Origin of the sequence: Undibacterium sp. Dicai25W, assembly GCF_049340505.1 — a bacterium.
Lineage (GTDB): Bacteria > Pseudomonadota > Gammaproteobacteria > Burkholderiales > Burkholderiaceae_D > Undibacterium > Undibacterium jejuense.
In genome coordinates, this window is record NZ_JBMPOQ010000009.1 from 57,672 (window position 1) to 114,911 (window position 57,240).

The window sequence follows — 57,240 nt, forward strand, 5'->3', positions numbered from 1 at the left end:
GTTACGCAAGAAGATGGTGTCACCACCTTGCGCGGCAATGCGATTGATAAACTCGAAGCGCCGTACGATATGGTGAAAACCATGCGTGCATCTATCCTCGTATTGGGGCCATTGGTGGCACGTTTTGGCGAAGCCAGAGTGTCTTTGCCAGGTGGTTGCGGTATTGGTTCGCGTCCGGTTGATCAGCACATCAAAGGCTTACAAGCCATGGGTGCTGAAATCACGATCGAAGCTGGTTATATCCACGCCAAAGCATCTCGTCTCAAGGGTACGCGAGTCGTTACCGATATGATTACTGTAACTGGTACTGAAAACTTGCTGATGGCAGCGACGCTAGCGGACGGTGAGACCATTCTGGAAAACGCGGCACGCGAACCAGAAGTGACTGATCTTGCTAATTTGCTGGTTGCCATGGGTGCCAAGATTGAAGGCATAGGTACTGACCGTTTGGTGATTCAAGGTGTTGAACGTCTCCATGGCGCTACTCACACCGTGATCTCTGACCGGATTGAAACCGCCACCTTTTTGTGTGCCGTTGCGGCGACGGGCGGTGACGTTCGCGTTACCCACACACGTACCGATATTTTGGATGTCGCTTTGGACAAGCTGCGCGAAGCCGGCGTGGTGCTGACTACTGGGCCAGACTGGATCCGCGCGCAAATGAGTGCCCGTCCAAAAGCAGTGGGTTTCCGCACCACCGAATACCCAGGCTTCCCAACCGATATGCAAGCGCAATTCATGGCGATGAACTGTATTGCCCAAGGCAATAGCCGCGTTACCGAAACGATCTTTGAAAATCGGTTCATGCATGTCCAGGAAATGAATCGCCTCGGTGCCAATATTGAGATTGACGGTCATACCGCGATTGTCAATGGCGTGGAAAAATTGGTCGGTGCACCAGTAATGGCGACAGATTTGCGCGCGTCAGCATCCTTGGTGATTGCAGGCATGGTGGCTGAGGGTGAAACACTGATTGATCGTATCTATCATTTAGATCGCGGATACGATCGTATCGAACTCAAGTTGTCGGCAGTGGGTGCCAATATTCAACGAGTAAAATAATGACGACACAACTGACATTGGCATTATCCAAAGGCCGTATTTTTGAAGAAACCTTGCCATTGCTGGAAGCTGCTGGCATACGCGTGACGGAAGATCCGGAAAAATCGCGCAAGCTGATTCTGGCAACCAATGATCCGGCAGTACGTGTGATCATCGTGCGTGCTTCTGATGTGCCGACTTACGTGCAATACGGAGCCGCCGATTTTGGCGTGGCGGGTAAAGACGTATTGCATGAACATGGTGGCGAAGGTTTGTATCAGCCTATCGATTTGAATATCGCCCGATGCCGTATGTCAGTGGCTGTCTCCGCTGGCTTTGATTATGCCAAAGCCGTGCGTCAAGGCGCGCGCTTGCGCGTCGCAACCAAGTACACCGAAACTGCACGTCAGCATTTCGCCAGCAAAGGTGTACACGTTGACTTGATCAAATTGTATGGTTCAATGGAATTGGCTCCGCTGGTCGGTTTGTCGGATGCCATCGTCGATCTGGTTAGTACAGGCAACACGCTCAAGGCGAATAATCTGGTCGAAGTCGAACACATCATGGATATTTCTTCGCGTCTGGTCGTGAATCAGGCAGCATTGAAATTAAAGCGTGAGCGTCTGCAACCGATTCTGGAAGCATTTGATCGCGCCTCCAAACTGAATACCTAATTTCTAGAGATAAGCATGGCTTCACTGATTACCCGCCTCGATTCTGCAGATGCAGATTTTTCTACCAGATTGTCGTCATTGCTGGCATTTGAAGCGAGCGAAGACGAAGCCATCGATCGCGCTGCCGCACAGATATTGGCCAGCGTCAAAGCCAACGGCGATACCGCCGTACTGGAAGCGACTAACCGTTTTGATCGTCTGCAAGCGGCCAGTATCGCTGAGCTCGAATTGTCGCAATCTGAAATGCAGGCAGCGTTGCAATCCTTAAGTCCTGCACGTCGTGCTGCATTAGAAACCGCGGCGCAGCGTGTGCGTGCTTATCACGAAGTGCAAAAACGAGAATGCGGTTCCGGTGGTTTTAGTTATACCGAAGCCGATGGCACGGTCTTGGGACAAAAAGTCACACCTTTAGATCGTGTTGGTATCTATGTACCTGGTGGTAAGGCGGCTTATCCTTCATCGGTATTGATGAACGCTATTCCTGCGAAAGTCGCTGGTGTACAAGAAATTATCATGGTGGTGCCGACACCGGATGGTGTTAAAAATCCATTGGTATTGGCTGCCGCCGCAATTGCTGGCGTTGATCGTGTATTTACCATCGGTGGTGCGCAAGCAGTGGGTGCTTTGGCCTACGGCACAGCAACGATCCCGCAAGTCGATAAAATTGTTGGCCCTGGCAATGCTTATGTGGCTGCCGCAAAACGCCGCGTGTTTGGTACGGTCGGTATCGATATGATTGCCGGACCTTCAGAGATTCTGGTGTTATGCGATGGCACCACGGATCCAGATTGGGTAGCGATGGATTTGTTCTCACAAGCTGAGCACGATGAATTGGCGCAATCCATTTTATTGTGCCCTGATGACGCTTATCTGGAAGCGGTTCGGGCGAGCATCGTCAAATTATTACCAACCATGCCACGTCATGAGGTAATACGTACCTCGCTGGCTAATCGTGGTGCCCTGATCAAGGTGCTCGATATGGATGAAGCCTGCGAAATCGCCAATAGTATCGCGGCTGAACATTTAGAAATCTCTGCTGAAAATCCGCAGCAATGGGCAGATAAAATTCGCCATGCAGGTGCGATGTTTTTAGGCCGCTATTCATCCGAAGCGCTGGGTGACTACTGCGCCGGACCTAATCATGTTCTGCCAACCTCACGTACTGCAAGATTTTCTTCACCGCTTGGTGTGTATGATTTCCAAAAGCGTTCATCGATGATTTTTGTCAGTGAACAAGGTGCGCAAACTTTAGGTAAAGTCGCTGCCGAGCTGGCGTATGGCGAAGGTTTGCAAGCCCATGCACGTAGTGCTGAACTGCGCCTGAAATGAATACGCTGAAATGAAAACTTCCATGAGTCCATGCGCATGAACGCAGATTGGCGCAATCAGATTTTTTGCGAAGATGCGCTAAATGGCTTAGCGCGGTTGCCTGATGCCAGCATTGATTTATTGCTGGCCGATCCACCGTATGGACTGGGCAAAGATTATGGTAATGATTCCGACAAAATGGAGTCAGCAGCCTATTTGGAATGGATGGCGCAATGGATAGATGCCGCTCTGCCTAAGCTCAAAGCGAACGGTAGTCTGTATATTTTTTTGACCTGGCGCTATTCGCCAGAAGTATTCGTTTTGCTCAAACAGCGCATGACGATGATGAATGAAATCATTTGGGATAGGCGCGTACCGTCGATGGGTGGCAGCGTGCGTAAGTATTCTTCGGTGCATGACACGATAGGTTTTTTTGTCAAAGCCAAAGATTATTATTTTGATCTGGATGCGATACGGATTCCGTATGATGCCGCCACCAAAAAAGCGCGCAGCCGGAAGATTTTTGAAGGCGCAAAATGGTTGGAGCTAGGCTTCAATCCAAAGGACGTATGGAGTGTTTCACGCTTGCATCGAGAGCATGCCGAACGTGAAGAACACCCAACCCAAAAACCGCTCGAAATTATCGAACGTATGATCAAGGCCTCTTGCCCACCAGGCGGCGTGGTACTTGATCCCTTTATGGGCAGCGGAACCACCGCCGTCGCAGCAAAACGTTGTGGGCGTGATTTTGTCGGTTTTGAGTTAAATCCCGATTATTGCGCGATGATAGAGAAACGCCTGAGTTTGCACCCAAGTATTGCGCCAGCAGTGGCGCTTGCATAAAACAATGCAGGGGGAGTATGCAGTGTTGACTGCATATCGCCAGCTAAATTTATAGGCTTTCCGTTTTTGATATGCCGTACTGCCTGGAGTATATGGAATGAGTAGCAGCAACGTAACGAATTTAACGACGCTAACGAACATTATTCGCCCTGAAATCGCCAGTCTGTCGGCGTATCACGTGCCGGATTCAGCCGGTTTTGTGAAACTCGACGCGATGGAAAACCCTTTTGTGTTGCCATCAGAATTGCAGCAAGACTTAGCGCATCATTTGGCGCAGGTTGCGATGAATCGCTATCCGGTTCCTTCTTACACGAATCTCAAAAACATCATTGCTGAAAAGTTAGGCGTACCAGCCGGACATGAAATTATTGTCGGTAATGGTTCCGATGAATTGATCGCCATGATCTCGGTCGCTTGCGCAAAGCCAGGTGCCAAAGTACTCGCGCCTGTGCCTGGTTTTGTGATGTATGCGATGTCCGCCAAATTTGCCGGGCTGGAGTTTGTCGGCGTTCCTTTGAATGCGGATTTCACGCTCAATAAAAGCGCTATGCTGGCAGCGATTACCGAACATCAACCAGTAATCACCTATCTAGCCTATCCTAACAATCCGACCGGCACCTTGTATGATGCGGATGACATGGTTGAGATTTTGCACGCGGTAGGCAATACCGGCGTTGTGGTCGTTGATGAAGCTTACCAACCGTTTGCGCAAACGAGTTTTATGTCACGACTGGCAGAGTTTGATAATCTTGTCGTGATGCGCACCGTGTCCAAGCTTGGGCTGGCAGGAATACGTTTGGGTTATATGGCGGGCAACAATGCATTAATGAATGAATTTGAAAAAGTGCGCCCACCCTACAATATCAATGTCTTAACACAAGCAGCGGCAGAATTTGTTTTACAAAGAGTTGAGGTGCTGGATGCGCAGGCAGCCGCATTACGCGCGCAACGTAGTCAGTTAGCAGCAGCCCTGAGCGCGATGTCGGGCGTGCAAGTATTTCCATCAGCAGCAAATTTTTTGCTGATACGTGTTGCAAACGCTGAACAAGTCTTTGTCAAATTGTTGAATCACAAAATTTTAGTTAAAAATGTGGGTAAAATGCATACTCTGCTAGAGAACTGTCTCCGTATCACCGTCAGTACTCAGGAAGAGAATGATTTATTTCTTGCTGCGTTTGCAGCTTCTATGTCATCAAAATGAATAACTCAACTCAACGCATTGCGGCGGTTACCCGCAATACCAACGAAACACAAATTCGTGTTGCCATCAATCTGGATGGCACCGGTCAGCAAAAGCTCAATACTGGCGTGCCATTTCTGGATCACATGCTGGATCAGATTGCTCGTCATGGTCTGATTGATCTTGATATCGAAGCCGTCGGTGATTTGCATATTGATGCGCATCATACGGTAGAGGACGTTGGTATTACCTTGGGACAAGCGTTTGCCAAAGCCATGGGCGATAAAAAAGGCATACGTCGCTATGGTCATGCGTATGTTCCTTTGGATGAAGCGCTGTCGCGCGTCGTTGTCGATTTTTCTGGTCGCCCTGGACTTGAATACCATATTCCATTTACCCGCGCCATGATTGGTGGTTTTGACGTTGATCTGACGCGCGAATTCTTTCAGGGCTTTGTGAACCACGCATTGGTGACATTGCACATCGATAATTTGCGTGGCGACAATGCGCATCACCAATGCGAAACCGTGTTTAAAGCCTTTGGCCGTGCTTTACGCATGGCAACAGAGCTTGATGCACGCGCTGCTGGCACTATTCCATCTACTAAGGGTAGCCTTTAATTTGTGTTTTCAGACTCTGTCACAACATAATCATGAAGCTTGGATGGTAAGGTTGATGCGGAGTAAATTATGATGAATAAAATTGTTGTTGTTGATTACGGTATGGGAAATTTGCGCTCAGTAGCGCAAGCCCTGCGCGCCGTCGCGCCTGAGGCCAATGTACTGATTTCCGGCGAAGTCGCCGACATTCAAAGCGCTGATCGCATTGTTTTGCCTGGTCAGGGTGCAATGCCTGATTGCATGAGCAGTTTGCGCGACTCAGGTGTCCATGAAGCGGTTTTGGATGCTGCGCGGAACAAACCACTGTTTGGCGTGTGTGTCGGTGAGCAAATGTTGTTTGATCTGAGTGAAGAGGGCAATACACCTGGCTTAGGCTTATTGCCTGGTAAGGTAGTGCGTTTCAGACTCGATGGTCAGCTGCAGGCCGACGGCTCACGTTTTAAAGTCCCGCAAATGGGATGGAACCGCGTGCAACAATCGCGGTCTCACGCTTTGTGGCAAGATATACCTGACGAGGCGTATTTTTACTTTGTGCATAGCTACTTTGCGCAGCCTGAAAATGCGCAGCATACGGTAGGCATCACCGATTACGGTCATCCATTCGCTTGTGCAGTGGCGCGCGACAATATTTTTGCCACGCAATTTCATCCTGAAAAGAGTGCCCAGGCTGGCTTGCAACTGTATAAAAACTTTGTACACTGGAATCCCTGATGGAAACTTTGTGCTGTAGTCTGCGCATCGTTTGTATGCAATTCACTTGAATTTGGCTTTTTTGATTTTTTACTGTCTTTTAGACGCTTATATTTCTTTTACATCATGTTGCTCATCCCTGCTATCGACCTGAAAGATGGTCACTGCGTACGCCTCAAACAAGGTGATATGGACCAAGCCACCGTGTTTTCTGAAGATCCGGCTGAAACCGCTCGTCATTGGCTCAAGCAAGGCGCACGTCGCCTGCATCTGGTTGATCTGAATGGCGCATTTGCTGGCAAACCAAAAAATGAAGCGGCGGTGAAGGCAATTATTCAGGCTGTGCGTGACTACGCTGAAGAAACTGATACCGAAGAAATTCCGGTGCAGTTGGGTGGCGGGATTCGTGATCTTGATACCATAGAACGTTATCTGGATGATGGTTTGTCGTACATCATTATTGGTACAGCCGCGGTCAAAAATCCAGGCTTCCTGGCAGATGCATGTAGCGCATTTCCTGGTCAGATCATCGTCGGTATTGATGCCAAAGATGGCAAAGTAGCGACCGATGGTTGGAGTAAATTGTCTGGCCATGAAGTCATCGACCTCGCGCAAAAATTTGAAGGTTATGGCGTTGAGGCAATTATTTATACTGATATCGGACGCGACGGCATGATGGGTGGCGTGAATATCGAGGCGACTGTCAAATTGGCGCAAGCGGTCAGTATTCCCGTGATTGCTTCTGGCGGTGTGCATAATTTGGCCGACGTTGAAGCCTTGTGTGAAGTACAAGGTGAAGGCATCGAAGGCGTGATCTGCGGTCGTTCAATTTATGAAGGCACGCTGGACCTGTTGACGGCGCAAGATCGTGCAGACGAACTGAGCGACGACGGCACCGAGTACTATTCCGAAGAAGAAGCCGAATGAGTTTAGCTAAACGCATTATCCCTTGCCTTGATGTAACGGCTGGTCGCGTGGTGAAGGGAATAAATTTTCAAGAATTGCGCGATGCTGGTGATCCTGTCGAAATTGCGCGTCGTTACGATGCGCAAGGTGCCGATGAAATCACATTTTTGGATATCACCGCCTCATCCGATGGACGCGATCTGATTTTGCCGATCATTGAAGCGGTCGCTTCGCAGGTATTTATTCCATTGACGGTTGGCGGCGGTGTTCGCACCGTGGTTGATGTGCGCCGCTTATTGAATGCAGGTGCCGACAAAGTGGGTATCAATACGTCTGCCGTGACCAATCCACAACTGGTCGCGGACGCTGCATCGAAATACGGTTCACAATGCATTGTGGTTGCCATTGATGCCAAAAATGTCGCACCAGGAAAATGGGAAGTCTTTACCCATGGTGGACGCAATGCAACAGGTTTGGATGCCGTTGAATGGGCGCAAAACATGGCCCGCCTTGGCGCTGGCGAGATTTTGCTGACCAGCATGGACAAAGATGGCACCCGTTCTGGTTTTGATTTAGGACTTACACGTGCGATCTCAGACGCCGTGTCTATTCCGGTTATTGCATCAGGCGGCGTTGGTAGTTTGCAAGATTTGGCCGATGGGATAAAAATAGGTGGGGCTGACGCTGTCTTGGCGGCCAGTATTTTTCATTATGGTCAACATACTGTTGGCGAAGCAAAGCAATTTATGGCAGCGCAACATATTCCTATGAGGTTGGTATGAGTGCCGCTAAGTGGTTAAATAAAGTGAAGTGGGACGATCAAGGTCTGGTGCCTGTGATCGCACAAGAGGCCAGTAGCAACGATGTGTTAATGTTTGCCTGGATGAATCGCGAAGCCCTGTCCAGAACAGTGGAATTGGGTGAAGCCGTGTACTGGAGCCGTTCGCGCAAGAAATTGTGGCACAAAGGCGAAGAATCCGGTCACGTACAAAAGGTCAAAGAAATTCGCCTCGATTGCGATGAGGATGTGGTTTTGCTGAAAATAGAGCAAACCGACAGCATTGCTTGTCACACAGGTCGCCATTCGTGTTTTTTTCAAAAATTTGAAGGTAGCCTCAATGATGGTGATTGGGCAGCCGTTGATCCCGTGCTGAAAGACCCGGAAAGCATTTATAAATGAGCGCTACTCAAGAACAAGTTTTGCAGCGACTGGCAGAAATCATCGAAAGTCGCAAGCTCGCCAATGGTGGTGACCCAGACAAATCGTATGTCGCGCGCTTATTTGCCAAAGGCGACGATGCGATTTTGAAAAAAATTGGCGAAGAAGCAACCGAAACCGTGATGGCCGCTAAAGACGCACGCGTCTCGGGTGATCATTCTAAGGTCTTGTACGAATGTGCTGATTTGTGGTTTCATTCGCTTGTCATGTTAGCCCAGTATGATCTGCGCCCGCAGCAAGTATTGGATGAGTTAGCGCGACGTGAAGGCCTTTCTGGTCTGGAAGAAAAAGCCTCTCGATCAGAATAACCCCCTGAGCCAAGTCAAATGAGTTGTTTCTTTGCTTATTGAAAACGGATAAAACGTGGATAATTGCATTTTCTGTAAAATTGCGGCTAAGCAAATTCCTTCGTCTATTGTTTACGAAGATGATGAATTGCTGGCGTTTAAAGATATTAATCCGGCAGCGCCTGTGCATTTACTGGTAATCCCGAAAATCCATCTGGATACCTTGTCTTCTGCACAAGCTGAACATCAGGCGGTTTTAGGAAAAATGCTGGCGCTTGCCCCCAAATTGGCGTCAGATCACGGTTGTGCACCCATTCAGCAGGCGGATGGTCGCTATAACGGCGGCTACAAAACCTTGATTAATACGGGCGCGGACGGTGGACAAGAGGTGTATCATTTGCATATGCACGTCATTGGCGGTCCTCAACCGTGGCGTGGACAACGCTAATTAAATTTTGATGAGAGCATTGCTTTCATTAGCATCAACAGGAGTACATCATGGGTTCATTTAGTGGTTTGCATTGGCTGGTGGTTCTGGTCATTGTGATTTTGGTATTCGGCACCAAAAAGTTGGGCAATATCGGTAGCGATCTTGGCAAAGCAGTCAAAGGCTTTAAGGACGGCATTAAGGGTGAAGAAGAAAAAGCACCTGTTGCGCAAGCCAATGCTGAAAAAACCATTGATGTTGACGCCAAAGAAAAATCCAAACAGTGATTTGTTCAAAGGTGCTTTTCAGTTTTCCCGGTGCTTATCTAGCGGATAAACACGATGATTGATTTAGGTATCAGCAAACTCGCCTTGATTGGTGTGGTTGCCTTAATCGTGATCGGTCCGGAAAAGCTGCCGCGCGTTGCCCGCATGGCAGGCACGCTGCTGGGGCGCGCGCAACGCTACATCAACGATGTCAAAGCAGAAGTCAGTAAAGAAATAGAGCTCGACGAATTGCGCAAGATGCAAAAAGACGTGCAGGAAGCTGCGCACAACGTTGAACAATCGGTGTCGCAATCATGGAATGAAACGACCGATGAATTGCGTACGATAGGACAAGAAAATTCTATTTCGTCTTCGACCTATAGCAATTCCTGTGTCAGTACCGAGCAACTGGCGCGTAAGGCAAAAGAGTTTCGCCGCAAAAAACTGGCTAAAACTTCTGCCATTCCAAGCTGGTACAAAAATCGCCACGGTCAGCGCAATCACATTGTTTCAGGTTCCGCACGCATGGCGCGCCACCGCGCTAAATCGCGCGCGCCTGTCAGTTTCTATTAATTCCATTTGATGTCACAGTCTATGTCCCAGCGTTCTCTTTTTTGGGTGGTATTCGCATGAGCGATAAAATTGAACCCGGCGTTGAGGAAAGTTTTATTTCCCACCTGGTTGAATTGCGTGATCGTCTGGTCAAGGCTTGCTATGGCTTGGCCATCGCCACTGCATTGTTGATGTTATGGCCAGGGCCTTCGGCGATTTATGATTTTCTGGCGCAGCCTATGGTCGACTCTTTACCGGTCGGTTCGCAAATGATTGCGACTGGCGTGATTTCGCCTTTCATGGTGCCGATGAAAGTCACCATGTTGCTGGCGGTGTTAGTGGCATTGCCATGGATACTGTATCAGGCATGGGCATTCATTGCGCCGGGCTTGTATGCGCATGAAAAGCGTCTAATCGCCCCGCTGGTGATCTCGTCATCGATACTATTTTTGACTGGTGTGGCGTTTTGCTATTTCATTGTTTTCAGCCGCGTTTTTAAGTTTATCAACGCGTTTTCACCAACCTCTATCCACATGGCACCGGATATCGAAAATTATCTGGATTTTATTATGTCCATGTGTCTCGCCTTTGGCGTGACGTTTGAAGTACCAGTGGTGGTGGTGGTACTGGTTCGTATGGGCATCGTTTCTGTTGAGAAGCTCAAGGCGATTCGTCCGTATGTGATCGTTGGCGCATTTGTGATCGCCGCGATTGTGACGCCACCCGATCTGGTCAGTCAGTTCTCATTGGCGCTGCCGATGTGGATGTTGTATGAGCTGGGTTTGGTGATTGCGCCGCTGTTTGTACGCGTGACGCAGGCGCCAGATACGGTCGACTAAAAACCATCGTTTGACAGGTTTCAGTGAATAAAAAAGAGGCGGGGTGTCTTCGGACATCCCGCCTCTTTTTATATTTGATCGCTGATGAACTTAAGCACCGCGCAACCATTGTACGAGCGGCAGAGCGCTTTGATATGCTTTGAGCAAAGTCTGTTTCACTTCATCGCTGCCCAGACCTTGATAAGGGCATTCAGTCCACACCATGAAGTTTTTGAGCTTCAGGTATTCAATGTGCTTAAGATCGGCGTCATAGCCTTTTGGTGGGCGTTTGAGCTTACCTTCTTCTTGTAGTTCACCAAACGTTTGCTTCAACTTTCTATCTTTGAGCAGTTTTTCAAAGCCAGCTTCATCATTGATGATATGTTCACGGATCGCTTTTAAACGGTCAGCAGGCGGCATATATTCGCCGCAGGCAAAGAATAGTCTGCCGTTGGCGTCCAGTTGAAAGTAGTACGCAGGACCACCTCCTTCACTCGGTTTTTTGCGACCGCTAGGCAGAATCGACGATGAAAACGTGGTTTTGTAAGGCGATTTGTCGTGCCCAAAACGCACATCGCGGTTAATACGAAACAGTGCCTTTTTGGGTTCGCAGCCAGCAATTGCTGGATCAAATTTTTGAATGCTGGTGATCAGTTCTGTCACCAGTTGCAAAAATTCCACGCGCAAAATATCGTAACGTGGTTTGTTCATCACAAACCAGGCCCGGTTATTGTTTTCGGACAGTTCCGACAAGAACGCTTGCAGATCAATCAGATGCATTTTGTTTTATTCTTCACGACGTGATGGTGGACGTTTGCCTATCAATACTTGCAAGGTAGGTTCTTGATTGTTTCTTAAAACGGTAATCTTGGCTTTATTTCCAGGTATCAGTTGTGCTACCAGATTAAACATTTCCAATGTTCCTTTTACTGGCTTGCCATCGATAGAAACCAGAATGTCGCCGGGTTTCATTCCCGCCTTATCTGCTGGTCCCCCACGCACGACACCTGCGATAATCGCGCCAGATTTTTGTTTGATGCCAAAGCTTTCCGCTAATTCAGGGGTGATCTCTTGTGGCTCCACGCCTATCCAGCCACGTACCACCTGACCCTGGCTGATGATTGATTCCATCACCGACTTCACTGTTGAAATTGGCGTTGCAAAGCCTATGCCTACGGAGCCACCAGTTTGTGAGTAGATTGCCGTATTGATGCCGAGTAAATTGCCGTTAATATCGACCAGGGCACCACCTGAGTTACCTGGGTTGATTGCAGCATCAGTCTGAATAAAGTTCTGAAACGCATTTTCAGTCAGATTATTCCGCCCCAATGCAGAAACAATGCCCATTGTCACGGTCTGACCGACACCAAACGGGTTACCTATCGCAAGAACCACATCACCGACCTGCGCGTCGTCAGTATGCCCCAGAGTGATTGCTGGCAGGTCAGGAAGATTAATTTTGATGACTGCCAAATCTGTTTCTGGATCTGTTCCCACGACCTTTGCTGCCGCCGAGCGGCCATCGGCGAGGGCGACATCAATTTCATCTGCGGACTCAACCACGTGATTGTTGGTGAGAATATATCCCTCAGCGCTGACAATTACGCCCGACCCCAGACTGGATTGGCGTTCCGATCGCTGTCCCTGGTCGCCGAAGAAACGTCTCAACGTCGGGTCGTTCAATAATGGATTGCGTGAACGCTGGACTTCTTTGGAGGTGTAGATATTGACCACCGATGGCATGGCTTTTTGTGCAGCTTTTCGATAACTGCTTTGTGCTGCCACATTGTTAGCAGGGGCCTCTTGGAGAGAGATACCAGGAGATAAGCCTGGCACGTGACTATTATTCAAGGCATTATTTGCCCAGTCAGGCTTGAGGGTGGTTAAAATAAACCAGATCGCCAGACCAACTGTTACAGTCTGAGCAAACAATAACCAAAGACGTCGCATAGGTGAATGATGAGTAAAAAATTGGTAAGTAGGGATCAACTTGCAAAATTTCTAGAGACAGAATTACAAGTGGCACGTGTTCGTGATTATTGCCCAAATGGCTTGCAGGTGGAAGGGCGAAATGAGATTGGCTGCATTGTGACTGGCGTTACTGCCAGTATTGCCTTGCTCGAAGCCGCTATTGAACTGCGTGCCGATGCCATTATGGTACATCATGGTTACTTTTGGCGTGGCGAGGATATGCGCGTCATTGGTCACAAGCAACGTCGTATTAAATTACTATTGCAAAACGATATCTCCTTATTTGGTTATCACCTGCCTCTGGATATGCACCCTCGTATAGGAAACAATGCTCGTTTAGCTCAGGTATTGAGTTTGCGTGCGACAGGGCGTTTTGGTGACGATGATCTGGGTTGGCTGGGTGAAATTGATGTACCTGAGGTCGTCACGATGAGCGACCTGGAGCATCATGTCGCTACACGCCTGGGCAGAAAACCCTTATTGATCGGGGATCCGATGCAAAAAATAGGCAAAGTAGCCTGGTGTACCGGTGCAGCACACAACATGCTGGATCAGGCAATTGGTGCTGGCGCAAACGTCTATCTGAGCGGAGAAATTTCTGAACCTATAGTGCATCTGGCGCGTGAAGCGGGTGTTGCTTACCTCGCTTGTGGTCATCATGCGACAGAGCGTTATGGGATCAAGGCGCTGGGGGAGTTGATTGCGCAAGAGTTTGGCATCGAACACCACTTCATTGATATCGATAATCCAGTCTGATGTCTGGTTTGCAGCCATTGAATCGGGTGAATCAGTGGCTGCTCCCGGTAAAAATGCAGTGCGACTTTATTTTTTCAGGGAATCTCGAATTTCTCTGAGTAAGATGACGTCTTCTGGTGTTGGCGCTGGTGCAGGCGCAGGTGCTGGTGCTGGTTCTTCTTTACGCAGTTTATTGACCAGTCTGACCATTTGAAAAATCACGAAAGCCAGAATAATGAAATTGACAGTCACAGTGATGAAGTTACCATAGGCCAAGACACCGCCTGCTTTTTTAGCTTCAATCAAAGTCAGTTGTGCGCTTTGACCATTCAGTGGCAGGTAGTAGTTGGAAAAATCCAGGCCGCCAAATAATTTACCAATAACAGGCATGACGACGTCGCCGACTAAAGAGTCAACAATTTTGCCAAATGCACCGCCGATGATGACACCCACAGCCAAATCGACTACATTTCCCTTTGTGGCAAAGGTTTTGAATTCTTGCATCATGCTCATTGATGGTCTCCGTAAAAATTAATGGCGAATGTGCCGTTCGATCAATTGTCCATATTTTAATGCGCAAATCGTTGAATTTGCCGCTATAGTTTGTCAATTATCTTTACAGAAAATCACTGATTTTTCACATTTAGCACATAAAATCACGTGCCAATATGAACTATGTCAAATAGTGACGGTTTTGTAAAAATAAAGGGAAAGTGTTGCTGTTTTGGGTAGTATTTGCTTTAAAACCATATCTCGCTACTTTATAATTTAATGTTGCTAGATGCGGGTTTGAACTTCATCAAGTTTCGATTTTTGACAGATTGGGGTTGGTATGAGTAATGAAAAGCAGGTCGATTCCGGCCGTCGCGGTTTGCTCGTCGCCACTTGCGCGGCGGGTGGTGTGGCAGGATTGGCAACGGCTGGGGCGCTAGTCAGCACTTTCCAGCCATCAGAGCGTGCAAAAGCAGCTGGCGCTCCGGTGGAAGTAGATATCTCCGCTCTAAAGCCAGGTGAAATGACCACTGTTGAGTGGCGTGGTAAACCTGTCTGGATTTTAAAACGGACGCCAGAAATGTTGGCCAGTCTGCCAAAAACAGAAGATAAGGTGGCTGATCCAGAGTCTAAAAAACCTTACACCATGGAGTTACCTGAGTATTGCGATAAGCAAACCCGTTCGCGTAAAGAGCACTCAGATTTGTTAATTGCCGTTGGTATTTGTTCTCACCTCGGTTGCTCGCCTAGTTCAAAATTCCAAGCCGGCGCACAGCCTTCGTTGCCAGATGACTGGCAAGGTGGTTTTTTGTGCCCATGCCACGGTTCGACTTTCGATCTGGCCGGTCGCGTATATAAAAACAAACCAGCACCGCAAAATCTGGATGTGCCACGTCACATGTTTTTATCGGATACCAAAATTGTCATCGGTAAAGATGAGAAAGGCGAGGCGTAATCATGGCGTTTGTTGAAAAAAAGCTTCCTGCTGATGCACCCGTTGTCGATAAAGCCCTCAATTGGGTCGACTCCCGTTTTCCACTGACTAAACTGTGGAACGATCAATGGGGTAAATACTACGCACCTAAGAATTTTAATTTCTGGTACATCTTCGGCTCACTGGCAATGCTGGTGTTGGTCATTCAGATCGTTACCGGTATTTTCCTGGTAATGCACTACAAGCCTGATGCAACATTGGCTTTCGCATCTGTTGAATACATCATGCGTGACGTGCCTTGGGGTTGGTTAGTGCGCTACATGCACTCCACAGGTGCTTCGGCCTTCTTCATCGTGATTTATCTGCATATGGCACGTGCATTTATGTACGGTTCTTATCGCAAGCCACGTGAGTTGATTTGGTTGTTTGGTTTTGCGATTTTCTTGTGCCTGATGGCTGAAGCCTTCTTCGGTTACTTGTTGCCTTGGGGTCAGATGTCTTATTGGGGGGCGCAGGTTATTGTTAATTTGTTTGGTGCGATTCCATTCATTGGCCCAGATCTGTCTTTGTGGATCCGTGGTGACTACGTTGTTTCTGATGCGACACTGAACCGTTTCTTCTCGTTCCACGTGATTGCCATTCCTTTGGTATTGCTCGGTCTGGTTGCAGCGCATCTGATCGCTTTGCATGAAGTGGGTTCGAACAACCCAGACGGTATCGAGATCAAAGAAAACTTAGGCCCTGATGGTCATCCTTTGGATGGTGTTCCTTCACATCCTTACTACACTTTCCACGATATTTTTGGTGTAACAGTGTTCCTGACCTTGTTCAGTGCTGTGATCTTCTTTGCGCCAGAAATGGGCGGTTACTTCCTGGAATACAATAACTTTATTCCGGCAGACTCACTGAAGACCCCTCCGCACATTGCTCCAACCTGGTACTTCACGCCGTTCTACTCGATTTTGCGTGCCACCACTTCAGAGTTCTTGTTCGTAGCGCAGGCTGGTATTGCGGCCTACGTAGCATTGATCTACCTGACCACCAAATTACCGCAGACCATCAAATTTGCGATTGCTGGCTTGGGGTTGGTCGTGATCGCAGGCATGATGCCAGGCGCATTGGATGCGAAATTCTGGGGTGTGGTGTTGTTTGGTGGCTCTGTTGTTATCCTGGCTTTCTTGCCTTGGATCGACCTGTCACCAGTAAAATCCATACGCTATCGTCCAGATTGGCACAAATTGGTGTACATCGTATTTGCGATTACTTTCGTGACTTTAGGTTATCTGGGTGTACAACCACCATCACCAATTCGTGAACGTATCTCTCAGGTTTGCGCAGTCATCTACTTCAGCTTCTTCCTGTTGATGCCTTGGTGGAGTGCGATGGGTACCTTTAAAACAGTACCGAAGCGTGTAACTTTTACGCCACATTGAGCAAATTAAGCGAGGAAGAATAAGCATGAAATTACTTAAAAAACTGATCGCGACTCTGGCTTTCGTTCCGGCTTTGGTGATGGCAAATGAAGGGGGTTTTCCTTTAGATCACGCACCGGATCGGTCCACAGATATGGCTGCTTTACAAAATGGCGCTAAATTGTTTATCAATTATTGCTTGAACTGCCATTCTGCTTCAGCGATGCGTTACAACCGTCTGCGTGACATTGGCTTGACTGAAGATCAAATCAAAACCAATTTGTTGTTCACTGGTGAAAAAGTCGGTGATCTGATGAAAACGACCATGGCACCGAAAGATGCCAAGGCCTGGTTTGGTGCGGTTCCACCAGATTTGTCAGTGATCGCCCGCGCCAAAGCATCAGAAGCAGGCTCCGGTGCCGACTGGCTGTACACTTATCTGCGTACTTACTACAAAGATGAGTCTCGTCCGACAGGCTGGAACAACATGGTCTTCCCTAACGTTGGCATGCCGCATGTGTTGTGGCAATTGCAAGGTGTTCGTACCGCAAAGTTTGTCGAAGAGAAAGATCCGCATGACGAATCTAAGTCTGTTCACAAGTTTGACGGCTTCGAAAAAGTTTCCGATGGGACATTAACTACAGCAGAATATGACAACGCAGTGGGTGATCTGGTAGCATATCTACAGTGGATGGGTGAACCAGCACAATCAACTCGCAAGCGTTTAGGTGCTATAGTTGTGATATTCATGGCGTTTTTAGCGACACTTGCATGGCGTTTGAATGCGTCCTACTGGAAGGAAGTTAAGTAAAAGCAATGTTTCTGTCTTGCGAAATGAGTTAAATAACAAGTCAGAATTTTCTCAGATCGCCCGTTTTTCTCCGTCGTAAACGGGCGAGTAATCCCTAGGGTGAGGTGCGCAAAATTGGCACCTCGCCCTGATCGTTTTTAAGGAACTATAAAAATGATGGTTCTCTACTCGGGCACAACTTGCCCATTTTCTCAACGCTGCCGTTTGGTATTGTTTGAAAAAGGTATGGATTTTGAAATCCGTGATGTTGATTTATTCAACAAACCTGAAGATATTTCGACCATGAATCCTTATGGTCAGGTGCCAATTTTGGTTGAACGCGAATTGATATTGTATGAATCCAATATCATCAATGAGTACATTGACGAGCGTTTCCCACATCCACAATTGATGCCTGCTGATCCGTTGCAACGCGCACGTGCACGTTTGATGCTGTTCAATTTTGAAAAAGAATTGTTCGTTCACGTTCATACTTTGGAAAACGACAAAAATACTAGCTCCGCGAAGGTTCAAGATAAAGCACGCGCAGAAATTCGTGATCGTCTGACCCAATTAGCGCCTTTGTTCATCAAGAACAAATACATGCTGGGTGATGAGTTCTCTATGTTAGACGTGGCGGTTGCACCATTGTTATGGCGTCTGGATCACTACGGTATCGAGTTGTCCAAAACAGCCGCACCTATCATGAAATACGCAGAACGTATTTTCTCCCGTCCTGCTTACATCGAAGCATTGACGCCATCTGAAAAAGTAATGCGTCGTTAATCTGCTTGTTTCAATAAGCAGATTGATCCTTGCGGGTCATAGAATGAGGCTGACTAGTTGCATCAGGTCAGCCTTGTTGTTTTCTGAACTGCGATCTATGCTTAATTATTTATACGTTTGAGTATCTCTTATGCAAGAAACATCTACTAAGCCCTATTTCATGCGTGCCATTTACGAATGGTGCACAGATAACGGCTACACCCCCTACATGGCAGTCAAAGTTGGCGGTGCAGCGCAAGTACCGATGGAATTTGTACGCAATGGCGAAATTGTCCTCAACATCAGCTTTGGTGCCACTAGCGGCCTCAAAATGGATAATGAAGCGGTGACATTCAAAGCCCGCTTCGGTGGTGTTTCGCGCGAAATCTATGTACCTGTCGCCAACGTGATCGCGGTCTACGCCAGCGAAAATGGCCAGGGCATGGCATTTGAACTAGAACTCGGCGAACCCATTTCCGAAGAGGAAGATACCCCGCAGCCAGTCGAAGAAAAGACCAAACCTAGCCTTGGTTTAGCCGCCGTAAGTTCCGGTTCTGGCAGTGTCACAAATACAAATTCTGAAAAAGATCAAAAAAAATCAGAAAAGCCCTCGCTAAAAATAATAAAGTAGACTATAATCTTGGTCTTCGGAAGTGCTTGAGCAATCAAGTGCAGACGATAAGATTTCCGCCGGCTTAGCTCACTTGGTAGAGCAGTTGACTTGTAATCATCAGGTAGCCAGTTCGATTCCGGCAGCCGGCACCAGTAAGACTAAGGGCTCACAGCAATGTGAGCCCTTTTTTATTTCCGAATCCTGAATCGTGAGTTGGCTAGGGGGCGTTGAATACTAACTTCCCGCAACCACTCACAGTCAGTTATGCAGCCATCAGTCAGAAGCTGTATTCCTCTCATCGCATTTCGCAATCAAATCATGGATGACGCCATGTTTTGGTGATTTCAATGGTTTCAATCAAACATTGCTGACGAACAGTAAAGCCCCTTTCGATGGTTGTTTGGATTGCCTTCGATCGTTTTTGATCCTCATAACATTTCGCAACCAGACATAATTTGTAGCTAAAAAATTATGTTATTAATATAATCATTTGTAACTTTTTATCGTATTAGCACTTCAATGACAAGGTTCAGCATATAGTCACTATGCTAGGATGAGATTGCTGTGGGAAGTAGCTAAGCATAGGGATGTCTTCGGTAAAAAACTGGCATATAACCGGTCATGCTGATGCCACAACAATTTGTACCACGTCAGTAAAAAATTGGACAAACGAGCCTGTTCATTTTTTTTGCAACATTTGCTCAGCGAAATGTGAGATGCGATCTGATGCTGTGAGCTTACGTTATTGATCGTGGAATTCGTTTTCAGATACGCAATAATTTGGATCTAGGACACATGGATAAGAAATCTGCAGCAAAGCTAAAACGAAATTTCAAACACATGGCAACAGCAGTGGCAAATGCACCGCTGGTTGTGGCGCATGAAGTGGTCGAAGAAACGACCCATATGCTTCATGCCGAAGGCGAGCTAAAACCTGGGAGTGGTCTCGCTAGTGGTGTATTTGCGCTGGCCTTGGCGATTTTATGCTTTTTAGGCGTACTGGCATTTCATTTCCCACAATACTTAACGACCCCCGAACTCAGAGCACAATACAACGTTGCGGTGATACGGCAAGTGATGTTCGTGGCTTTGATCATCTCAGGTAGTTGGTCGCTGGCGAATGTCGCCAGAAATCGTAGTCGTGGCGTCAATTGTGCAGCGCTTTTTTTGGTGTTGGCGACAGTGGCGTTGGGTGGCTCGCGCGTGCCGGTAGGGGATTTTGCAGATGGCACCCCTTATCTCGGGCTTGATTGGCTAATTTTGGATTTGCTTGGGTCGTCGATTATCTTCATCGCTTTGGAGAAGGCATTTCCGCTCTATAAAGGGCAAGCGATATTCAGAAAAGCGTGGCAGAACGACTTGGTTCATTTTGTGGTAAACCATTTACTGATTGGCTTCATGCTGTTGGTTGTGAATTACCTGATACATAATGTATTTGGTTGGATGGTCAGGCATGAGGTGCAAGAATTTGTCAGCACGATCTGGTTTGTTCCTCAACTCTTACTTGCCGTGTTTGTGGCTGATTTTGTGGAGTATTGGGCTCACAGGGCCTACCATGAGGTGCCTTTCCTGTGGAAGTTCCATGCGGTGCATCACTCTTCGGAGGTCATGGATTGGATCGCAGGCAGCCGCTTGCACATGTTTGAAATCATCGTGACACGTGTCGTTATCCTCGGTGCTCTGTATGTCGTGGGTTTTACCAAACCAGTGTTGGACGCCTACATTATTGTTGTAGGCTTTCAGGCGGTATTTAATCATGCCAATGTCCACATCAATTGGGGAACGCTACGTAAGGTGTTCGTAACGCCGGATTTTCATCATTGGCATCATTCGTCGGACGATGAGGCGATCGACAAAAATTATGCAGCGCACTTCGCGTTTATTGATTGGATGTTTGGAACGGCGGTGGATTCCGAGAAACAGTTCCCAGAAAAATATGGGGTCGTGGGCGACTATGTTCCGATTGGTTTTCTCAAGCAACAAGCTTTTCCTTTTAAGCCACTTCCGAAGGCGGATTCTTAAGGCATGAATAACAAGCGCAGCGTTACTGATACCTCATCAGATCATTGCGCGTGAAAACGATCATGATACAATCCGTCACATGACACGTCGATTCCTGTTTCTGTTGATAAGCATCGTGGCCTTTCAGTTCATCTGGAATGCCGCTTCTGCCTATTGCGAACACGAAACAGGCAAGCCTGCTCAGCACTTTGGGCACCATGCGCATAAGATGGATGCCGACGAGAGTTTTTCTATCTCTAAAGCGGACCCTAAGCCTGCGACGAAATCCATCCCGCATATGCATTGCTCACTCTGCGCACATGGCATCGTCTTTCTTGATGAACCTTCTGTTCACGCTTTCGGTACTTTGTTGCTAGGATATGCTGCTGTCGCAACAGATCCCGGGCTCCCTTCTACTTACAAATCCCCCCCAGAACGCCCTCAGTGGTCGCTGCCGGTTTAACTCCGGCGGCAATGTTCTGATTCTGTTTCTGACTCTGTTTCTGCACCCAGGCATACTCTGCCGGGTGTAAGCCTTGCCGCTGGATATTCTTCGTTTTTTATTTTTCGGAGTTATCTATGCAATCCAGACATTTTGTCTTTGCAGCTGCATTGTTGATGCAGTTGTTACCTCATGCTCGTGCCTATGCAACTGAGCAAGAAAAAAAAGCTTCTCATTTTAATGATCAGGCCGATGCCAGCATTACCAGTAATTTATTGACTTTAAACCAGGCTATTTTATTGGCGCTGAAATCAAATCCCGAGCTACGATCGGCGCAGCAAAGCGTTGATATCGCGAATGGTGTCCGTGAACAAGCAACGGCTTTTCCTAATCCTGAATTTTCTGTATTGAAAGAGGGCTTACAAAAATCGACAAGCACGCAAACCATTCAATTAAGCCAGACTCTGGAGCTTGGCGGGAAGCGACAAGCCAGAATTAATGTCGCTGAGCACGAACGGCAATTAGCGACTAATCATGTCACCATCAACCGTGCTGAGTTACGTGCAGAAGTGGTTGCTGCCTATCTGGAGGCACTCAATGCAATCGAACGGGCGAATCTTGTCAGCGCATCCTTAGAGCTCGCCCAAAAAGCCAGCAATGCTGCAGCGAAGCGATTACTGGCTGGCAAAATCTCGCCGCTAGAACAAAAACGTTCTGACATTGCGGAAGCGAATGTGCGATTAGAACTGGCACAAGCAAATGTCGAGCTAAAACAAGCCAGACGCCGCTTGGCGGGATTGTTGGGACGCTCCGATGACCTGACAGAAACGCTCGTCATGCCTGAGTTTGATTTGGCTGAAATTCCTTCACTTAATGAACTCAAAGCCCGCCTCGATACCTCGCCGCAGTTGCGGCAAGCACGTATGCAGATCGCGCGTGAGGAAGCACAGCTCAAATTGGAACACGCCCAACAAATACCTGATGTGACCGTGGTGATCGGCAATAAGAAGGATTATGAAACAGGCCGTTCGCAGAATGTGGTCGGTATCTCCGTGCCCTTGCCATTGTTTAATCGCAACCAAGGCAATTTGCTGTCCGCCCTCAATCGTGTCGAGAAAGCGAAAACCGCCGTCGAGATTGACTACCTGCGCATGAGCCAGCAGTTGGCAGATGCTTACGAGCGTGCTCAGGTATCTCAGCATCAAATATCAACCATCCGTCACAACATTTTACCTGCCGCACAAGCTGCATTTGACGCAGCAGTAACGGGATTTGAAATGGGTAAATTTAATTTTCTGGATGTGCTTGATGCACAACGAACCCTTTTTCAAAGCCGCACCCAGTATTTGCGCGCAGTGTCTGATCGCTATCGTTCGATCGGAGAAATACAGCGTTATGTCAGTGTTGACGGTATAGAGTCGGGTGAAAATTTTTTCCTAAATGAGAGGAATAAAAAATGAAGATGAACAGAAATTTTAATCAAAAAAAGACCATTATTTGTGTACTGCTAGCCATTGTGATGATCATTGCAGCGACAATGTTCTGGAATAAAAGTATGACTGCAAAGGCGGATGAAAACGTAGCACAGAATACCGCCAAGCAAAAATCAGATCATGCAAAAAATCCCGAAGATGAAGAAAATGATGTGATCCACATGGATCAGCAGCAAATACAAACTGCCAATATACAGATCGCTCAATCGGCATCGGCAAGTATTACCAATACCATCACATTGCCAGGAGAAATTCGCTTCAATGAGGATCGTACTGCGCATATTGTTCCGCGATTATCTGGTGTTGCCGAATCGGTTTCCGCTTATCTTGGGCAGCGTGTAAAAAAAGGGCAAGTCCTCGCCGTCATTTCCAGCCCTGAGTTAGCAGAATTACGTAGCGCATCGATGGCAGCACAAAAACGTCTTTCGCTAGCGCAGCTGACCTATGAGCGCGAGAAAAAACTCTGGCAAGATAAGATATCCGCAGAGCAGGATTATTTGCAGGCACAGCAGGCCTATCGTGAAGCTGAAATTAACGCGCAAACCAGCAAGTCTAAATTGTCTGCGCTCAATGCGGATGACACCGAAGGCAAACTGAATCGCTATGTGTTGCGTGCGCCGTTCGACGGTATCGTGATTGAAAAACACATCGCGCTAGGTGAAGCGGTCAAAGAGGACGCCAATGTCTTTCTTATCTCGGATCTGTCCAGCGCCTGGGTTGACGTGGTACTCACGCCCAAAGATCTTGAAAACACACAGATAGGCGATGAGGTCACCATCCGATCTACTTCTACAAACTTATCTGCGGTTGGAAAAATTAACTATATCGGCAATCTCTTAGGTGAACAGACGCGCACGGCAAAGGCACGTGTTGTGATCACTAATCCAAACCTTGTCTGGAGACCTGGCTTGTTTGTGAACGTTGCTTTGAGCCATGGAAAAAAAAATCTCGCGGTAGCAGTGCAATCTGATGCTATCCAAACGCTCGAGGGCAAAACCGTTGTCTTCATCAAAGTTCCCACTGGTTTTAAGGCGCAAGTGGTTACCACTGGCGTCAGTGATGGCAAGTTGACTGAGATTTTGGATGGCATGCTTATTGATGTTCCATATGCGGCGGCAGGAAGTTTTGTGGTGAAAGCCGAGGCAGGAAAGGAAAGTGCTGAACATGCGCATTAATCTACACAATCAAGCGAATCAAGGGGATCACTATGTTTGAACGAATCATTCGTCTCGCTATTGAACATCGATGGTTGGTCATGCTTGCGGTGTTTGCCATGGCGGCGATCGGGGTTTTTAATTACCAACGATTGCCAATTGATGCAGTGCCTGACATCACCAACGTGCAGGTGCAAATCAATACGGGTGCATCCGGCTATTCACCATTAGAAATCGAACAACGGGTAACGTTTCCGATTGAAACCGTGATGGCGGGATTGCCCCACCTGGAGCAGACACGTTCCTTGTCGCGCTACGGTTTGTCTCAGGTGACGGTCATATTTAAAGAGGGAACAGACATTTATTTTGCGCGTCAATTGGTTAACCAACGTATTCAGGAGGCAAAAGCAAATTTGCCGTCCGACGTGACGCCAATGATGGGCCCTATTTCGACCGGACTGGGTGAGATTTTTCTCTGGACCGTAGAAAGTGAGCCCAATGCAAGGAAAGCTGATGGAACACCCTACACATCAACCGATCTGCGCGAAATTCAGGACTGGATAATTAAGCCACGATTGAGGCAAGTTGATGGTGTTACTGAAATCAATACAATTGGTGGTTACGCAAAAGAGTATCACATTACTCCAGACCCCATTAAATTGAGTTCTTATGGGTTGACGTTCAAAGATGTGGTGAATGCCATCGACCTTAACAATAGCAATATAGGCGCAGGGTATATCGAACGCCGGGGAGAACAATTCCTGATCAGAGCCCCAGGTCAGGTGCGCAGTCTGGATGATATCCGTGACACGATAATCAACAATGTTCAAGGCGTTCCTATTCGTGTTCGTGACATTGCAGAGGTCGCTATTGGGCGCGAGTTACGTACCGGTGCCGCAACGGAGAATGGCCGCGAAGTTGTATTAGGGACGGTGTTTATGTTGATCGGTGAAAATAGTCGTGCCGTCTCCGATTCAGTGGCGAAGCGTATGGTAGAAATTAATCACTCACTCCCACCAGGCGTTAAAGCGGTAACGGTGTATGACCGCACCGTATTAGTTGATAAAGCCATTTATACCGTCAAGAAAAACCTGATCGAAGGTGCGATGCTGGTGGTTGCGATCTTGTTTCTGTTTCTGGGAAATATTCGTGCTGCTTTCATAACGGCGATGGTCATTCCTCTTTCCATGCTGTTCACGTTTAGTGGCATGGTCACCTATCAAGTGAGTGCCAATTTGATGAGTCTGGGTGCTTTAGACTTCGGCATCATTATTGATGGTGCAGTGGTGATCGTTGAAAATTGTGTGCGACGTCTGGCCCATGCACAGGATAGGTTACAGCGCGAACTCACGCTGAATGAACGTTTTGATGAAGTGTTTGCGGCAGCCAAAGAAGCCCGGCGCCCGCTGATGTTTGGTCAGTTGATTATCATGGTCGTGTATTTGCCCATTTTTGCATTGACCGGTGTCGAAGGGAAAATGTTTCATCCAATGGCGTTTGCGGTGGTGACTGCGTTGTTGGGTGCGATGCTGCTCTCAATCACTTTTGTTCCGGCTGCCGTTGCACTTTTTATTGGTAAGCGCGTCGCCGAAAAAGAAAATCGGCTGATGTCAATGGCAAAGAACGTTTACGCGTCACTACTCAAAAAGGTCATGCGGAATGGTTCTTTGGTTTTAATCAGTGCGCTTGGCGTGATGATCGGCTCTGGCATTCTTGTTGCTCGCATGGGGAGTGAGTTTATTCCAAGTCTGAACGAAGGCGACATTGCGATGCAAGCCTTGCGGATTCCGGGTACCAGTCTGACCCAGTCATTGGACATGCAGAAAAAACTCGAAGCCGGGTTGAAAGAAAAATTTCCGGAAATTGATCGCTTGTTTGCACGAACAGGTACGGCAGAAATTGCATCCGACCCAATGCCGCCGAATATTTCTGATGCCTATATTATGCTCAAGCCAGAATCAAATTGGCCTGAACCTAAGAAAACACGGCCAGAACTCATCGCAGCAATTCAAACAGAAGCCGCGCGGTATGTCGGTAACGCCTATGAATTTTCACAACCGATACAGTTGCGTTTCAATGAGCTGATCTCAGGTGTGCGTAGCGATGTGGCAGTCAAAATTTATGGCGATAACATGGATGTGTTGGCACAGACAGGGAAGAAAATTGCCAGCGTATTACAAAAAATTCCAGGCGCGATCGAAGTCAAGGTAGAGCAAACGGAAGGACTACCGATGTTGACCGTGAATATCGACAGAGCGAAGACCGCACGCTATGGTTTGAATGTGGGCGACGTTCAGGATGTGCTGGCAACCGCCACAGGTGGACAAAAAGCTGGCATGATTTTTGAAGGTGATCGCCGTTTTGATATCCAGGTTCGCTTACCTGAGGTTTTGCGCAGCGATCTGGATGCTTTGAGACAGTTGCCAGTTCCTTTGTCGCCACAAGCTGGGATGCCTGTTCGCTTTATTCCACTCAGTGCGCTGGCGACACTCGATATCGCACCAGGCCCTAATCAGGTCAGTCGTGAAAATGGCAAACGCTATCTGGTTGTTAGTGCCAATGTGCGTGATCGTGATATTGGTAGCTTCGTTTCGGAGGCGCAACAAATGGTCGCCAAAGAGGTCAGCGTCCCCTCGGGTTACTGGACAAGTTGGGGTGGTACTTTTGCACAATTAGAGTCGGCAACGCAACGTTTAAAAATTGTTATTCCCATCGCGCTATTTATGGTGTTGACGTTGCTATTTGTAATGTTTAATAACCTCAAAGATGGCCTGCTTGTTTTTACGGGTATTCCTTTTGCCCTGACTGGTGGCATCTTTGCCTTATCACTACGTGGGATACCGATGTCGATCTCTGCTGCAATTGGTTTTATTGCTTTATCCGGCGTTGCAGTCTTAAACGGCTTGGTACTGATTTCATATATCCGTTCATTAAGAGAACAGCACATGTCCTTAGACGAAGCCATTTCAACCGGTGCACTGACGCGGTTACGTCCAGTACTCATGACAGCATTGGTTGCCTCGCTGGGCTTTGTTCCCATGGCGCTTGCGACTGGTACTGGCGCTGAAGTGCAACGCCCACTGGCAACGGTGGTGATAGGCGGGATTTTGTCTTCGACCTTCTTGACGTTGCTCGTGCTGCCTTTGTTGTACCGGTTGCTACATGCTAAAGACGATACGGATGCGACAACTTCTGAGGAGCACATTGCGATGAGCTAGCGCCGAGAAATGAGCTACTTTCCACGCCCTGATATGACTCTTCAGAAAGTTATGTCAGGGTGTGTGGCTTTACCCGTGATTTAAATACCGCACTGAAAAGTCTCGATATGTTGCACATCTTCGTGTTGTAATTTTCCGGAGGCGACTTCGGTCGCCAGCGATTCGGGAATACCGTTTTTAACAGCGACAATTTGCGCAATGATGGAGAGGGCAATTTCGGCGGGGGTTTTGCTGCCAATGTAGATGCCTGCCGGACCGTGCAGGGCTTGCAAGTTATCTTCGGAAATATCGAAGTGGGTGCGTAGTCTTTCGCGTCGTTGTTCGCTGTTGCGGCGTGAGCCGATTGCACCGACGTAAAATGCTTGGGATTGCAATGCATCAATCAATGCCAGATCATCCAGTTTGGGGTCATGCGAGAGGGCGATGATAGCGGTGCGTGTATCAGGTTTGAGTTGCAGTATCAGGTCATCCGGCATTTCTGCGCTGACAGTGATACCGCTTAATTGCCAACTGGCGCGGTATTCTTCACGCGGATCGCAGACGATTACTTCAAAGCCTAAGCTCAGTGCAAATTGACACAAAAAGCGCGACAAATCACTCGCGCCGATGACGATCAGACGCACTTGTGGTCCAAAATACGTTACGAGTTGATACTCATCGAGCATCGGGACACCACCACGCGTACCGGCTTGCAACTGCGTGTGGCCATTTCGTATGTCCAGCCTGCGTTCGACATTACGACGTTGTTCACAGGCAGCTAATAATTGATCTAACTGACTAAGTTCAGAAACAGGTTCCAGCACTAACTCTATCGTACCGCCACAAGGCAGACCAAAACGATGTGCCTGATCGGCAGAGATACCATAGCGTTGTACGACGGGCAGGCCGTCTTTACATGCAACCTGCACACCTTCTTCTTTAATCCGGCTAATCAGATCATCCTCGATACATCCGCCAGATATCGAGCCCACTGTTTCGCCACGATGATTGACGGCAAGCAGTGAGCCCGGCGGACGAGGTGACGAGCCCCAGGTACGGGCTACCGTCACTAATATCACCGCCTGCCCGTGCTGATGCCAGTTCAGGGCAGTACGTAAAACGATGGTATCGAGATCTTCCATTTCTTCCGTTTAGCTGATGTTCAACTTAGTTTAAAAGGCAATTGACGAATTGGTTTACCAGTCAGCTTGGCGATCGCATTGGCGAATGCCGGTGCCAATGGTGGCAAGCCTGGTTCTCCCATACCAGTGGGGGCGTCGCCGCTGGCAACGGTGTACACCGCAATATCTGGCATGTCGGTGATGCGCGGCACCACGTAATCGCTGAAATTGCTTTGTTCAACCACACCATCCTTGAACGTGATTGCTGCCCCTGGTAAGCACATCGACAGGCCCATCAACGCTGCACCTTGCACCTGTGCTTCTATGGTACGTGGATTGACGACCAAATTACAGTGCACTGCTGCCGTTGCCTTATGCAGAACAGGATGTCCATTCTTGACGGATGCCTCAACCACATACGCAACGACAGTGTTGAAGGACTCGTGAACTGCCACACCCCAGGCTTGGCCCTTAGGTAATTTCTTTTTACCATAGCCACTTTTTTCTACCGCTAATTCGAGTGCGGCGCGGTGGCGCAGGTGTTTGTCGCCGTAGGATTCGAGGCGGTAGGCCACCGGATCTTTTTTGTTGGCGTGAGCAACTTCATCGACCAGGGTTTCCATCACAAAAGCCGTGTGCGTGGAACCAACGCTGCGCCACCAAAGTACAGGCACATTCAGTTTAGGATGATGGACAGTTAAACGCATAGGAATATCATACGGTTCACGCATGCCTTCGACGCCAGTGCTATCAATGCCATTCTTGATCATGAAGCCTTCAAATGGCGTACCCGCGGTGATGGATTGACCGACGATGACGTGATCCCAGGCTAAGACCTTGCCGTGCGCGTCGAGACCGATACGAGCCTTGTGCAGTTGTGCCGGACGGTAGTAACCACCGCGAATATCATCTTCGCGACTCCACATGGTGCGCACCGGGACATCCAAACCTGCAGATTTGGCTGCCTTCGCGATGGAACATGCCTCAAATACATAGTCGCTGGTGGCAATCGCACGGCGACCAAAACCCCCACCTGCCATTTGCACATGGACTTTGACTTGTTCAGGCTTTAAACCCAATACACGCGCCGCCATCATGCCATCGAGCCCAGGCATCTGACTGCCGACCCATATCTCAGCCAGATCGCTATTGAAACGCACGGTACAATTCAATGGTTCCATTGGTGCATGAGCGAGGTAAGGGAAGGTGAATTCAGCGTCGATCTTTTTGACAGCAGAATTCATTGGTGTCATATCCGCTTCGAAGTAACGATTTCCCGGCTGTTTAGCGAGCTCGCGATACTGTATCAGCTGTTTTGCGCTGTCGACTTTTTCAACACCATTGGTATCCCAAGTTACTTTGAGAGCATCCCGCCCTTGTTTCGCAGGCCAGTAGCCGTCGGCAATGATGGCTACGCCTTCTGCACCACGATCTAGCGGCACACGCAGTACTGCTTTGACGCCTTGAATTGCTTTTGCCGCTGCATCATCCAGCGTCGCGATTTTGGCGCCGAATACAGGAGGACGCAAAACCACCGCCGTCAATTGGCCAGGCAAATGCATATCGATGCCATAGCTTTGTTGACCACTGCTTTTTGCTACCGCATCTAAGCGTGTTGTTGCGTGACCGATAATGCGGAAATCCTTAGGATTTTTCAGTACTACGGTTTCTGGTACAGCTTGCCTCATCGCTGCTTCTGCCAGTTCACCATAGCCGAGTTTGCGACCATCTGGTGCAATGACTTCACCGTTCGCAGTACGTAATTGTGCTACATCCACGTTCCAGCGCGTTGCTGCTGCTGAGATAAGCATGGCACGCGCACGTGCACCGAGTTCACGGTATTGCGTAAAACTGTTTTTGATCGAACTGGATCCACCAGTCAGATGCATGCCCATGCTCGGGTCTACATAGGCACCGTCATTCGTGCCGTGACGGCTTTTTACTTTTGACCAATCGGCGTCCAGTTCCTCCGCCAATATCATTGGCAGAGCAGTTTGCACGCCCTGACCAAAATCGAGGCGATTGATGGTGATCGTTACTTCACCATTGGCAGCGATTTCTACAAAAGCAGAAGGCAGTTGCGTTGGGCCTAGTGGTTTAGTCGCTACAGTTGCATTTTGTGCTAGCACTAAGCCAGGAAAAGCACCCAGGGCAAAACCGCTAATGCTGGCAAGTTTCAAAAAGCTACGACGTGATGGTGCACTTAGCACATTATTGTTATCGCGGTCGAGAATGTGTTGCAGTGCGCGTGGGAGTTCGCTGTAATTGATATTTGGTAGCATGGTTTTGTCCTCAGATGATGGCTTTAGCAGCGTCTGCAACAGCCGCACGAATGCGCGCGTAGGTTCCGCAGCGGCAGATATTGCCCGCCATTGCTGAATCAATTTCAGCGATACTAGGCTGTTTGCCGTGTGGCAGCGATTTTAAGAATGCAGTGGCACTCATAATCTGCCCGCTCTGACAATAACCACACTGAGCCACATCGTGTTTCACCCACGCTGCATGTACCGCATTGCCAACTTTGTCTTCGCCACCAGTCGTTGCTTCTATCGTGGTTATTTTTTTACCTTGCGCTGCAGAAACAGGCGTCACACAAGAACGGATGGCTTGACCATCCAGATGTACGGTACAGGCGCCACATAATGCAGCACCGCAACCAAACTTGGTGCCAGTCAACCCAAGTGAGTCGCGTAGCGTCCATAGGATTGGTGTATCAGGTGAGACATCAACGTCGGTATTTTTGCCATTGATATTGGTACTGATCATGAAAACCTCCAGGTGGGAACGGGAAAGAATAAATCCAAGCTGTGAGATGATAGTACTAATTTCGGAAATGTGTGCTGGATACTTTTAATAAAGAAGTCATCCCCCACAACGCTGAAAAATACTTCTTGGAAGTAACATTATTTAGTGAAGATAAGTCCTAATTGATAGAAATTGCCTTTATCCATTGATGATTGACCCAACCCATGTGCCCATCGACATGTACCGCTATCCAGCTACCGCGTACTGTTTGAGGTAGGGCAGCCACGAGCTGGCCTAATTGTAACTTTTTCAGAAGTTGGGCGTTGATTTCTGGTGCTGAACGCATCGCGAGGTAGTTCAACATTACACGATATAGTGAGCAACTTGACATTGCGTCAGGTGCTTCAGTTGTCGCTTGCGAAGAAATACTTCCACTTTTTTTTAGTGTGTTTAGTGGTTTTTCAGGCGGTTTGAATTTTTGTTTGGCTTCGTCGGCTTTTTCGTCTATTTTAAAGGCTGCGATTGTGTTGAATCGTGTCTGTGGCGTATAGGTGACGACACCCTCAGCTAATACCCAGCCTTTGATGCTATCTGAAACGACATTCGTCCACGAGATGTTGTCTGTGAATTGTGGTTCCTCTGCCCCTTGTTTTACGACTGTGTTGTAAGGAAGTTCCAGCAATGCATATCCGTGATGATCTGGTGTATCGCGCATCACCAGGTTGTCAAAAATTACTTTTAGCGTAGAGCTATTTTCAGTTGATTGTTGCCAAGTTTTTGTTGTTAATGGTGAACGCAGGTGTTCCGTTTTGCATGGATATATCTCTATCTCCGTAGTTGCAATAACGTCTCTTTTCTTATTAGATGAATTAAAAGTCACGATGTCCTCTGGCTGCATGTCCGACATGGAAAAGCCACTAGTCGCTTTAGCAAAAAAAGCTGTTTTATTATTAAAATTCGTTGCACTGCAACGAAGGCCTAGGCCTTCTTGTGTGAACTTGCTTACGCTATATGTGAACCGCAGAAATGAAACAGCGATGCAATTCCTTGCTAAGTAACAAGGTCAGGAACATGGAGGAGAAATGGCAGGAATAAGAAACCCACGACGACAAAATTTTTATCTGTATGACCTTTGTTTTTGATCGCATTTGGACGATTTGTGCAGGCCAGCTCTGTAGAATTTCTGAAATTAAGGGCGTTATCCTGTATCTGTGATCGACATTGATAATTGCCCTGAGTATAGGTTTCCCCATCCCGACTATGTTGCATTTGTGTGGCTATTTCAATCAAGCGTTCGCTGTTGGTCCGTGAATACACCGAATCCAGTGACCAAATTGCGATGGATGCTGCGCATATGGCTAGTGCCTTTTCATTTTTAAGAAGGCACAGCAAAAAGTTTTTTAAGAACAGAAATGCCTTCAAATTCATATGTTTGTCTCCATTCGTGAACTCATCAACTCAGCGACTTGCTATATTTTTTGTTTAGCCGCAAACGTTTGCTATTTCGAATGAGTCTGTTTTTCTTTTTTGATTGGTCCATGACCAGCTCAATATTGCGATTATTGTTGGCAGTGTTGCTTGTTATTAAAATGACTCGATAAATTCTACTGATCGATAAGTTTCTGGGAGCACTTTAATGTAAGCAGATGTAATTTACGGATTGGGCTTGTTGATGTGATCCGAAATGAGTCTTTTTTCTATAGAAAAAAATCTGAACTTATTTTTTGAAAATTTGTTTTTACTTTTTTTCTTCAATTAATAACGTCATCCGTTTTTAAAGAAAAATTTACGAACTTACTGCAGATTTAGGTACGCAGAAATTATCAATTTCTCTTCAAAGAGTTAGTTTATTTTTTGATGTAGTAAAACTAAGTGGTATTAATTGATTTGCGACAAATGTTTTTTATTTGGTGCTCAATATTATTGATAAATAGAACTATTTTTTTTTAAATTAATACCTCAGTATAGATATGTGGTATTTCATGAAATTGAAAACATTGTTTCATTTTATGTAAACAAAAATTCCTAATAAATTCCTAGTGGAAATCATTTTTTAAATTGAATTCAGTGATTTTGAAATGAATTGTTACAAAGTGAGGCAACTTTATTAATGTGTTGTTTTCATTCACATCGATAGTAGAGGTAAATTTTACAACAGATAATGTAATGAATGATTTGAGAACATATTAGTTAGGTAAGTTTTTATTTTAATTTTCTTGAAATATTAATATGTATATTTTGTTACATAATGACATTTAATATTGAATTTTGTGATGTAGTAAAAGTGCATGAAATTCAATACGCATTAAAGGTTGTTTTGCTCGCTTCTGGGCACTCCTTACCCTCTGCTTCTCGCAGATTTTTATTTGATTTATCTCTGAAAAAAATGCTCTTTTAAACGACAAAATCGCGAACTCCTTCGCTCTTCTTTGGTCATAATGCTGGCTAAGAGCTGTTTAGCGTGGCATTTCTAATTCAAAATAAAATTTCAGGGGGATGAATGGATAAGCGATGGGGTTGGTGCGTTTTACCGATGCTGTTTTTTAGCGTAGGTCAAGTTATGGCGAGTGATGGGCAATTGAGTTTAGAGACGCTATACCATCCGCTAAAAAAAGAGAAGTTCACAACAGCACCACTCACGCGTTTATCCTGGGACGTGCAAAATCGCTTGATTGAGACGCAAATCCAAGAAGGAAATGTGAAGCTATTTGTAGTTGATCCTAAGACTTGGGGGAAGCAAGAATTAAAAGCCGACACCCAAGTGATGAGTGTTTTGAAAAAAGCGGGAATTACTGACAAAGAGGCGCTCACTCTGGCAGAACAATTGGGACCGCAAATAAAACCGGAAGTCACCTCCTACCTGTTTACCTACAAAAATGATTTATGGTTGCTCGATTTAAGAAACACCAAAGCGCGTGAGTTGACCCATTCTCCTGAAGTGAGCAAAGATGAGGCAATTCTTTCACCCGATGCTAAATCAGTCGCGTATCTGAAGGGAAATGATCTCTATATCACCGACATTGCCAGTGCAACAGAAAAGCGTCTTACCACAGGAGGTAGCCATACCAATTTGAATGGACGGCTAGACTGGGTGTACATGGAAGAAATTTATGGTCGTGGCGTCTTGCGGGCGTTCTGGTGGTCACCAGATTCGAGCAAATTGGCTTTACTCAATTTTGACGAGAGTAGAGTCCCGGTCTATACGCTCAGTGGCGACCACTTGCAACCAGCACAAACAACCCGCACACATTACCCAAAAGCAGGTGATCCAAACCCGATAGTTAAGCTGGGTGTGGTTGACTTGAATGGCAAGCTGACATGGTCAGAGAACCCTTATCAAGGTAAAGAAACGCTGATCGTACAAGTGGGTTGGACACCTGATGGTCGTCTGCTTTCTGCGTGGCAGGATAGGGTGCAGACTTGGTTAGATTTACGTTTGTATGACCAATCTATGCAGCAAAGTAAAGTCATCGTGCATGAGAGCAGCCCCGCATGGACTGAGCGATTGCCGTTCCCGGTATTTTTGAAAGATGGTGGTTTTGTCTGGGAATCAGACCGCACTGGACACCGCCACTTTTATCGTTATGATAAAGATTATCAATTGCAGGGAGTGATCACTAAAGGCAATTGGGAGGTGCGCACAGCTTATGGTATCGATGAACAGCATGGCAGAATTTTGTTCTCCGCCGATGAGCGTAATCCCATAGGCAATGACGTCTATTCAGTCAATTTAGACGGCAGCGATTTACGTCGTCTGACTACCGAATCCGGTACACACGCAGTGCGTTGGAATAAAAATTTCACCCAATTCTTAGATAGCTGGAGCAGCATCAAGCAAACGCCAAAGCAAGCTTTGTTTGATGATGCAGGAACGCAATTGAAGCTGGTTGACGATGTCGGTATGCCAGCAACGATGAAGGCCTTGCATTTAGCGACGGTCAAGCAACAACAGATCATGTCGCGTGATGGTTTTCCTCTGGAAAGCCTGCTGTATTTGCCGCCAGATTTTGATGCAAAGAAAAAATATCCGGTCTATCAGCATCTATATGCAGGGCCTATGGCGCCGACAGTAGTGGATCGCTGGAGTAATGACTTGTACTTCCACTTTTTGGCGCAACAAGGTTATGTTGTGTGGATACTCGATAACCGTAGTGCCAGTAATAAAGGGATGGCAAGCGCTTGGCCTATCCATAAAAAGTTAGGTCAATTGGAATTGCAAGATCAACTTGATGGACTGGCATGGCTACGTCAGCAGGGCTGGGCCGATATGGACAGAATCTCGCTCGATGGCTGGAGCTATGGCGGCTACTTTACGTCATATGCGTTGACGCATAGCGATGCCTGGAAAGTCGGTTTCGTCGGTGCCCCCGTGACCGATTGGCGTTTATATGACAGCGTCTATACCGAACGCTACATGGGCTTGCCGCAGGACAATCCAGAAGGCTACGACAATAGCAGCGTACAAAAAGCCGCTAAAAATCTACATGGAAAAATTTTGTTGATGCATGGCACGATGGACGATAATGTACATCCACAAAATACCATTATGCTGATCAATGAATTGATTAAAAATGGTAAAGACTACAGCCTGCAATTGTACCCAGGCCAGGCCCACGGACCACGTGGTGATTGGATGATCTGGTCATTACAAAAAAATAAATGGGAATTTTTGAAGAATAATCTGTAATAAAAAGGGGCGAATTAAGCCCCTTTTTATCTAACTGCCCAGCCATTTGGAAATTGAAACTTGTAGTGTGGGTTGCGCTTGCTGATTCAATCAAATGAACATCCGGTGCAGCAGCGCCGTCTATTTCATCCCGTGCCAGCGCGGCGTGAGTTGATGCGGAACGGCGAACATATCAAGAACGCGACCAACGGTGTGATCGACCATCTCGGCGATCGATTGTGGGCGTTGGTAAAAACCAGGAAACGGTGGGAAGATAATGCCGCCCATCTCTGTGACGGCGGTCATATTGCGTAAATGTGCAAGATTGAACGGTGTCTCGCGCACCATTAAGACAAGGCGGCGGCGTTCTTTGAGCACCACATCAGCTGCACGGGTGATTAGATTGTCTGACATTCCATGTGCCACTGAAGCCAGCGTTTTCATCGAGCAGGGCGCAATGATCATTCCGTCTGACAAAAACGAGCCGCTGGCAATGCTGGCACCAACATCCCGCACGTTATGCACGACATCTGCCAGGGTTTCAACGTCTTTGCGTTTGAAATCCATTTCCTGATGCAAATTGAGGACACCAGCCTCAGAAATCATCAGATGGGTTTCTACTTCAGGCAAATCTCGCAATACTTCCAGCAGCCGCACGCCATAAACTGAGCCTGTCGCGCCAGTAATGGCGATGATCAGGCGTTTTGGAGTGGTAGACGGCTGCATGGTATTGATATTAATCTTTGAGCAAAGTCAGTAATTCGCCACTTTCGTACATTTCGTTCATGATGTCAGAGCCACCGATGAACTCCCCTTTAACATACAACTGGGGAATAGTTGGCCAGTTAGAGAAGTCTTTGATACCTTGGCGTACTTCAGGGTCTTCCAGTACGTTGATAGTGACCAGATTTTGCACACCGCAGGTTTTCAGTAATTGCACCGCACGACCAGAAAAGCCGCATTGTGGAAATTGTGCAGTTCCCTTCATGAACAGTACAACAGGGTTTTGGGTTACGGTTTCTTTGATCCAGCTTTGAACGTCGCTCATGGCAATCTTCCTTATAAAACGAATTCCGCCATTATAGTGGAAAGCCAAAAACGATGTGCTTAGCATCTACTATCGAATCTATAACTTGTTGATCAGTGATTTATTCGCAAATTACTTTCAAAAATAGCCACAAAACGATAGCAGACTTGAGAATTTATTGGACTTTTTCTAATCTTCCGTCTTTCCAAGTTTAGAACCAATGTTCATGTCGGCGTGGTGGCGATAACTTACTGTTGTATGTCTGGAGCATCATTTCATTGGGTATCGAACAATAAATCATGAAATCATGAAACCATTAAATCATTAAATCATTAAATCATTAAATCATTAAATTTTATTTTTTCATTTCAGATTTTTGCGACCCTACCTTGTCAAATCGAATTTATCTATACAGGCATTCGTATTTCGACAATGGTGCCGGGTTGTCCGTTTAGAATTTTTAGCTCGCCCTTCACTGCATGTACACGTTCACGCATTCCAATTAAACCAAAAGATTGCTTTTTGTTGAGGTCAGAATGAGAAATTCCTATGCCGTTATCAGCAATCTTGAAGTATAAGCCCTCGCTATTTTTGACGAGTTCAATATCTACATGCGTTGCATACGCATGGCGAGCAATATTTGATAAAGATTCCTGAACAATCCGATATATCGTCGTTGAGGTTTCTTCACAAAAATTCAAATCATCTTCAACTGCAATCAACTGACAGTTGATCGAGTGACGCTGGGTAAATTCTTTGGTGAGCGCGCGCAAAGAAAAAAAGAGTCCACCTTCATCTAAGGAGTTTGGGCGCAAATCAGAGGCGAGTTGCCTCAAGCTGGCAATGGATTTTAGGATTAATTTATCCATGCCATCAATATGTGTCACTGCGTCTGTGTTTTCGGACTGCTTATTTCGTAAAAAGTGCAAATCGATACGTAGAGCAGCCAGAAGTTGTCCAAGGTTATCGTGCAATTCACGAGCAATATGTTTTCTCTCTTCTTCGCGTGCAGTCTGTATTGATCTGGTCAGATTACTTAACTCTTGATGGTACTGATCTAATTTTTGCTTGGCGATTTTACGTTCTGTAATATCGCGAAAAATGACCGTGTAAAAGCGTTGCTCACCTTCGGTGAAACTAGAGATGCTGGCCTCAATTGGAAATTCCTGGCCATTTTTTTTTAGTCCGGTAACATAAAAATCTTCAAAATTAGCTCCCATCTCGCGAATGGAAACGCCAGTTTTCCCAAAATTTTTAACGTGTTGATTATGATTTTCGCGATGCCGACCAGGAATTATCTGATCTAAATTCATCCCTAACATTGCTTCATCTGTGCTTTCAGACCCATACCCAAAAAACATGGTAGCTGCCGCATTCACATAAATGATCTTATGATTTGAATCGATGGTAATAATGCCGTCTTTGGCGCTGGCAACAATCCCAGAAAAACGCTTAAGATTAGACTGCAATTCTTGTTCATTATTATTCATGCTGGCAAATACAAAGAGTGAAATGAGGAACGTAAAAAAGATAATAGTGAATCGTGCTAGTCATACTTGGCGGCTTGTGCAAAAGTCTAAAGCATTGTCGAAAAAGCGAACCTCAAAATATTCGCTTATGTGCCAAGGAAAAATAAAACTACTATATTGTCAAAGTATCCTTCTATTTTGATTCACTCGCAACAATACCAACATAACTTCTAATGTTTTTTGATAGTGTGAATGAAGCGTAAGAGTAGCCTTGAAAAGCTAAGGAAAACGACATTCTTCATAGTGAACGTTTAGGTGATTGAAATTAAATCAGGCAGTTTTTGTGACAGTTTGCAGGAAGTGAAATAGTTATAAGTGACTATCAAAATAGTTAGTATTAGCGTGTAAATTTAATTTAATTTTCCAATGCTCTTGAGGTAGAACAATAAGTTTTCATAAAACCGAAAATAGTTTTATTCTTTCTAGAGGGCGGATTGAGGTGTATCAATTGAACTTAGCTTTCTAGGAATATTGTGTAGTAGCGCCGCCGAATATCAATCGGAAATGCCTTAGCTTAAATAAGATTTCAGAAATAGCGGTCATGTTTTCGTTTGATTAATTCATTGAACATTGATTCATCAAGAGATTCTTACAGAAGAAAAATAAAGAAAATGCCAAATCAAATTACCAAGGATTTATCATTGTTTATCGATCAGCTTCCTGGCGTGATCTATCAGTTTTTTGTCTTTAAGAATGGTGACTGGAAATTTCTTCTGCTCAGTAATCACATTCGTGATCTGTATGAGGTATCACCTGAAGAGGCCTACGAAAATCATTTCGTTATTACCAACCAGATTATTCCGGATGACAGAGCTGATCACCGAAAGTCGATTGAAGATGCGGTTAATCAACGCAGAAACTGGGCGCACCTTCATCGCATACGGACCCCATCAGGTACTCTCAAATGGGTATTTGCCCAGGCGTCGTTATCTGAAACTAATATCGACGGTAGTCTCTGGTCAGGTGTATTGACCGATGTGACAGATTTGATTGGAAATGAAAGCCAGGTAATTGAATTTATTCAAAAATTTGAAGACTCTCTTAAAATCAGGCAAACCGAAATAGGCAGGGAAATTCATTTTCTCGATAATCTTCGACGTCGTTTTTTATCGGATCAAGTGCAACCTGGCGTTTGTCATGACAAGTCCGTTGCAATTTCAAATACGCCATCACCAATTGACGTGAACGCAGACCCATTTGTTCGCAGTAAAAAAGCTGCACGCAGTGGGGAAAGTTTGTCAGCAAGAGAGTTAGAAATCTTAATGTTAATTGCCAAAGGTGGAACCTCAAAGAGTATTGCCGATAAGCTGAATATTGCCTTGACCACGGTTAACGCTCATCGCAGAAATATGAAGAAAAAGCTTAATGTGACGACGACAAATCAAATGATGCAATACGCCATACTGCATTATCAGCAGGTCAAATTTTGACCATGTTGTTGTTCTGAAGTGTTTTTAATTGTGGCTGGCTTGTATTGTTCTGGCGCTGATTGTTGAAAAAAACCGGAGACTGTGCTCCGGTTTTTTTCTTACGTAAGTGCGGATCTAGCCACGCAACTTTGCAAATGCAGCCGCCATTGCATTACCTGCAGGAGCTGCCGCAGGCGCTTGTGAACGATGTTGATTGAGACGTTTCGCATCGTTACGATCACCACGTTGTTCTGGCTTGCTGCCCGCTTGCGGTGCAGCATCGGTCAAACGCATGGTCAGGGCAATACGCTGACGTTTGACGTCCACTTCTAACACTTTCACCTTCACAACCTGACCTGCTTTGACGACGGTGTGTGGGTCTTTTACGAAGGTATTCGACAGGGCAGAAATATGCACCAGCCCGTCTTGGTGAACCCCGATGTCAACAAAGGCGCCGAAGGCTGCCACGTTCGTCACAACACCTTCCAGTATCATATCCGGACGCAAATCTTTAATTTCTTCCACGCCTTCTTTAAAGGTAGCGGTAGTGAATTCAGGACGTGGATCGCGGCCTGGTTTTTCCAGTTCTTTGATGATGTCGGTAATCGTTGGTACACCGAATTTTTCATCAACGTATTTGGCTGGATTCAATGATTTTAACAAGCCGCTGTCACCAATGACGCCTTTGACATCTTTCTTGATGTCAGCCAGAATTTTTTCTACCAACGGATACGATTCAGGATGCACCGCAGAAGCGTCGAGAGGATTCGTGCCGTTCATGACGCGCAAGAAACCCGCCGCTTGTTCAAATGTCTTGTCACCAAGGCGCGGAACAGAACGCAAATCGGCACGTGAACTGAACATCCCTTTAGCATCGCGGAAGTTCACAATGCTTTGCGCGACGCTGGAAGACAAGCCGGAAACTCGCGCCAATAAAGGAGCAGACGCAGTATTGACATCGACACCAACCGCATTCACGCAATCCTCAACCACAGCATCCAAAGAGCGTGCTAATTGGCTTTGACTTACATCATGCTGATATTGACCGACACCGATGGATTTGGGGTCGATCTTGACTAGTTCTGCCAACGGATCTTGCAAGCGACGTGCAATCGATACTGCACCGCGGATCGAGACGTCGAGGTCAGGTAATTCTTTAGAAGCAAATTCAGAAGCAGAATACACCGACGCACCTGCTTCAGAAACGACGATCTTAGTTAGTTTTAATTCTGGTTTGAGTTTGATCAGGTCTTGCGCCAGTTTGTCGGTTTCGCGTGATGCCGTGCCGTTGCCGATCGAAATCAACGACACATTGTGTTTGGCGGCCAGCTGCGCCAAGACATGCAAAGAACCATCCCAGTCATTGCGTGGCTGATGCGGGTAAATGGTTGCGTGTTCCATGACTTTACCGGTGGCATCGACAACGGCGACTTTGACGCCAGTACGCAGACCAGGATCGAGACCCATAGTTGCGCGTGGGCCAGCCGGTGCTGCCAACAACAGGTCTTTCAGGTTACGTGCAAACACGTTGATCGCTTCGATCTCGGATTGTTCACGTAATTTGCCCATCAATTCTGTATCCAGATGCATAAACACCTTGACGCGCCATGCCCAGCGTACGGTATCGACCAGCCATTTGTCGGCCGGGCGATCTTTTTGACTAATGCCAAAATGCGCTGCAATGCGGCTTTCGCAAGGATTTAATGGCGAAGCCCAGGTTGGCTTTTCTTCTTCGCTATCAAGACGCAACGTGACTGTCAGCATCTCTTCGCGACGGCCGCGGAACAAGGCCAGCGCGCGGTGTGATGGGATCGTGCCCAGGGTCTCTGAGTAGTCAAAATAATCGGCAAACTTTTCACCAGCTTCTTCTTTGCCTGGTACCACTTTGGATTCGACGACGCCGTGATCGTTCAAATATTCACGTAGGGATTGCAACAGCGTCGCATCTTCGGCAAAGCGTTCCATCAAAATTTGGCGCGCACCATCGAGAGCCGCTTTGGTATCTGGTACACCAGGGTTGTCGCCGTTATCCGTCGTGAAGGCAGGTTTTAAATATGCTGCCGCTTCGGTTTCCGGATTCAACAGGGGGGTTGCCAGCAAAGCATCGGCGAGTGGCAACAAACCAGCCTCTACAGCAATTTGCGCTTTAGTGCGACGCTTGGGTTTGTACGGGAGGTATAAATCTTCGAGACGCGTTTTGTCTTCGGCGTGGGTAATCGAATCCAGCAGAGCTGGCGTCATTTTGCCTTGTTCTTCGATCGACGCCACAATCGCAGCGCGACGGTCTTCGAGTTCGCGTAAATAACGCAGACGCTCTTCGAGCAAGCGCAATTGGATATCATCTAATCCACCGGTAACTTCTTTCCGGTAGCGGGCAATAAACGGTACGGTAGCACCTTCATCCAGCAAGGCAACGGCAGCAGCAACCTGAACTGGCTTGGCGGCGAGTTCTAAGGCGAGTCTTTGTTCAATCGAAGGCAGCATAAATCCAGAATCCAGACAATAAAAAGCAATCAAGGCGCAGATGATACGCAATTTGTGCAATTGCGCCAGTCTTGACAGCGTGAAAGACTGGAGTTAAAAGATAGAAACGTGCAAGTCTGTCAATGTTGATTATGAAAAAGGATAAAGTTTTGTATCTGTATCTGTATCTGTATCGGGTCGTGAGCTTGATATTGCTCTTGCTAGTATCAATGCCAGGAGTTGCTGGTGGATTGTCACCAATGACGATGAACTTTGATGATGGGGGCAGTGCGATTTATTACTCTTTCGATAAAAGTCTAACTAGTCCGGGTGACGTTGTAGGGCCGATTAAAAACTTAATTTTTGTTATTGCTGGTTCCGGTTGCGGCAGCATGGGACGCTTCTTGCCGGAATATTTTACTGGATTAGAAGGGGAGTCTGGGCGAACCCGGATTTTTGTATTGCAAAAGCGTTTTATCGCTGAAATGGCAGATGGGCAGAAATGTAGTGATGATTTTGTGCGTGCCGACCATATTTCGCAATGGCATGTGGATCAATTGAAGTTCATTCGTGCGCGACTGGCGGAAATAGCTGTGGCACCTGGCAGGGTTGTCTTGTTGGGCATTTCTGAGGGGGCCGAACTAGTGCCCTTACTTGCTGTCGATTTGCCACAAGTTACGCACATGGTCTTACTTTCGCACAGCGGGATGAATGCCGGTCGTGTCTATCATGCGTTAGCTGCGGATTACCCGCATATGGCACGCGGCTGGCAGGAATTGCAAGCGGTACTGGCGTCTCGACCGGCCGATCCCGATAGCGCATCTATTCATAGTCGCAGTTGGCGCTACTGGAAAGAAATCCTCGATTTACCGGAGACCGAGAGTTTATTGACAAGCAAATTGCCCATATTATTAGGCGCAGGAGGGGCAGATCGGCTGATTCCAGTACATTCTTTGGATCAATTGCAGCATCAGTTTATCGAGGCCGGAAATGATCATTTACGCATACTCCAATATCCGCTTGCTGATCACGGTCTGATGGGGCCAACTCATAACTATCTACCTGACTTCATGTGGCAACTCGATCTTTGGTTGTCTGAAAGCAAAATATTGACCCCTTGAATCCACAATATATTTTTCTTGATTTTGTTGTTTCATGCACCTTGTTGGATAAAAATCAAATGACAGGAAAACATAGTTTTCATATAATTAACAAATCAGGTAATCGCCTGCTCACTCATTTCTATATTCTTCTGATCGCTCCCTATGCGCCTTTCTGCAAATAAATTTTCCCCAATCTTTGCCGCACTGATTTTGAGCGGTTGTGCGACCGCTCCCACTCATGATAGTCAAGTCGGCAATACAATCGCTGTGGTCAAAACGGGCAATATTGATGAAGCTATTAAGCAAGTCGAGCAACAAACTCAAGGGAAAAATGAGAAAGACTTATTGCTGAATTTAGAAAAAGGCGAACTCATGCGTGTCGGCAAACGCTACCAAGAAAGTCTTGATGCTTTTGGTGTTGCTGACGTCAGTGTCAAGGCTTGGGAAGAAACGGCAAAGTCGAATCCTCAAAAACTCATGGGTCAGATCGGTGCTTTAATTATGGGGGATGCAAGTCGTGATTATGAAGGCCAGGATTACGAAAAAGTCATGTTGACCATCAGAATGGCGATGGATCGCATCAATCTTGGCGACCTCGATACAGCCCGTGTCGATATCAAGCGCACGCACGAACGCGAAGCAGTTATTGCTGAGTTCCGTTCTAAAGAAACGTTGGAAGCGGAAAATGATGCAAAGAGTAAAGGCGTCACTACTGGTAACAAAGAGTTGAATGGGTACCCCGTAGAAACGCTCAATGATCCAGCCGTGTTGCAGCTAAAAAATGGCTACCAGAATGCATTGGGTCATTACCTGGCCGGTTTTGTCTACGAGGCTTTGAATGAGCCTGGTTTGGCTGCGCCTGGTTATCGCAAGGCTATCGAATTACGTCCGGAATTGCCAGTCCTTGAAGATGGTTTGAAGGGGCTTGATCAACGCACTAGTTTTCGTCGTAAAAAAGGTGTAACGGACGTATTGTTTGTAATCGAAGCTGGTAATTCTCCAGCCCGCCAGTCGAAAAAAATTGCGTTTCCTGTTCCTACTGGCCATGGATTGATCACGGTCTCGTTTGCGTTCCCAGTCATTTATCCTGATAATGACGCGCCGGTAATTAATTCTTTTGCTGTTGGCAACCAGATTTTACCAACGGCAATGGTCGCAGATTTTAATGTAATGGCACGTCGTGCACTGAAAGATGAGTTGCCAGGTATTCAAACGCGTGCAGCTATCCGGGCAGTGACGAAAGCTGTTGCCCAAGATCAGGTAAATAAGCATTTTGGAGCACTTGCTGGCTTGGCAGCCAATATCGCAGTTGCTGCTACTGAAAGTCCAGCTGATGACCGCATGTGGAGAAGTTTGCCAGAGCGGGTGTTCATTGCACGTGCATTTTTGCCGCCTGGTGACTATAACGTTAATTTTTCTGGACGTGCTGGAGATACCACCAAGGTGACTGTTGATGGGCGTTATATGGTCGTTCCTGTGCGCCTGTATCCTAACCAAACTTATGTCGGTGATCAGGCAAAATTTGGTACCGTGACGCCTGTAGCGGAAGTTGCTCCTGAGCCAGCATCTAAATCAGCATCGAAGAAACCTGCGACTAAAAGTAATAAATCTACGGCTGCTGCAGCTGCGACAGCAGTTCGCAGTCCGACAAATTAATTTAAATGATTTAATTGATAAGGACGAATACCAATGAATTTCAAATTATGCGCTGCGGCGGTCGCTCTCAGCTTCGCCTGCAGTAATGCGCCAGTGCTGGCGGAAAATTTACCCATTGCAATTTCACCAGGTATCGCCGCCAAACTGATGGTTCGTGGTCCGCTGGAGGGCGTACAGGTAACCGATTTGCGTTCTCAAAAGCGCAATGATGTGCTGGTGGTGCAAGCAGAAATGTATAACACCACAGTCAATGACGTGCGGGTTTACTACCGCTTTCGCTGGACTGATGCCGGTGGTATGCAGGTTGGTGATGGTGAAGTTTGGAAGCCTCTTACCGTACTTGGCAAACAAAGTCAGTTAATTAAGGGAACAGCTTATGGTCCGCAAGCAGTTGATTTCAAAATTGAAATGAGTGCAGAACCACGCTAAGTAGCTTGTTGTTGATCATTTTTGTCGCTTCCAAATAAAGTAAAGAACTAAGGAGTTTCCATGTCCCGTTTTGTTTCTATTTCAAAATCTCTGTGTTTGTTGGCGTTAATCGCTGGCGCCTTGTCTGCTTGCCAGACCCGTGTTTCTCAACCAACCGTCAGCTTGGCTCGTCAGGTTAGTTATGGTGATAATAAAGCGGTTGAAACCGTTACTAATGAATTTGGTTCTACTGATTTGCAGATGATCGCAGAAAAGATGGTGGGTTCTCTCCTGGAAGATCCAGTTCTTAGTGGTCGCCCGACTTTGACATTGGCTGGCGTGCGCAACAAGACCAGCGAATACATCGATACCAAATCGATTATGAATACAATTCAAACCGCGTTGGTAAAAAGCCGCAAAGTCAAAATGACACGTAGCGCTGACGAAATGCAGCAAGGAGTTGATGAGTTACAGCGTCAGAATCAAAGTGGCCTGTACAAATCTCAAGGTAAGGCAAAAATCGGTAATATGGCTGCCGCCAAGTATTCACTTGAGGGTGAAATCGTTTCTATCGTTAAACAAAATGCGACAACTAAAGACGTGTTTTATAAAATGACACTCAAATTGTATGACATTGAAGATGGTTCGATTGAGTGGGAAGAAGAAAAAGAAATTCGTAAAACGTCTAAAAAATAATTCCGGTGGGAAGTCTTTTGACACGCCCACTAGCTTGTATCCCGAAAAAGGAAGCATGATGTTCCAAGTTAAAACCTTAATTGCGACAGCATTTTGCTCAGTCAGCGTACTCAGTGCACTCAGTGCATATGCGGCAGAGCCAAAAATTGCAGTCACTGATTTGACCTATGAAGAAAAAGTTAGCGAGTATTTTCACGTGGTTGCTGCCAGCAGTAAAAGTAGCGTCAAAGGCAGCTATAGCGAACGTGAAACGGATCACAGCTACTCTCAACGCGGCAACGTAAATGCCAAAAGCGAGAGTAATTATTATGAAGCCGAAGGCACCTATACGTATATCGATCGCGGCGAACTTAAAAATTATACAGCTGATCTGAAAGGTGCGATGATTAGAGGTGGTGGCGTTCATATAATGGAAGCACGTCCTTATGTTGGCAAACCGATGGAAAAGATTTACGACATCATTAGCCGCATTAAGCAAGGGATGTATCCGGGCGCTGATTATGTTTTGTTTGGTACGGTAAGCAGCATTCAATTCCGTCAAGAAAGTAATCAACTGCAGTACGGCAATTCAATGACGGCCAGTCTGTCACTTGATCTGGTTGCTGATTTTAATTTGATCAATACTAAGACTTACGAAGTGAAGGCGGCGTTTAGCGCTAGTGGCTCCGGTGTTGACACGAAAATCATTAGCCGTGCGGGTGATCGTGTTGCATTTAATCGTGGCAAGGTCATTCAGGAAACTTCGCGCAGTCTTGCTGATGCTGCCTATGGTGAATTGATGGCGCAGTTTGGCGTACCGCGTGGTGCCAATCGTACGCAATATCAAAACACAAATGGTCAGATGGTTGCACCGCCACCAGTTTCTGAGCCGGTCACAGTCTATCATTGATTAATTTTGATGACAGTCGGTAAAATCAGGTGAGTATATAAAGTTTAAAGGCTGGCAATTGCTGGCCTTTTTTACGTCAGTTCATTGCTTTAGAGGGGTTTAGAGAAATTTTCATTGGGACGGGTGCAACCCGCGTGGAATCTTGTTAAGAAGAATTGGCGGGTGGTACCAGTATGAACTGCGTATAAGTGCTAAGGGTGGGATGAGTAGATTATCCGCTCATCCCACCCTTAATATTTATGCGACTAATTGAACAATCCTGGTCGCAACTAATCCCGGATTTCCAGTGCCCGGTTTAAGCTCAATGCAGCCATAGAGCAGGCCGCGCCAGATAATAAATAGAGGCTGACGTAGGCCAGTCCGAAATGCGAGGAGAGACCAAGAGCGACCAGTGGCGCAAAACCAGCACCGACTAACCATGCCAGATCTGAAGTCAACGCAGCACCGGTATAGCGGTATTTCGCCGCAAAGTTGGCCGTCACTGCACCAGCAGCTTGGCCGTAAGACAACCCCAGCAAGACAAAGCCTAACAGGATGAAGATGTTTTGACCTTGTTCGCCACCATCAAGTAATGTCGGGACAAAGCCGCTAAGCACGGCAATCATCAGCGCAAGTGTACCCAAGGTATTGCGGCGTCCAAAGCGATCGGCGATCAGGCCAGAAAAAACGACGGAGACCGCCATCAACGCCGCACCGCCCACCTGAATGTACAAAAAATCACTTAAGTTTCGCGGCGAATACAAAGTAATCCACGATAAAGGGAAAACTGTCACCAGATGGAATAAGGCATAACTTGCCAATGCGGCCAGCGCGCCGATTAATACATTGCGTCCCTGGGAACTCACCAGTTCGGTGACTTTGGTTGGCTCTAATTCACGTTCATCCAAGAGACGCGCATATTCATTGGTGGAAACCAGGCGCAAGCGGGCAAACAAGGCCACTACGTTAATCGCAAACGCAACATAAAACGGGAAACGCCAACCCCATTCCAGAAAATCCTCTGCCGTCGTGTTCGATATCAGAAAGGCGAAGATGCTACCGGCGATCATGAAGCCAAACGGGGCACCAAGTTGCCCAAGCATCGCATACCAGCCGCGTTTGTTTTGCGGGGCGTTCAATGCCAGCAAAGAAGGTAGTCCATCCCATGCACCACCCAAAGCAATGCCCTGTCCGACGCGCAAAACTGAAAGCAGTACAATGGCAGTCACGCCTAAATGACTAAATGTTGGCAAAAAAGCAATTCCAGCTGTCGAAAAACCTAACAAGACCAGCGCCATGGTCAATTTTGCTTCTCGCCCCAGATGGTGCTGGATAGACATAAAAATAACAGTGCCGAAAGGCCTTGCAAGAAACGCGAAAGAAAATATAGTGAATGCGTACAAAGTGCCTTCAAGGCGTGGTACGAAAGGGAAAAATACCATCGGGAAAACAAGTACCGAAGCGATGGCGTAGACAAAAAAGTCAAAATACTCCGACGCGCGTCCGATAACGACGCCAATTGCAATTTCTCCTGGCGCAATTGTCGTGTGGTCAGACTTGGTGTTTTTGGTTGAACCAGTGTTGGAACGGAGGGGGAATTCGGCGTTATGTTCGCCGTGGTGGCTGATACTTGGCATAGTCGTCTCTCGTAGTTATGGTCTGATCGATGGACGCCATGAACCCTCGCAGATATAACTTTGCTAAGGTAGGACAAAACGTCCAATCGCTAATGCTAGTCAGTCCATGTACATTACCATGAATCTCAGTCTAAATTGGATTTTTCATTATGATTTCCCTACTATTGCGGCGCGGACTTATGCTGTTTTGCGTTGCGCTGTTGGCTGGATGTGACACGATTGTGTTAAATCCATTTGGCGATATCGCCGCCCAGCAGAGCAAGCTGATTGTCGTTTCAACAATATTGATGCTGATCATCATCGTTCCGGTGATAGCACTCACTCTCTTTTTTGCATGGCGCTATCGCGCAAGTAATACAGAGGCAGCCTACGAACCCGATTGGGATCACTCCACAATGCTGGAGCTGATTATCTGGGGTGCACCGTTGTTAATTATCATCGCTTTAGGCACGATAACCTGGATTTCTACGCATACTCTTGATCCATATCGAAAGTTGTCGCGTTTAGATGAAAATCGTTCTATCCCTGACAACGTGAAACCACTAGTGGTGGAAGTTGTTGCATTGGACTGGAAATGGTTGTTTATTTATCCAGAACAAGGTATTGCCACAGTGAATGAACTGGCGGTTCCGGTTGATGTGCCAGTCAGCTTCAAAATTACTGCTTCAACGGTAATGAATTCTTTCTACATTCCAGCATTGGCGGGTCAGATTTATGCGATGCCAGGTATGCAAACCGCATTGCATGCTGTGATCAACAAACCTGGTGTGTATGACGGTTTCTCTGCAAACTATAGCGGTGCGGGTTTCTCTGATATGAAATTCAAGTTCCACGGCATGAATCAGCAAGACTTTGATGGCTGGGTTGCCGCTGCGAAAGCAAATGCCAGCACGCTCAAACGTGCTGACTACATGAAGTTGGAAGAACCAAGCATTAAAGATGCTGTGCGCCATTATGGAACCGTGGATGCAGATTTGTTCCATGCGATTGTCAATCGTTGTGTTGCAGCTGATCAGGTTTGTATGGACCAGTTAATGGCAACCGACATGAACGTTAAATCTGCAAAGAATAGCGATGCAAAAGGGTTGACTTTGCTTGCGCAGAATCAGCGTAACGGACGCACGCTTGATGCTGAAGTGTGTACCACGCCGTCAATTACTAGTGGGAAAAAATAATGTTAGACCAAATTGATATGACTAAGCTGATATTCGGCCGTCTGAGCTGGGATGCAATTCCCTTCCATGAGCCGATTTTGTTAGCGACTTTTGTAATGGTGGCGCTGGGTGGAATCACCTTGTTAGGTGCCTTGACCTATTTCCGTGTATGGGGCAACTTGTGGAACAACTGGTTCACCAGTATTGACCACAAACGTATCGGTATCATGTACATGATCCTCGGTATCGTGATGTTGTTGCGCGGTTTTGCTGATGCGTTGATGATGCGTGCTCAGCAGGCATTGTCGTTCGGTGACGCACACGGTTTCTTGCCACCGCATCACTACGACCAGGTGTTCACGGCACACGGCGTGATCATGATTTTCTTCGTCGCAATGCCGTTCGTTACTGGTTTGATGAACTACGTAGTGCCTATGCAAATTGGTGCCCGCGACGTGGCTTTCCCGTTCCTGAATAACTTCAGTTTCTGGATGACGACTTTTGGCGCTGTTTTGGTGATGGCATCTTTGTTCGTTGGTGAATTTGCTCGTACAGGTTGGTTGGCGTACCCACCGCTGTCAGGCATACTCGGTAGTCCAGACGTGGGAGTCGATTACTATATCTGGTCCTTACAGATTGCCGGTGTTGGTACCTTGTTATCCGGTGTGAATTTGATCGTAACGATCATCAAAATGCGCGCTCCTGGCATGACAATGATGAGAATGCCTGTATTCACATGGACCGCTTTGTGTACGAACGTTTTGATCGTTGCCGCTTTCCCGGTATTGACTGCGGTATTGGCGATGTTGTCTCTGGATCGCGTCTTTGGTACGAACTTCTTCACGAACGACATGGGTGGTAATTCCATGATGTACGTGAATTTGATCTGGATCTGGGGTCACCCAGAGGTGTACATTCTGGTATTGCCAATTTTTGGTGTGTTCTCAGAAATCGTTTCTACTTTCAGCAGCAAGCGTCTGTTTGGTTACACCTCCATGGTGTACGCGACCGTCGTTATTACTATCTTGTCTTACCTGGTATGGTTGCATCACTTCTTCACGATGGGTTCCGGTGCGAGTGTTAACTCGTTCTTTGGTATCACCACCATGATTATTTCTATCCCGACCGGCGCGAAGATATTTAACTGGTTGTTCACGATGTACCGTGGTCGTATCCGCTTCGAAGTTCCGATGCTGTGGACCATGGGCTTTATGGTGACTTTCGTTATCGGTGGTATGACTGGTGTGTTGCTGGCGGTTCCACCTGCTGACTTTGTATTGCACAACAGTTTGTTCCTGATTGCTCATTTCCACAACGTGATTATTGGTGGCGTGGTATTTGGTACATTTGCTGGTATTAATTTCTGGTTCCCGAAAGCGTTTGGTTACAAGCTCGATGCATTCTGGGGTAAATGCTCGTTCTGGTTCTGGACCATTGGTTTCTACTTTGCGTTCATGCCTTTGTATGTATTGGGTCTGATGGGCGTTACCCGTCGCCTGAGTCACTTTGAAGATCCATCCTTGCAGATCTGGTTCCAGATCGCTGCATTCGGTGCGGTACTGATTGCCTTGGGTATTGCCTGCTTCGTGATTCAGCTGGGCGTCAGCTTCATGCGCCGTGATTCACTGCGTGATTTCACTGGTGATCCATGGGGTGGTCGTACGCTCGAATGGTCGACATCTTCTCCACCTCCAGCATACAACTTTGCTTTCACGCCAATGGTGCACGATATCGACACCTGGGCAGATATGAAGAGCAATAAATATCAGCGTCCTACTGATGGTTTTGTCGCTATTCACATGCCAAAAAATACAGGCGCTGGTGTGATTATCGCTGGATTGAGTGCAGCCGTTGGCTTTGCTCTGATCTGGCAGATGTGGTTGCCCGCTGTTGTCGCGTTTATCGCAATGATGGCAGCGATCATTATTCATACTTTTAATTACAACCGCGATTACTACATTCCGGCGGACGAAGTTACCCGCACTGAAGCAGAACGCACACGTTTGTTAGCGAGCCATGTCTAATACATCTACTTCTACTCATAACGCGATGGGCACGGCTTCCGGCTCACACTACTTTGTTCGGGAACACCATCCTGAAAACGGCACTATGTTGGGTTTTTGGTTATACCTGATGAGTGACTGTCTGGTCTTCGCCTGCTTGTTTGCTGCTTATGCTGTTTTGGGTCGCAATTATGCAGGTGGTCCGACTGGGGCAGAAATTTTTGATCTGCCATTGGTGGGTCTGAATACTTCTTTGCTGTTATTGTCTTCTATCACTTACGGTTTTGCGATGTTGGAATCGCAAAAAGATCGTTTGCGTAACACGATGATCTGGTTGGCTGTTACCGGTGTTCTGGGCGCGTGCTTTATCTACTTTGAATTGTACGAGTTCGTACATCTGATCCTGGAAGGTGCAGGCCCGCAACGTAGTGGTTTCCTGACTTCATTCTTCGCGTTGGTTGGTACTCACGGCTTGCACGTCAGCTTCGGTATTATCTGGCTGGTGACTTTGTTATTCCAGTTGAAGCGTCATGGCCTGACTCCTGAAAATCGTCGTCGCCTGATGTGTTTATCTATGTTCTGGCACTTCCTTGACGTTGTCTGGATTGGTGTCTTTACCTTTGTCTATTTGATGGGAGTTTTGCCATGAGTGCACACCACGATCACGGGGCTCATGACCATCATGATCACCATGGCCACGACCATGCTGATCACGGTAGTCTGAAAAGTTATGCAACCGGTTTCATCCTCGCTGTTATTTTGACGGTGATTCCATTCTGGTTGGTGATGGGTAATGTATTCGATAAATCCAGTACCACAGGTTTTGTGTTGCTAGGTTTGGCAGCGGTGCAGATCGTTGTTCATATGGTGTATTTCTTGCACATGAACTCGAAATCTGAAGGCGGCTGGACGATGCTGGCGTTGCTGTTTACAACCATGGTTGTTGTGATCATGATGAGTGGTTCTTTGTGGGTCATGTATCACCTGAATCACAACATGATGCCAGGTATGGACCACGAGACAGTACCTGAATCGATCAAGATGGCACCGGTAGAAAAAGAAATGAAGAAAATGCCTGGCATGTCATGATTGACCGTTTGAATCATGCGACTACTGATGCTGATACATTAGTAGTCAATGCTTCCCAACCCCGTTCCAAATTTGTGAGGGTCACCCTCACAATTTGCGCGGGGTTGTTATTTTTGAGCTTCTTTTCGCTTGGCACCTGGCAAATTAAGCGGCTGCAGTGGAAGCTTGATCTGATTGCGCGCGTAGAGCAAAGAGTGCATGCTGCTCCGCAAGATGTACCTGTTGCCGCAAATTGGGCAAAAGTGAATGCGGCACAAGATGAGTATCGTCATGTGCGTCTCAGTGGTACTTACCTCTACCAGTACACTAGTCTGGTGTTGGCCTCGACAGAATTAGGTAGCGGATATTGGGTTATGACACCGTTGCGAACGGACGATAACAACATCGTCTGGATCAATCGTGGCTATGTTCCAACTGCGATGGCAGGACAGTTTCAATCAGCGACTACCAAGACTGCTGATGCTGGTGTGATGATCGCTGGCTTATTACGTATCAGCGAACCGAATGGTGGTTTTTTACGCCACAACGATCCAAGCGCACAACGGTGGTTTTCGCGTGATATCGAGGCAATGAGTGCCTCTCATCGTTTAACTTTTGCGGCGCCGTATTTTGTTGATCTTGAAGCGCATTCATCCTCATCTCTGGCTGAAGCTAAAGAATATCCAGTTCCCGGTCTGACCGTTATCGCCTTTCATAACAGCCATTTAGTCTATGCATTGACCTGGTATGTGCTGGCATTGATGGTCGCCGGTGCCTATTTCTACGTCTGGCGCGAAGACAAGCGCCTCAATGCACAGCGAAGCTCTCGTCAAGTCTCATAGTCTGTTAACATAGCGTGTTGCTGGTTTGTTCTGGCAAGTTTCAGCAAGCGCAAGACCACAGCATCCTTAGGAGACGCAGGAATGACGGCTAGCCCGGTACAGCAAACTGACGAACGCGAAATTCAGACGCATCAGAAACGGGTGTTGTACGCCGCATCCGACTACGAAAGTTCTGCCGGTCATAAAAACATGTTGCAGCTGATCCATTTGCGATGGATTGCAATGCTGGGGCAGGTATCAACGATTGCGCTGGCGACCTTGGTTTTTGATATCAAATTGCCGCTGTTGCAAATATCATATGTCATTGCGCTACTTATTGCCTTCAATATTGCCAGTCATTTGCGGTGGCATGAAGAAGTAAAAGTATCGAACAGAGAGTTATTCTTTGCCCTGCTGGTGGATGTCGCAATTTTAACTGCGCAGCTGTATTTATCCGGTGGCATTCATAATCCGTTTGCGTTTCTGTATTTGCTGCAAGTCATTTTAAGTGCGGTGCTGCTGGAAGCATGGTCGACCTGGTTGATTGTGGTTATTTCTGGTGTCTGTTTGTTTGGATTATCTTTATTTTATTATCCGCTGACATTGCCAGTCGAGCACATCGATAGCATGCCGGGTTTGTATCAGGACGGCATGATTATTTGCTTTCTGGTCAATGCGGCTCTATTAGTTTTTTTCTTAACACGCATCAGTGGGAATCTCAGTAGTCGTGATGCGCAATTGGCGGATTTAAGACAGCATGCAACCGAAGAAGAACACATTGTCAAAATGGGTCTCCTGGCCTCGGGAGCGGCGCATGAACTCGGTACCCCTTTAGCGACCTTATCTGTGATTTTAGGCGACTGGCGACGTATGCCAGAATTTAGTAAAAATCTTGAATTGCTCGAAGAAATCAGTGAAATGCAGAGACAATTGCAACGCTGTAAAAGTATCGTCAGCAGTATTTTGCTGTCTGCGGGTGAGGCACGAGGCGAATCTTCGGTAAAGACGACACTCAATACCTTCTTGAGTAACCTGGCGGAGGATTTCCGAACGACTCGTCCAGTGGGTACATTTGTATTTGAAAATCACCTGCAACAGGATGTTCCGGTTGTGTTTGATTCAGCACTCAAGCAGATGATGTGCAATGTGTTAGATAATGCGCTTGAAGCTTCACCACATTGGCTTTCTTTGGAGGTCAGCAGCGATGCCAATTCTTTGAGTATCGTTGTAGCAGACCAGGGACCAGGATTTTTGCCGGAGATTCTGGAAAAATTAGGGCAACCTTACCAATCGACCAAAGGGCGTCCTGGTAGCGGCTTGGGGATATTTTTTGTGGTGAATGTGGCGCGTAAATTAGGCGGATCCGTTTCTGCCCGCAATCGCGCAGAAGGTGGAGCGGTGGTCAAAATTGTGCTGCCGCTATCAGCAATCATGCTTTAAAGGGTTAAACAAAATGTCGGACAATCGTCTGTTGTTGATAGTCGAAGACGATACTGCTTTCGCTCGTACTTTGGCACGTTCGTTTGAACGTCGCTCGTATACTGTAATTCATGCTGCCAATCTCGAAGATGCAGCGGACTTACTGCGCAAACATTCGCCACGTTATGCTGTGGTCGACTTGAAATTAAATGGCAATGCCTCTGGGCTAGCCTGTGTGCAAATGCTGAACAAACACGATCCTGAAATGTTGATCGTAGTATTAACTGGCTTTGCCAGTATCGCTACCGCCGTTGAGGCGGTCAAATTAGGTGCTTGTCAGTACCTGGCCAAACCATCGAATACCGATGATATTGAGGCCGCATTCGGGCACGTTGCCGGAGTTTCTGAACCCGAACTGACCAATCGTTCCACGTCGATCAAAACCTTGGAATGGGAACGTATTCATGAAGTGTTGGTAGAGACCGATTTTAATATCTCCGAAGCGGCCCGCCGTCTCGGTATGCACCGACGGACATTAGCGCGTAAGCTCAATAAACAGCAGGTGAAATAATCATTTAAATTATCATTCTTTGCGTCTTATTCACCTATACTGAGGCAACACCCGTATTCGCGGGCGTCTATCAGGAGCAATATCATGAGTAAAGTGACCAAGACCAACAAAGAAACGAAGAAACAGGCTTTACTCTCACCGAAAGAGAAAAAAGCGGCAAAAGATGCGAAAAAATCGGCTGGTGTGTCTATTCCTATCGGTGCTCGTTAAAATTTCTTGTTCTAAAGCCGGATTCCCGGCCACATAAAAAAACGACTTCACTCATCGAAGTCGTTTTTTTATTGGATACTGAATGGGAAATTATGAACAGATAACTTAGCGTAAATAGATAGTTGGCCTATTAATTTCCATAAAGGTTTCTGGTTTGGTTGGCGCTTGAAATCCAAATTTTTCGTACAAACCACGTGCGGTGCTGCTGACTAAGATAAAGCGGCGTATCTCTTGTAAATCTGGATGTTCCTGCACCGCATGCATCAAGGTTTTGGCATGACCTTGTCCGCGATAAGCGGGCAGTACGAAGACATCCATCAAATAGGCAAAGGTTGCTTTATCGGTGACAACGCGGGCAAAAGCGATCTGTTGCCCATCGATGTAAGCACCAAAACATAAAGAGTGTTCAATCGAACGCTGTACCGTTTCTAAAGGTATACTCTTTGCCCAAGCTGATTGCTCAGACAAAAAATGGTGTATCAGCGACACATTGAGTCTTGCTTTTTCGGTCGATATTTCCATTTAACTGCCCCGATTCCATTGTCCGCCGGATACCCGTTCTATACCCGCAAGGTCACACCAGCTTTGGACTTGCATAAAGCCTTGCGCAGATAATAATCCGCGGACTTCGGCAGCCTGGTGATAGCCATGTTCCATCAGTAACCAGCCGTGCTGTGCTAAATGGGCTGGTGCATTGCTGACGATGTGTCTGTACGCACTGAGGCCATCACCATGATCGGTCAGCGCATTGAGTGGCTCGAAGCGTAAATCACCCTGCGTCAGATGGGGATCGTCTTTGACAATATAGGGTGGATTACTGACGATGGTTTGAAAAACTTGTCCGCCAACAGCACTGTACCAATCGCTTTGAAATAACTTCAGGCGATTTAGCGATAAGTACCGCTCATTATTTTTACGTGCGATTTCTAATGCTGCATCGCTGATATCGATTGCCGTCACCGCCAAATCTGATCGTGTGTGGGCAACGGAAATCGCGATAGCACCCGAGCCAGTACCTAGATCCAGTAGTGATGAATTATCCGGAGCATAGTTCAGTGCTAACTCCACCAATAATTCGGTATCGGCACGTGGGATCAAAACAGCAGGTGATGTATGAAACGTGAGACCAAAAAATTCTCGCTCACCAGTCAGGTAGGCAATCGGTTCTCCATCAAGACGGCGTTGCAGCAAGGCTTGCAGATCTTGTGCTTGCTGCGTAGTGAGTAGGTGTTCTGACTGGGTAATTAACTGTATCCGGCTCAATTTTGTCACATGCATCAATAAGATGCGTGTTTCTAATTTTTCTAAGGGTGACAACCGTTCATAGTCAGCGATAGTCAGCCCCGATTGTTGCCACGTTTGCATTAGCGGTGCTTCCCAAACATACCAGTTTTTTCACGCGAGAAAAACAGAAACAGCAAAGTACAAGTCATCAATACAAATCCTATCATCGCCCAGGCAGGCAGAGATAAGCCCAGCGTAGGTGGGTAAGGAATCTCACACAAGCCATCAGCGCGGAACAAAGTCGGCCACCAGTTGGCTAGAAATATTTTATTTAGACCAGTTTCCAAAGGATCAATACCGCATGAAAATCCCGGGTTTGCTAAAACGTATAAATGTTTTGTCGCAATACCAATACCGGTGAACCCGGATGCTGTCGCTAAACCAATGCTGATACGGCGTGTGCCACGTGGCATTGCTGCACCAATCAGGCAAAAGATTGCGATTGCAATAAAAGCGTAACGTTGCAAAACGCATAGCGGGCAAGGCAACATGTGCTCGACGATTTGTAAATAGAGTGCAGCACCGATCAAACCAATGCAGATTGCGGCAATG

At 46.9% G+C, this 57,240-nt stretch carries 57 protein-coding genes and 1 tRNA gene (2 of these 58 running past the window's edge); 42 read left to right on the forward strand and 16 right to left on the reverse strand.

Features of this window, described 5'->3' with window-relative positions; genetic code table 11:
- The 15 genes from murA to tatC form a co-directional block, all read left to right on the forward strand.
- Positions 1–1,062, forward strand: partial view of a UDP-N-acetylglucosamine 1-carboxyvinyltransferase gene (gene murA / locus ACO0KY_RS11855; RefSeq protein WP_423046277.1) — the 3' portion only. The gene continues 189 nt to the left of window position 1, outside the view; the window shows 1,062 of its 1,251 coding nt (coding positions 190–1,251); its start codon lies off the left edge, out of view; it ends in the stop codon at positions 1,060–1,062.
- The gene (gene hisG, locus ACO0KY_RS11860; RefSeq protein WP_186913032.1) at positions 1,062–1,715 is read left to right on the forward strand and encodes an ATP phosphoribosyltransferase; all 654 of its coding nucleotides are present in this window, start codon (positions 1,062–1,064) and stop codon (positions 1,713–1,715) included. Before murA ends, hisG begins: the two co-directional genes overlap by 1 nt.
- Before the next feature lie 15 nt (positions 1,716–1,730).
- Positions 1,731–3,044 (forward strand): histidinol dehydrogenase, encoded by a 1,314-nt coding sequence (gene hisD / locus ACO0KY_RS11865; protein WP_423046279.1) that lies wholly within the window; start codon positions 1,731–1,733, stop codon positions 3,042–3,044.
- Between the two features lie 36 nt (positions 3,045–3,080).
- Entirely contained in the window at positions 3,081–3,866 is a 786-nt protein-coding gene (locus ACO0KY_RS11870; protein ID WP_423046281.1) for a DNA-methyltransferase, read from the forward strand.
- A gap of 97 nt (positions 3,867–3,963) precedes the next feature.
- Complete coding sequence (hisC, locus tag ACO0KY_RS11875; RefSeq protein WP_423046283.1) at positions 3,964–5,067, forward strand: histidinol-phosphate transaminase; 1,104 nt, start codon at positions 3,964–3,966, stop codon at positions 5,065–5,067.
- Entirely contained in the window at positions 5,064–5,666 is a 603-nt protein-coding gene (gene hisB, locus ACO0KY_RS11880) for an imidazoleglycerol-phosphate dehydratase HisB (protein ID WP_186913035.1), read from the forward strand. Before hisC ends, hisB begins: the two co-directional genes overlap by 4 nt.
- A gap of 72 nt (positions 5,667–5,738) precedes the next feature.
- A complete protein-coding gene (gene hisH, locus ACO0KY_RS11885; RefSeq protein WP_423046454.1) occupies positions 5,739–6,377 on the forward strand; it encodes an imidazole glycerol phosphate synthase subunit HisH in 639 nt (212 codons plus the stop codon).
- 105 nt (positions 6,378–6,482) lie between these two features.
- Complete coding sequence (gene hisA, locus ACO0KY_RS11890) at positions 6,483–7,283, forward strand: 1-(5-phosphoribosyl)-5-[(5-phosphoribosylamino)methylideneamino]imidazole-4-carboxamide isomerase (protein WP_423046285.1); 801 nt, start codon at positions 6,483–6,485, stop codon at positions 7,281–7,283.
- Complete coding sequence (hisF, locus tag ACO0KY_RS11895; RefSeq protein WP_423046287.1) at positions 7,280–8,044, forward strand: imidazole glycerol phosphate synthase subunit HisF; 765 nt, start codon at positions 7,280–7,282, stop codon at positions 8,042–8,044. Before hisA ends, hisF begins: the two co-directional genes overlap by 4 nt.
- Positions 8,041–8,442: a phosphoribosyl-AMP cyclohydrolase gene (gene hisI, locus ACO0KY_RS11900; RefSeq protein WP_423046289.1), complete on the forward strand. Its 402-nt coding sequence runs from the start codon at positions 8,041–8,043 to the stop codon at positions 8,440–8,442. Before hisF ends, hisI begins: the two co-directional genes overlap by 4 nt.
- Positions 8,439–8,789 (forward strand): phosphoribosyl-ATP diphosphatase, encoded by a 351-nt coding sequence (locus ACO0KY_RS11905; RefSeq protein ID WP_186913039.1) that lies wholly within the window; start codon positions 8,439–8,441, stop codon positions 8,787–8,789. Before hisI ends, ACO0KY_RS11905 begins: the two co-directional genes overlap by 4 nt.
- A gap of 55 nt (positions 8,790–8,844) precedes the next feature.
- Positions 8,845–9,216 carry a histidine triad nucleotide-binding protein gene (locus tag ACO0KY_RS11910; RefSeq protein WP_423046291.1) on the forward strand — a complete coding sequence of 124 codons (372 nt, stop codon included), beginning with the start codon at positions 8,845–8,847 and terminating at the stop codon, positions 9,214–9,216.
- Positions 9,217–9,266: 50 nt separating this feature from the next.
- Positions 9,267–9,482 (forward strand): Sec-independent protein translocase subunit TatA, encoded by a 216-nt coding sequence (gene tatA, locus ACO0KY_RS11915; protein WP_186913041.1) that lies wholly within the window; start codon positions 9,267–9,269, stop codon positions 9,480–9,482.
- Positions 9,483–9,536: 54 nt separating this feature from the next.
- On the forward strand, positions 9,537–10,034 hold the full coding sequence (tatB, locus tag ACO0KY_RS11920; protein WP_186913042.1) for a Sec-independent protein translocase protein TatB: 498 nt from the start codon (positions 9,537–9,539) through the stop codon (positions 10,032–10,034).
- A 56-nt stretch (positions 10,035–10,090) separates the two neighbouring features.
- Positions 10,091–10,852, forward strand: a complete 762-nt coding sequence (tatC, locus tag ACO0KY_RS11925; RefSeq protein ID WP_423046294.1) for a twin-arginine translocase subunit TatC — start codon at positions 10,091–10,093, stop codon at positions 10,850–10,852.
- 90 nt (positions 10,853–10,942) lie between these two features.
- On the opposite strand, the gene ACO0KY_RS11930 is transcribed toward tatC, so the two are convergent.
- The gene (locus tag ACO0KY_RS11930) at positions 10,943–11,611 is read right to left on the reverse strand and encodes a DUF2461 domain-containing protein (protein WP_423046296.1); all 669 of its coding nucleotides are present in this window, start codon (positions 11,609–11,611) and stop codon (positions 10,943–10,945) included.
- A 6-nt stretch (positions 11,612–11,617) separates the two neighbouring features.
- Positions 11,618–12,781, reverse strand: coding sequence for a Do family serine endopeptidase (locus ACO0KY_RS11935; protein ID WP_422990567.1), 1,164 nt, complete (start codon positions 12,779–12,781; stop codon positions 11,618–11,620).
- 9 nt (positions 12,782–12,790) lie between these two features.
- On the opposite strand from ACO0KY_RS11935, the gene ACO0KY_RS11940 reads away from it, so the two are divergent.
- Complete coding sequence (locus tag ACO0KY_RS11940; protein ID WP_423046298.1) at positions 12,791–13,558, forward strand: Nif3-like dinuclear metal center hexameric protein; 768 nt, start codon at positions 12,791–12,793, stop codon at positions 13,556–13,558.
- Positions 13,559–13,624: 66 nt separating this feature from the next.
- Here ACO0KY_RS11940 and mscL read toward each other — a convergent pair whose 3' ends face one another.
- Complete coding sequence (gene mscL, locus ACO0KY_RS11945) at positions 13,625–14,050, reverse strand: large conductance mechanosensitive channel protein MscL (protein WP_423046300.1); 426 nt, start codon at positions 14,048–14,050, stop codon at positions 13,625–13,627.
- 319 nt (positions 14,051–14,369) lie between these two features.
- On the opposite strand from mscL, the gene petA reads away from it, so the two are divergent.
- From petA to ACO0KY_RS12000, 11 genes are all read left to right on the forward strand, one after another.
- Complete coding sequence (petA, locus tag ACO0KY_RS11950) at positions 14,370–14,984, forward strand: ubiquinol-cytochrome c reductase iron-sulfur subunit (RefSeq protein WP_422990571.1); 615 nt, start codon at positions 14,370–14,372, stop codon at positions 14,982–14,984.
- A complete protein-coding gene (locus ACO0KY_RS11955; protein ID WP_422990799.1) occupies positions 14,984–16,396 on the forward strand; it encodes a cytochrome b in 1,413 nt (470 codons plus the stop codon). The genes petA and ACO0KY_RS11955 overlap by 1 nt, the downstream gene beginning before the upstream one ends.
- 25 nt (positions 16,397–16,421) lie before the next feature.
- Positions 16,422–17,186 (forward strand): cytochrome c1, encoded by a 765-nt coding sequence (locus ACO0KY_RS11960; RefSeq protein ID WP_186913048.1) that lies wholly within the window; start codon positions 16,422–16,424, stop codon positions 17,184–17,186.
- Positions 17,187–17,339: 153 nt separating this feature from the next.
- The gene (locus ACO0KY_RS11965) at positions 17,340–17,951 is read left to right on the forward strand and encodes a glutathione S-transferase N-terminal domain-containing protein (protein ID WP_186913049.1); all 612 of its coding nucleotides are present in this window, start codon (positions 17,340–17,342) and stop codon (positions 17,949–17,951) included.
- Positions 17,952–18,081: 130 nt separating this feature from the next.
- Positions 18,082–18,561: a ClpXP protease specificity-enhancing factor gene (locus tag ACO0KY_RS11970; protein WP_423046303.1), complete on the forward strand. Its 480-nt coding sequence runs from the start codon at positions 18,082–18,084 to the stop codon at positions 18,559–18,561.
- A gap of 58 nt (positions 18,562–18,619) precedes the next feature.
- A tRNA-Thr gene (locus tag ACO0KY_RS11975) sits at positions 18,620–18,695 on the forward strand.
- Positions 18,696–19,383: 688 nt separating this feature from the next.
- On the forward strand, positions 19,384–20,565 hold the full coding sequence (locus ACO0KY_RS11980) for a sterol desaturase family protein (protein ID WP_423046457.1): 1,182 nt from the start codon (positions 19,384–19,386) through the stop codon (positions 20,563–20,565).
- A gap of 115 nt (positions 20,566–20,680) precedes the next feature.
- On the forward strand, positions 20,681–21,007 hold the full coding sequence (locus ACO0KY_RS11985) for a hypothetical protein (RefSeq protein ID WP_423046305.1): 327 nt from the start codon (positions 20,681–20,683) through the stop codon (positions 21,005–21,007).
- 116 nt (positions 21,008–21,123) lie between these two features.
- The gene (locus tag ACO0KY_RS11990) at positions 21,124–22,446 is read left to right on the forward strand and encodes a TolC family protein (protein WP_423046307.1); all 1,323 of its coding nucleotides are present in this window, start codon (positions 21,124–21,126) and stop codon (positions 22,444–22,446) included.
- On the forward strand, positions 22,443–23,654 hold the full coding sequence (locus ACO0KY_RS11995) for an efflux RND transporter periplasmic adaptor subunit (protein WP_423046309.1): 1,212 nt from the start codon (positions 22,443–22,445) through the stop codon (positions 23,652–23,654). The genes ACO0KY_RS11990 and ACO0KY_RS11995 overlap by 4 nt, the downstream gene beginning before the upstream one ends.
- Before the next feature lie 32 nt (positions 23,655–23,686).
- On the forward strand, positions 23,687–26,851 hold the full coding sequence (locus ACO0KY_RS12000) for a CusA/CzcA family heavy metal efflux RND transporter (RefSeq protein WP_423046311.1): 3,165 nt from the start codon (positions 23,687–23,689) through the stop codon (positions 26,849–26,851).
- A gap of 80 nt (positions 26,852–26,931) precedes the next feature.
- Here the strand turns inward: ACO0KY_RS12000 and ACO0KY_RS12005 are convergent, their stop codons facing one another.
- From ACO0KY_RS12005 to ACO0KY_RS12025, 5 genes are all read right to left on the reverse strand, one after another.
- Positions 26,932–27,972, reverse strand: coding sequence for an XdhC family protein (locus ACO0KY_RS12005; RefSeq protein WP_423046313.1), 1,041 nt, complete (start codon positions 27,970–27,972; stop codon positions 26,932–26,934).
- Between the two features lie 20 nt (positions 27,973–27,992).
- Positions 27,993–30,233, reverse strand: coding sequence for a molybdopterin cofactor-binding domain-containing protein (locus ACO0KY_RS12010; RefSeq protein WP_423046315.1), 2,241 nt, complete (start codon positions 30,231–30,233; stop codon positions 27,993–27,995).
- A 10-nt stretch (positions 30,234–30,243) separates the two neighbouring features.
- Entirely contained in the window at positions 30,244–30,717 is a 474-nt protein-coding gene (locus ACO0KY_RS12015; RefSeq protein ID WP_186913058.1) for a (2Fe-2S)-binding protein, read from the reverse strand.
- A gap of 157 nt (positions 30,718–30,874) precedes the next feature.
- Positions 30,875–31,603: a hypothetical protein gene (locus tag ACO0KY_RS12020; RefSeq protein WP_423046317.1), complete on the reverse strand. Its 729-nt coding sequence runs from the start codon at positions 31,601–31,603 to the stop codon at positions 30,875–30,877.
- 143 nt (positions 31,604–31,746) lie between these two features.
- Positions 31,747–32,124 (reverse strand): hypothetical protein, encoded by a 378-nt coding sequence (locus tag ACO0KY_RS12025; protein WP_423046319.1) that lies wholly within the window; start codon positions 32,122–32,124, stop codon positions 31,747–31,749.
- A 1,072-nt stretch (positions 32,125–33,196) separates the two neighbouring features.
- On the opposite strand from ACO0KY_RS12025, the gene ACO0KY_RS12030 reads away from it, so the two are divergent.
- Positions 33,197–35,383: a DPP IV N-terminal domain-containing protein gene (locus ACO0KY_RS12030; RefSeq protein ID WP_423046321.1), complete on the forward strand. Its 2,187-nt coding sequence runs from the start codon at positions 33,197–33,199 to the stop codon at positions 35,381–35,383.
- A 120-nt stretch (positions 35,384–35,503) separates the two neighbouring features.
- Here ACO0KY_RS12030 and ACO0KY_RS12035 read toward each other — a convergent pair whose 3' ends face one another.
- The 3 genes from ACO0KY_RS12035 to ACO0KY_RS12045 form a co-directional block, all read right to left on the reverse strand.
- Positions 35,504–36,088 (reverse strand): UbiX family flavin prenyltransferase, encoded by a 585-nt coding sequence (locus ACO0KY_RS12035; protein ID WP_423046325.1) that lies wholly within the window; start codon positions 36,086–36,088, stop codon positions 35,504–35,506.
- 10 nt (positions 36,089–36,098) lie between these two features.
- Entirely contained in the window at positions 36,099–36,410 is a 312-nt protein-coding gene (gene grxD / locus ACO0KY_RS12040; protein ID WP_186913066.1) for a Grx4 family monothiol glutaredoxin, read from the reverse strand.
- A 386-nt stretch (positions 36,411–36,796) separates the two neighbouring features.
- Complete coding sequence (locus tag ACO0KY_RS12045) at positions 36,797–37,879, reverse strand: PAS domain-containing sensor histidine kinase (RefSeq protein ID WP_423046327.1); 1,083 nt, start codon at positions 37,877–37,879, stop codon at positions 36,797–36,799.
- 650 nt (positions 37,880–38,529) lie between these two features.
- Between ACO0KY_RS12045 and ACO0KY_RS12050 the strand changes: the two genes are divergently transcribed.
- Positions 38,530–39,348: a LuxR C-terminal-related transcriptional regulator gene (locus ACO0KY_RS12050; protein WP_423046329.1), complete on the forward strand. Its 819-nt coding sequence runs from the start codon at positions 38,530–38,532 to the stop codon at positions 39,346–39,348.
- Between the two features lie 114 nt (positions 39,349–39,462).
- On the opposite strand, the gene ACO0KY_RS12055 is transcribed toward ACO0KY_RS12050, so the two are convergent.
- Entirely contained in the window at positions 39,463–41,811 is a 2,349-nt protein-coding gene (locus tag ACO0KY_RS12055) for a Tex family protein (RefSeq protein WP_423046331.1), read from the reverse strand.
- Between the two features lie 122 nt (positions 41,812–41,933).
- Between ACO0KY_RS12055 and ACO0KY_RS12060 the strand changes: the two genes are divergently transcribed.
- The 5 genes from ACO0KY_RS12060 (at position 41,934) to ACO0KY_RS12080 (ending at position 46,542) form a co-directional block, all read left to right on the forward strand.
- Positions 41,934–42,911 carry an acyl-CoA thioester hydrolase/BAAT C-terminal domain-containing protein gene (locus ACO0KY_RS12060; protein WP_423046333.1) on the forward strand — a complete coding sequence of 326 codons (978 nt, stop codon included), beginning with the start codon at positions 41,934–41,936 and terminating at the stop codon, positions 42,909–42,911.
- A gap of 144 nt (positions 42,912–43,055) precedes the next feature.
- A complete protein-coding gene (locus tag ACO0KY_RS12065; RefSeq protein ID WP_423046335.1) occupies positions 43,056–44,549 on the forward strand; it encodes a COG3014 family protein in 1,494 nt (497 codons plus the stop codon).
- Between the two features lie 33 nt (positions 44,550–44,582).
- Positions 44,583–44,978 (forward strand): YcfL family protein, encoded by a 396-nt coding sequence (locus tag ACO0KY_RS12070; protein ID WP_186913072.1) that lies wholly within the window; start codon positions 44,583–44,585, stop codon positions 44,976–44,978.
- A 60-nt stretch (positions 44,979–45,038) separates the two neighbouring features.
- The gene (gene lpoB / locus ACO0KY_RS12075; RefSeq protein ID WP_186913073.1) at positions 45,039–45,653 is read left to right on the forward strand and encodes a penicillin-binding protein activator LpoB; all 615 of its coding nucleotides are present in this window, start codon (positions 45,039–45,041) and stop codon (positions 45,651–45,653) included.
- A 58-nt stretch (positions 45,654–45,711) separates the two neighbouring features.
- The gene (locus ACO0KY_RS12080) at positions 45,712–46,542 is read left to right on the forward strand and encodes a hypothetical protein (RefSeq protein ID WP_423046338.1); all 831 of its coding nucleotides are present in this window, start codon (positions 45,712–45,714) and stop codon (positions 46,540–46,542) included.
- Positions 46,543–46,811: 269 nt separating this feature from the next.
- On the opposite strand, the gene ACO0KY_RS12085 is transcribed toward ACO0KY_RS12080, so the two are convergent.
- A complete protein-coding gene (locus ACO0KY_RS12085; RefSeq protein WP_422990726.1) occupies positions 46,812–48,158 on the reverse strand; it encodes an MFS transporter in 1,347 nt (448 codons plus the stop codon).
- Positions 48,159–48,307: 149 nt separating this feature from the next.
- Between ACO0KY_RS12085 and cyoA the strand changes: the two genes are divergently transcribed.
- From cyoA to ACO0KY_RS12125, 8 genes are all read left to right on the forward strand, one after another.
- Positions 48,308–49,333: a ubiquinol oxidase subunit II gene (cyoA, locus tag ACO0KY_RS12090; RefSeq protein ID WP_423046340.1), complete on the forward strand. Its 1,026-nt coding sequence runs from the start codon at positions 48,308–48,310 to the stop codon at positions 49,331–49,333.
- A complete protein-coding gene (gene cyoB, locus ACO0KY_RS12095) occupies positions 49,333–51,336 on the forward strand; it encodes a cytochrome o ubiquinol oxidase subunit I (protein WP_423046342.1) in 2,004 nt (667 codons plus the stop codon). The genes cyoA and cyoB overlap by 1 nt, the downstream gene beginning before the upstream one ends.
- Positions 51,329–51,964, forward strand: a complete 636-nt coding sequence (cyoC, locus tag ACO0KY_RS12100) for a cytochrome o ubiquinol oxidase subunit III (RefSeq protein ID WP_423046344.1) — start codon at positions 51,329–51,331, stop codon at positions 51,962–51,964. The genes cyoB and cyoC overlap by 8 nt, the downstream gene beginning before the upstream one ends.
- Complete coding sequence (gene cyoD / locus ACO0KY_RS12105; protein ID WP_423046346.1) at positions 51,961–52,404, forward strand: cytochrome o ubiquinol oxidase subunit IV; 444 nt, start codon at positions 51,961–51,963, stop codon at positions 52,402–52,404. Before cyoC ends, cyoD begins: the two co-directional genes overlap by 4 nt.
- A complete protein-coding gene (locus ACO0KY_RS12110) occupies positions 52,401–53,225 on the forward strand; it encodes an SURF1 family protein (RefSeq protein ID WP_423046348.1) in 825 nt (274 codons plus the stop codon). The genes cyoD and ACO0KY_RS12110 overlap by 4 nt, the downstream gene beginning before the upstream one ends.
- Before the next feature lie 81 nt (positions 53,226–53,306).
- Positions 53,307–54,644, forward strand: a complete 1,338-nt coding sequence (locus ACO0KY_RS12115) for an ATP-binding protein (RefSeq protein WP_423046350.1) — start codon at positions 53,307–53,309, stop codon at positions 54,642–54,644.
- A gap of 13 nt (positions 54,645–54,657) precedes the next feature.
- Positions 54,658–55,194, forward strand: coding sequence for a response regulator transcription factor (locus tag ACO0KY_RS12120; protein ID WP_186913082.1), 537 nt, complete (start codon positions 54,658–54,660; stop codon positions 55,192–55,194).
- Positions 55,195–55,278: 84 nt separating this feature from the next.
- Positions 55,279–55,404 carry a hypothetical protein gene (locus ACO0KY_RS12125; RefSeq protein ID WP_281388555.1) on the forward strand — a complete coding sequence of 42 codons (126 nt, stop codon included), beginning with the start codon at positions 55,279–55,281 and terminating at the stop codon, positions 55,402–55,404.
- Positions 55,405–55,509: 105 nt separating this feature from the next.
- On the opposite strand, the gene ACO0KY_RS12130 is transcribed toward ACO0KY_RS12125, so the two are convergent.
- The 3 genes in view from ACO0KY_RS12130 to ACO0KY_RS12140 are tightly spaced (each overlapping or abutting the next) and all read right to left on the reverse strand, a layout consistent with a single transcriptional unit that may run on beyond the window.
- Positions 55,510–55,926, reverse strand: a complete 417-nt coding sequence (locus tag ACO0KY_RS12130; protein ID WP_423046353.1) for a GNAT family N-acetyltransferase — start codon at positions 55,924–55,926, stop codon at positions 55,510–55,512.
- Positions 55,927–56,769 (reverse strand): peptide chain release factor N(5)-glutamine methyltransferase, encoded by an 843-nt coding sequence (gene prmC / locus ACO0KY_RS12135; protein WP_423046355.1) that lies wholly within the window; start codon positions 56,767–56,769, stop codon positions 55,927–55,929. It abuts the gene before it with no gap.
- Positions 56,769–57,240, reverse strand: the 3' portion of a protein-coding gene (locus tag ACO0KY_RS12140; protein ID WP_423046357.1) for a disulfide bond formation protein B. The gene runs 29 nt beyond the window's last position; the window shows 472 of its 501 coding nt (coding positions 30–501); its start codon lies beyond the right edge, outside the window; its stop codon occupies positions 56,769–56,771. The genes prmC and ACO0KY_RS12140 overlap by 1 nt, the downstream gene beginning before the upstream one ends.

Excerpts from the sequence above, each read along its gene's own strand:
- tatC (WP_423046294.1), top strand. The coding sequence starts at position 10,091 with ATGAGCGATAAAATTGAACCCGGCGTTGAGGAAAGTTTTATTTCCCAC.
- hisB (WP_186913035.1), top strand. The coding sequence starts at position 5,064 with ATGAATAACTCAACTCAACGCATTGCGGCGGTTACCCGCAATACCAAC.
- petA (WP_422990571.1), top strand. The coding sequence starts at position 14,370 with ATGAGTAATGAAAAGCAGGTCGATTCCGGCCGTCGCGGTTTGCTCGTC.
- lpoB (WP_186913073.1), top strand. The coding sequence starts at position 45,039 with ATGTCCCGTTTTGTTTCTATTTCAAAATCTCTGTGTTTGTTGGCGTTA.
- cyoD (WP_423046346.1), top strand. The coding sequence starts at position 51,961 with ATGAGTGCACACCACGATCACGGGGCTCATGACCATCATGATCACCAT.
- mscL (WP_423046300.1), bottom strand. The coding sequence starts at position 14,050 with ATGAGCATGATGCAAGAATTCAAAACCTTTGCCACAAAGGGAAATGTA.
- ACO0KY_RS12030 (WP_423046321.1), top strand. The coding sequence starts at position 33,197 with ATGGATAAGCGATGGGGTTGGTGCGTTTTACCGATGCTGTTTTTTAGC.
- hisA (WP_423046285.1), top strand. The coding sequence starts at position 6,483 with ATGTTGCTCATCCCTGCTATCGACCTGAAAGATGGTCACTGCGTACGC.
- hisF (WP_423046287.1), top strand. The coding sequence starts at position 7,280 with ATGAGTTTAGCTAAACGCATTATCCCTTGCCTTGATGTAACGGCTGGT.
- ACO0KY_RS12125 (WP_281388555.1), top strand. The coding sequence starts at position 55,279 with ATGAGTAAAGTGACCAAGACCAACAAAGAAACGAAGAAACAGGCTTTA.
- ACO0KY_RS12110 (WP_423046348.1), top strand. The coding sequence starts at position 52,401 with ATGATTGACCGTTTGAATCATGCGACTACTGATGCTGATACATTAGTA.
- hisC (WP_423046283.1), top strand. The coding sequence starts at position 3,964 with ATGAGTAGCAGCAACGTAACGAATTTAACGACGCTAACGAACATTATT.
- ACO0KY_RS11960 (WP_186913048.1), top strand. The coding sequence starts at position 16,422 with ATGAAATTACTTAAAAAACTGATCGCGACTCTGGCTTTCGTTCCGGCT.
- ACO0KY_RS12070 (WP_186913072.1), top strand. The coding sequence starts at position 44,583 with ATGAATTTCAAATTATGCGCTGCGGCGGTCGCTCTCAGCTTCGCCTGC.
- ACO0KY_RS12065 (WP_423046335.1), top strand. The coding sequence starts at position 43,056 with ATGCGCCTTTCTGCAAATAAATTTTCCCCAATCTTTGCCGCACTGATT.
- cyoB (WP_423046342.1), top strand. The coding sequence starts at position 49,333 with ATGTTAGACCAAATTGATATGACTAAGCTGATATTCGGCCGTCTGAGC.
- ACO0KY_RS12020 (WP_423046317.1), bottom strand. The coding sequence starts at position 31,603 with ATGTCGGACATGCAGCCAGAGGACATCGTGACTTTTAATTCATCTAAT.
- ACO0KY_RS11990 (WP_423046307.1), top strand. The coding sequence starts at position 21,124 with ATGCAATCCAGACATTTTGTCTTTGCAGCTGCATTGTTGATGCAGTTG.
- ACO0KY_RS12050 (WP_423046329.1), top strand. The coding sequence starts at position 38,530 with ATGCCAAATCAAATTACCAAGGATTTATCATTGTTTATCGATCAGCTT.
- hisD (WP_423046279.1), top strand. The coding sequence starts at position 1,731 with ATGGCTTCACTGATTACCCGCCTCGATTCTGCAGATGCAGATTTTTCT.
- hisI (WP_423046289.1), top strand. The coding sequence starts at position 8,041 with ATGAGTGCCGCTAAGTGGTTAAATAAAGTGAAGTGGGACGATCAAGGT.
- tatB (WP_186913042.1), top strand. The coding sequence starts at position 9,537 with ATGATTGATTTAGGTATCAGCAAACTCGCCTTGATTGGTGTGGTTGCC.
- hisH (WP_423046454.1), top strand. The coding sequence starts at position 5,739 with ATGAATAAAATTGTTGTTGTTGATTACGGTATGGGAAATTTGCGCTCA.
- prmC (WP_423046355.1), bottom strand. The coding sequence starts at position 56,769 with ATGCAAACGTGGCAACAATCGGGGCTGACTATCGCTGACTATGAACGG.
- tatA (WP_186913041.1), top strand. The coding sequence starts at position 9,267 with ATGGGTTCATTTAGTGGTTTGCATTGGCTGGTGGTTCTGGTCATTGTG.
- ACO0KY_RS12085 (WP_422990726.1), bottom strand. The coding sequence starts at position 48,158 with ATGCCAAGTATCAGCCACCACGGCGAACATAACGCCGAATTCCCCCTC.
- ACO0KY_RS12130 (WP_423046353.1), bottom strand. The coding sequence starts at position 55,926 with ATGGAAATATCGACCGAAAAAGCAAGACTCAATGTGTCGCTGATACAC.
- ACO0KY_RS11930 (WP_423046296.1), bottom strand. The coding sequence starts at position 11,611 with ATGCATCTGATTGATCTGCAAGCGTTCTTGTCGGAACTGTCCGAAAAC.
- ACO0KY_RS12010 (WP_423046315.1), bottom strand. The coding sequence starts at position 30,233 with ATGCTACCAAATATCAATTACAGCGAACTCCCACGCGCACTGCAACAC.
- ACO0KY_RS12035 (WP_423046325.1), bottom strand. The coding sequence starts at position 36,088 with ATGCAGCCGTCTACCACTCCAAAACGCCTGATCATCGCCATTACTGGC.
- ACO0KY_RS12080 (WP_423046338.1), top strand. The coding sequence starts at position 45,712 with ATGTTCCAAGTTAAAACCTTAATTGCGACAGCATTTTGCTCAGTCAGC.
- ACO0KY_RS12015 (WP_186913058.1), bottom strand. The coding sequence starts at position 30,717 with ATGATCAGTACCAATATCAATGGCAAAAATACCGACGTTGATGTCTCA.
- ACO0KY_RS12060 (WP_423046333.1), top strand. The coding sequence starts at position 41,934 with ATGTTGATTATGAAAAAGGATAAAGTTTTGTATCTGTATCTGTATCTG.
- ACO0KY_RS12025 (WP_423046319.1), bottom strand. The coding sequence starts at position 32,124 with ATGAATTTGAAGGCATTTCTGTTCTTAAAAAACTTTTTGCTGTGCCTT.
- ACO0KY_RS11970 (WP_423046303.1), top strand. The coding sequence starts at position 18,082 with ATGCAAGAAACATCTACTAAGCCCTATTTCATGCGTGCCATTTACGAA.
- ACO0KY_RS12055 (WP_423046331.1), bottom strand. The coding sequence starts at position 41,811 with ATGCTGCCTTCGATTGAACAAAGACTCGCCTTAGAACTCGCCGCCAAG.
- ACO0KY_RS11965 (WP_186913049.1), top strand. The coding sequence starts at position 17,340 with ATGATGGTTCTCTACTCGGGCACAACTTGCCCATTTTCTCAACGCTGC.
- cyoA (WP_423046340.1), top strand. The coding sequence starts at position 48,308 with ATGATTTCCCTACTATTGCGGCGCGGACTTATGCTGTTTTGCGTTGCG.
- ACO0KY_RS11940 (WP_423046298.1), top strand. The coding sequence starts at position 12,791 with ATGAGTAAAAAATTGGTAAGTAGGGATCAACTTGCAAAATTTCTAGAG.
- ACO0KY_RS11905 (WP_186913039.1), top strand. The coding sequence starts at position 8,439 with ATGAGCGCTACTCAAGAACAAGTTTTGCAGCGACTGGCAGAAATCATC.
- ACO0KY_RS12045 (WP_423046327.1), bottom strand. The coding sequence starts at position 37,879 with ATGAATAATAATGAACAAGAATTGCAGTCTAATCTTAAGCGTTTTTCT.
- ACO0KY_RS12120 (WP_186913082.1), top strand. The coding sequence starts at position 54,658 with ATGTCGGACAATCGTCTGTTGTTGATAGTCGAAGACGATACTGCTTTC.
- ACO0KY_RS12000 (WP_423046311.1), top strand. The coding sequence starts at position 23,687 with ATGTTTGAACGAATCATTCGTCTCGCTATTGAACATCGATGGTTGGTC.
- ACO0KY_RS12115 (WP_423046350.1), top strand. The coding sequence starts at position 53,307 with ATGACGGCTAGCCCGGTACAGCAAACTGACGAACGCGAAATTCAGACG.
- hisG (WP_186913032.1), top strand. The coding sequence starts at position 1,062 with ATGACGACACAACTGACATTGGCATTATCCAAAGGCCGTATTTTTGAA.
- ACO0KY_RS11870 (WP_423046281.1), top strand. The coding sequence starts at position 3,081 with ATGAACGCAGATTGGCGCAATCAGATTTTTTGCGAAGATGCGCTAAAT.
- ACO0KY_RS11980 (WP_423046457.1), top strand. The coding sequence starts at position 19,384 with ATGGCAACAGCAGTGGCAAATGCACCGCTGGTTGTGGCGCATGAAGTG.
- ACO0KY_RS12005 (WP_423046313.1), bottom strand. The coding sequence starts at position 27,972 with ATGGAAGATCTCGATACCATCGTTTTACGTACTGCCCTGAACTGGCAT.
- ACO0KY_RS11935 (WP_422990567.1), bottom strand. The coding sequence starts at position 12,781 with ATGCGACGTCTTTGGTTATTGTTTGCTCAGACTGTAACAGTTGGTCTG.
- grxD (WP_186913066.1), bottom strand. The coding sequence starts at position 36,410 with ATGAGCGACGTTCAAAGCTGGATCAAAGAAACCGTAACCCAAAACCCT.
- ACO0KY_RS11995 (WP_423046309.1), top strand. The coding sequence starts at position 22,443 with ATGAAGATGAACAGAAATTTTAATCAAAAAAAGACCATTATTTGTGTA.
- cyoC (WP_423046344.1), top strand. The coding sequence starts at position 51,329 with ATGTCTAATACATCTACTTCTACTCATAACGCGATGGGCACGGCTTCC.